The organism is Aeromonas sp. BIGb0405, assembly GCF_024807335.1.
In the GTDB taxonomy this organism is placed as follows: Bacteria; Pseudomonadota; Gammaproteobacteria; order Enterobacterales; family Aeromonadaceae; genus Aeromonas; species Aeromonas rivuli.
On record NZ_JANUEP010000001.1, the window covers coordinates 169862 to 226457 of the forward strand.

Annotated in this window: 56 protein-coding genes, 1 tRNA gene and 1 riboswitch (1 of these 58 only partly in view); of the genes, 18 read left to right on the top strand and 39 right to left on the bottom strand. The window is 59.0% G+C overall.

The features are described 5' to 3' along the window. From aat to infA, 3 genes are all read left to right on the top strand, one after another. Positions 1-458: the 3' portion of a leucyl/phenylalanyl-tRNA--protein transferase gene (gene aat, locus M2366_RS00845; protein WP_042042928.1), read on the top strand. It extends 250 nt beyond the left edge of the window; the window shows 458 of its 708 coding nt (coding positions 251-708); the start codon falls outside the window, past its left edge; its stop codon occupies positions 456-458. Beyond that, positions 455-1171, top strand: coding sequence for an arginyltransferase (locus tag M2366_RS00850; RefSeq protein ID WP_042042905.1), 717 nt, complete (start codon positions 455-457; stop codon positions 1169-1171). Before aat ends, M2366_RS00850 begins: the two co-directional genes overlap by 4 nt. Positions 1172-1239: 68 nt before the next feature. Continuing rightward, the gene (infA, locus tag M2366_RS00855) at positions 1240-1458 is read left to right on the top strand and encodes a translation initiation factor IF-1 (RefSeq protein ID WP_005300033.1); all 219 of its coding nucleotides are present in this window, start codon (positions 1240-1242) and stop codon (positions 1456-1458) included. 65 nt (positions 1459-1523) lie between these two features. On the opposite strand, the gene clpA is transcribed toward infA, so the two are convergent. Then, positions 1524-3776, bottom strand: a complete 2253-nt coding sequence (clpA, locus tag M2366_RS00860; RefSeq protein WP_259236669.1) for an ATP-dependent Clp protease ATP-binding subunit ClpA — start codon at positions 3774-3776, stop codon at positions 1524-1526. Positions 3777-3835: 59 nt separating this feature from the next. Beyond that, on the bottom strand, positions 3836-4153 hold the full coding sequence (gene clpS, locus M2366_RS00865; protein ID WP_005907683.1) for an ATP-dependent Clp protease adapter ClpS: 318 nt from the start codon (positions 4151-4153) through the stop codon (positions 3836-3838). 230 nt (positions 4154-4383) lie between these two features. Between clpS and cspD the strand changes: the two genes are divergently transcribed. Further along, positions 4384-4602 (top strand): cold shock-like protein CspD, encoded by a 219-nt coding sequence (cspD, locus tag M2366_RS00870; protein WP_005907684.1) that lies wholly within the window; start codon positions 4384-4386, stop codon positions 4600-4602. Positions 4603-4805: 203 nt separating this feature from the next. Here cspD and M2366_RS00875 read toward each other — a convergent pair. Both M2366_RS00875 and M2366_RS00880 read right to left on the bottom strand, forming a co-directional pair. Then, positions 4806-4893: transfer RNA gene (locus tag M2366_RS00875), tRNA-Ser, on the bottom strand. A 135-nt stretch (positions 4894-5028) separates the two neighbouring features. Continuing rightward, positions 5029-5484, bottom strand: coding sequence for a YbjN domain-containing protein (locus M2366_RS00880; RefSeq protein WP_083940412.1), 456 nt, complete (start codon positions 5482-5484; stop codon positions 5029-5031). 155 nt (positions 5485-5639) lie between these two features. On the opposite strand from M2366_RS00880, the gene M2366_RS00885 reads away from it, so the two are divergent. Further along, positions 5640-6977: a flavohemoglobin expression-modulating QEGLA motif protein gene (locus M2366_RS00885; protein ID WP_042042908.1), complete on the top strand. Its 1338-nt coding sequence runs from the start codon at positions 5640-5642 to the stop codon at positions 6975-6977. A gap of 106 nt (positions 6978-7083) precedes the next feature. On the opposite strand, the gene M2366_RS00890 is transcribed toward M2366_RS00885, so the two are convergent. Together M2366_RS00890 and M2366_RS00895 are read right to left on the bottom strand one after the other, a co-directional pair. Further along, positions 7084-7665, bottom strand: coding sequence for a thymidine kinase (locus tag M2366_RS00890; protein WP_042042909.1), 582 nt, complete (start codon positions 7663-7665; stop codon positions 7084-7086). A gap of 85 nt (positions 7666-7750) precedes the next feature. After that, entirely contained in the window at positions 7751-9325 is a 1575-nt protein-coding gene (locus M2366_RS00895; RefSeq protein ID WP_224432731.1) for a Na+/H+ antiporter NhaC family protein, read from the bottom strand. 84 nt (positions 9326-9409) lie between these two features. After that, positions 9410-9581: riboswitch (Lysine riboswitch) on the bottom strand. 318 nt (positions 9582-9899) lie between these two features. Between M2366_RS00895 and M2366_RS00900 the strand changes: the two genes are divergently transcribed. Continuing rightward, positions 9900-10301, top strand: a complete 402-nt coding sequence (locus M2366_RS00900) for an H-NS family nucleoid-associated regulatory protein (protein WP_042042911.1) — start codon at positions 9900-9902, stop codon at positions 10299-10301. Positions 10302-10398: 97 nt separating this feature from the next. On the opposite strand, the gene M2366_RS00905 is transcribed toward M2366_RS00900, so the two are convergent. The 5 genes from M2366_RS00905 to M2366_RS00925 are packed head-to-tail and all read right to left on the bottom strand — an operon-like array spanning position 10399 to position 13236. Continuing rightward, entirely contained in the window at positions 10399-10959 is a 561-nt protein-coding gene (locus tag M2366_RS00905) for a cob(I)yrinic acid a,c-diamide adenosyltransferase (RefSeq protein WP_259268716.1), read from the bottom strand. Continuing rightward, the gene (locus M2366_RS00910) at positions 10956-11186 is read right to left on the bottom strand and encodes a DUF3820 family protein (protein WP_042042913.1); all 231 of its coding nucleotides are present in this window, start codon (positions 11184-11186) and stop codon (positions 10956-10958) included. The genes M2366_RS00905 and M2366_RS00910 overlap by 4 nt, the downstream gene beginning before the upstream one ends. Further along, on the bottom strand, positions 11187-11858 hold the full coding sequence (gene queE / locus M2366_RS00915; RefSeq protein WP_259268717.1) for a 7-carboxy-7-deazaguanine synthase QueE: 672 nt from the start codon (positions 11856-11858) through the stop codon (positions 11187-11189). 51 nt (positions 11859-11909) lie between these two features. Beyond that, positions 11910-12599 (bottom strand): 7-cyano-7-deazaguanine synthase QueC, encoded by a 690-nt coding sequence (queC, locus tag M2366_RS00920; RefSeq protein ID WP_042042914.1) that lies wholly within the window; start codon positions 12597-12599, stop codon positions 11910-11912. Positions 12600-12612: 13 nt separating this feature from the next. Beyond that, complete coding sequence (locus M2366_RS00925) at positions 12613-13236, bottom strand: tRNA-uridine aminocarboxypropyltransferase (protein WP_259268718.1); 624 nt, start codon at positions 13234-13236, stop codon at positions 12613-12615. Here M2366_RS00925 and rrtA point away from each other — a divergent pair. Beyond that, positions 13235-13813: a rhombosortase gene (rrtA, locus tag M2366_RS00930; RefSeq protein ID WP_259268719.1), complete on the top strand. Its 579-nt coding sequence runs from the start codon at positions 13235-13237 to the stop codon at positions 13811-13813. The two genes, M2366_RS00925 and rrtA, sit on opposite strands and share 2 nt — an antisense overlap. Here the strand turns inward: rrtA and pyrF are convergent. From pyrF to cmk, 6 genes are all read right to left on the bottom strand, one after another. Further along, on the bottom strand, positions 13788-14489 hold the full coding sequence (pyrF, locus tag M2366_RS00935) for an orotidine-5'-phosphate decarboxylase (RefSeq protein WP_259268720.1): 702 nt from the start codon (positions 14487-14489) through the stop codon (positions 13788-13790). The two genes, rrtA and pyrF, sit on opposite strands and share 26 nt — an antisense overlap. A 15-nt stretch (positions 14490-14504) precedes the next feature. Next, positions 14505-15671, bottom strand: coding sequence for a lipopolysaccharide assembly protein LapB (lapB, locus tag M2366_RS00940; RefSeq protein ID WP_259236676.1), 1167 nt, complete (start codon positions 15669-15671; stop codon positions 14505-14507). A 9-nt stretch (positions 15672-15680) separates the two neighbouring features. Beyond that, a complete protein-coding gene (locus M2366_RS00945) occupies positions 15681-15977 on the bottom strand; it encodes a LapA family protein (protein WP_005908128.1) in 297 nt (98 codons plus the stop codon). 158 nt (positions 15978-16135) lie between these two features. Further along, a complete protein-coding gene (ihfB, locus tag M2366_RS00950; RefSeq protein ID WP_005908129.1) occupies positions 16136-16420 on the bottom strand; it encodes an integration host factor subunit beta in 285 nt (94 codons plus the stop codon). 92 nt (positions 16421-16512) lie between these two features. Further along, positions 16513-18183, bottom strand: coding sequence for a 30S ribosomal protein S1 (gene rpsA, locus M2366_RS00955; RefSeq protein ID WP_042042919.1), 1671 nt, complete (start codon positions 18181-18183; stop codon positions 16513-16515). Positions 18184-18276: 93 nt separating this feature from the next. Next, the gene (gene cmk, locus M2366_RS00960) at positions 18277-18969 is read right to left on the bottom strand and encodes a (d)CMP kinase (protein ID WP_042042920.1); all 693 of its coding nucleotides are present in this window, start codon (positions 18967-18969) and stop codon (positions 18277-18279) included. Between the two features lie 255 nt (positions 18970-19224). Between cmk and ribA the strand changes: the two genes are divergently transcribed. Then, entirely contained in the window at positions 19225-19818 is a 594-nt protein-coding gene (ribA, locus tag M2366_RS00965; protein WP_042042921.1) for a GTP cyclohydrolase II, read from the top strand. Positions 19819-19940: 122 nt separating this feature from the next. Here the strand turns inward: ribA and cysB are convergent, their stop codons facing one another. Together cysB and M2366_RS00975 are read right to left on the bottom strand one after the other, a co-directional pair. Then, a complete protein-coding gene (gene cysB / locus M2366_RS00970; protein ID WP_042042922.1) occupies positions 19941-20915 on the bottom strand; it encodes an HTH-type transcriptional regulator CysB in 975 nt (324 codons plus the stop codon). 44 nt (positions 20916-20959) lie between these two features. Beyond that, on the bottom strand, positions 20960-21853 hold the full coding sequence (locus M2366_RS00975; protein WP_259268721.1) for a LysR family transcriptional regulator: 894 nt from the start codon (positions 21851-21853) through the stop codon (positions 20960-20962). A gap of 89 nt (positions 21854-21942) precedes the next feature. Between M2366_RS00975 and M2366_RS00980 the strand changes: the two genes are divergently transcribed. Beyond that, a complete protein-coding gene (locus M2366_RS00980; protein WP_259268722.1) occupies positions 21943-23145 on the top strand; it encodes an MFS transporter in 1203 nt (400 codons plus the stop codon). Between the two features lie 11 nt (positions 23146-23156). On the opposite strand, the gene M2366_RS00985 is transcribed toward M2366_RS00980, so the two are convergent. The 4 genes from M2366_RS00985 to M2366_RS01000 form a co-directional block, all read right to left on the bottom strand. Further along, positions 23157-23732 carry a VOC family protein gene (locus M2366_RS00985; RefSeq protein ID WP_259268723.1) on the bottom strand — a complete coding sequence of 192 codons (576 nt, stop codon included), beginning with the start codon at positions 23730-23732 and terminating at the stop codon, positions 23157-23159. 1 nt (position 23733) lies between these two features. Further along, positions 23734-24501, bottom strand: a complete 768-nt coding sequence (locus tag M2366_RS00990) for a hypothetical protein (RefSeq protein ID WP_042043811.1) — start codon at positions 24499-24501, stop codon at positions 23734-23736. Positions 24502-24679: 178 nt separating this feature from the next. Further along, the gene (gene nfsA / locus M2366_RS00995; RefSeq protein WP_259268724.1) at positions 24680-25405 is read right to left on the bottom strand and encodes an oxygen-insensitive NADPH nitroreductase; all 726 of its coding nucleotides are present in this window, start codon (positions 25403-25405) and stop codon (positions 24680-24682) included. Positions 25406-25471: 66 nt separating this feature from the next. After that, the gene (locus tag M2366_RS01000; RefSeq protein WP_259268725.1) at positions 25472-27445 is read right to left on the bottom strand and encodes a bifunctional diguanylate cyclase/phosphodiesterase; all 1974 of its coding nucleotides are present in this window, start codon (positions 27443-27445) and stop codon (positions 25472-25474) included. 289 nt (positions 27446-27734) lie between these two features. Here M2366_RS01000 and M2366_RS01005 point away from each other — a divergent pair, with 289 nt between their 5' ends. The 4 genes from M2366_RS01005 to M2366_RS01020 all read left to right on the top strand — a co-directional run bounded on the left by M2366_RS01005 (position 27735) and on the right by M2366_RS01020 (position 30826). Beyond that, positions 27735-28277 carry a DUF2982 domain-containing protein gene (locus tag M2366_RS01005; protein WP_224432721.1) on the top strand — a complete coding sequence of 181 codons (543 nt, stop codon included), beginning with the start codon at positions 27735-27737 and terminating at the stop codon, positions 28275-28277. A gap of 72 nt (positions 28278-28349) precedes the next feature. Next, complete coding sequence (locus tag M2366_RS01010) at positions 28350-29243, top strand: LysR family transcriptional regulator (RefSeq protein ID WP_042043805.1); 894 nt, start codon at positions 28350-28352, stop codon at positions 29241-29243. Between the two features lie 84 nt (positions 29244-29327). Beyond that, a complete protein-coding gene (locus tag M2366_RS01015; RefSeq protein ID WP_224432719.1) occupies positions 29328-30383 on the top strand; it encodes a response regulator in 1056 nt (351 codons plus the stop codon). Positions 30384-30391: 8 nt separating this feature from the next. Then, the gene (locus M2366_RS01020; RefSeq protein ID WP_224432718.1) at positions 30392-30826 is read left to right on the top strand and encodes a PAS domain-containing protein; all 435 of its coding nucleotides are present in this window, start codon (positions 30392-30394) and stop codon (positions 30824-30826) included. Positions 30827-30918: 92 nt separating this feature from the next. Here M2366_RS01020 and maiA read toward each other — a convergent pair whose 3' ends face one another. From maiA to M2366_RS01050, 6 genes are all read right to left on the bottom strand, one after another. Then, positions 30919-31554 carry a maleylacetoacetate isomerase gene (gene maiA, locus M2366_RS01025; protein ID WP_224432717.1) on the bottom strand — a complete coding sequence of 212 codons (636 nt, stop codon included), beginning with the start codon at positions 31552-31554 and terminating at the stop codon, positions 30919-30921. A gap of 45 nt (positions 31555-31599) precedes the next feature. Continuing rightward, on the bottom strand, positions 31600-32595 hold the full coding sequence (locus tag M2366_RS01030) for a fumarylacetoacetate hydrolase family protein (protein WP_042043800.1): 996 nt from the start codon (positions 32593-32595) through the stop codon (positions 31600-31602). Between the two features lie 39 nt (positions 32596-32634). Further along, positions 32635-33774 (bottom strand): homogentisate 1,2-dioxygenase, encoded by a 1140-nt coding sequence (locus M2366_RS01035; RefSeq protein WP_042043799.1) that lies wholly within the window; start codon positions 33772-33774, stop codon positions 32635-32637. Between the two features lie 71 nt (positions 33775-33845). Beyond that, positions 33846-34943 carry a 4-hydroxyphenylpyruvate dioxygenase gene (gene hppD / locus M2366_RS01040; RefSeq protein WP_259268726.1) on the bottom strand — a complete coding sequence of 366 codons (1098 nt, stop codon included), beginning with the start codon at positions 34941-34943 and terminating at the stop codon, positions 33846-33848. Positions 34944-35156: 213 nt separating this feature from the next. Further along, positions 35157-35897 carry an HAD family hydrolase gene (locus tag M2366_RS01045; protein ID WP_259268727.1) on the bottom strand — a complete coding sequence of 247 codons (741 nt, stop codon included), beginning with the start codon at positions 35895-35897 and terminating at the stop codon, positions 35157-35159. Continuing rightward, entirely contained in the window at positions 35897-36541 is a 645-nt protein-coding gene (locus M2366_RS01050) for a TIGR01621 family pseudouridine synthase (RefSeq protein ID WP_042043796.1), read from the bottom strand. The genes M2366_RS01045 and M2366_RS01050 overlap by 1 nt, the downstream gene beginning before the upstream one ends. Before the next feature lie 94 nt (positions 36542-36635). On the opposite strand from M2366_RS01050, the gene M2366_RS01055 reads away from it, so the two are divergent. Then, positions 36636-38228: a GGDEF domain-containing protein gene (locus M2366_RS01055; RefSeq protein ID WP_259268728.1), complete on the top strand. Its 1593-nt coding sequence runs from the start codon at positions 36636-36638 to the stop codon at positions 38226-38228. A gap of 114 nt (positions 38229-38342) precedes the next feature. Here the strand turns inward: M2366_RS01055 and M2366_RS01060 are convergent, their stop codons facing one another. Genes M2366_RS01060 through M2366_RS01070 form a run of 3 tightly spaced genes read right to left on the bottom strand, consistent with a single transcriptional unit; the run spans position 38343 to position 43005 of the window. Beyond that, positions 38343-39746: a coniferyl aldehyde dehydrogenase gene (locus M2366_RS01060; RefSeq protein ID WP_259268729.1), complete on the bottom strand. Its 1404-nt coding sequence runs from the start codon at positions 39744-39746 to the stop codon at positions 38343-38345. A 19-nt stretch (positions 39747-39765) separates the two neighbouring features. After that, positions 39766-41175 carry a hypothetical protein gene (locus M2366_RS01065; RefSeq protein WP_042043793.1) on the bottom strand — a complete coding sequence of 470 codons (1410 nt, stop codon included), beginning with the start codon at positions 41173-41175 and terminating at the stop codon, positions 39766-39768. Positions 41176-41220: 45 nt separating this feature from the next. After that, positions 41221-43005, bottom strand: coding sequence for a DUF1302 domain-containing protein (locus M2366_RS01070; protein ID WP_259268730.1), 1785 nt, complete (start codon positions 43003-43005; stop codon positions 41221-41223). 172 nt (positions 43006-43177) lie between these two features. Between M2366_RS01070 and M2366_RS01075 the strand changes: the two genes are divergently transcribed. The 4 genes from M2366_RS01075 to M2366_RS01090 all read left to right on the top strand — a co-directional run bounded on the left by M2366_RS01075 (position 43178) and on the right by M2366_RS01090 (position 47898). Then, positions 43178-44089, top strand: coding sequence for a LysR family transcriptional regulator (locus M2366_RS01075; RefSeq protein ID WP_259268731.1), 912 nt, complete (start codon positions 43178-43180; stop codon positions 44087-44089). Between the two features lie 501 nt (positions 44090-44590). Then, the gene (locus tag M2366_RS01080; RefSeq protein ID WP_005904184.1) at positions 44591-45247 is read left to right on the top strand and encodes a Bax inhibitor-1/YccA family protein; all 657 of its coding nucleotides are present in this window, start codon (positions 44591-44593) and stop codon (positions 45245-45247) included. A gap of 129 nt (positions 45248-45376) precedes the next feature. Beyond that, positions 45377-47533, top strand: a complete 2157-nt coding sequence (yccS, locus tag M2366_RS01085) for a YccS family putative transporter (protein WP_042043789.1) — start codon at positions 45377-45379, stop codon at positions 47531-47533. A gap of 20 nt (positions 47534-47553) precedes the next feature. Further along, on the top strand, positions 47554-47898 hold the full coding sequence (locus M2366_RS01090) for a TusE/DsrC/DsvC family sulfur relay protein (RefSeq protein WP_042043788.1): 345 nt from the start codon (positions 47554-47556) through the stop codon (positions 47896-47898). A gap of 82 nt (positions 47899-47980) precedes the next feature. On the opposite strand, the gene dedD is transcribed toward M2366_RS01090, so the two are convergent. From dedD to M2366_RS01125, 7 genes are all read right to left on the bottom strand, one after another. Further along, positions 47981-48709 carry a cell division protein DedD gene (gene dedD / locus M2366_RS01095; protein WP_259268732.1) on the bottom strand — a complete coding sequence of 243 codons (729 nt, stop codon included), beginning with the start codon at positions 48707-48709 and terminating at the stop codon, positions 47981-47983. Positions 48710-48759: 50 nt separating this feature from the next. Further along, positions 48760-50028, bottom strand: coding sequence for a bifunctional tetrahydrofolate synthase/dihydrofolate synthase (gene folC, locus M2366_RS01100; protein WP_224432707.1), 1269 nt, complete (start codon positions 50026-50028; stop codon positions 48760-48762). Positions 50029-50030: 2 nt separating this feature from the next. Then, positions 50031-50894, bottom strand: a complete 864-nt coding sequence (gene accD / locus M2366_RS01105) for an acetyl-CoA carboxylase, carboxyltransferase subunit beta (RefSeq protein ID WP_042043785.1) — start codon at positions 50892-50894, stop codon at positions 50031-50033. A 118-nt stretch (positions 50895-51012) separates the two neighbouring features. After that, entirely contained in the window at positions 51013-51822 is an 810-nt protein-coding gene (gene truA, locus M2366_RS01110; RefSeq protein ID WP_259268733.1) for a tRNA pseudouridine(38-40) synthase TruA, read from the bottom strand. A 109-nt stretch (positions 51823-51931) separates the two neighbouring features. Continuing rightward, positions 51932-53989 (bottom strand): FimV/HubP family polar landmark protein, encoded by a 2058-nt coding sequence (locus M2366_RS01115; protein WP_259268734.1) that lies wholly within the window; start codon positions 53987-53989, stop codon positions 51932-51934. A gap of 245 nt (positions 53990-54234) precedes the next feature. Further along, positions 54235-55251: an aspartate-semialdehyde dehydrogenase gene (locus tag M2366_RS01120; protein ID WP_042043781.1), complete on the bottom strand. Its 1017-nt coding sequence runs from the start codon at positions 55249-55251 to the stop codon at positions 54235-54237. A gap of 130 nt (positions 55252-55381) precedes the next feature. After that, positions 55382-56509, bottom strand: coding sequence for a 4-phosphoerythronate dehydrogenase (locus M2366_RS01125; protein ID WP_259268735.1), 1128 nt, complete (start codon positions 56507-56509; stop codon positions 55382-55384). Positions 56510-56596: the final 87 nt, after the last annotated feature.

Consider the following 56596-nt stretch of genomic DNA (forward strand, 5'->3'; position numbering starts at 1 on the left):
TGCGCCGTCATTCATTCGATATTTCCATCAATCGCGCCTTTAATCAGGTTATCACCGCCTGCGCCGCCCCCAGGCCCACCGCCAGTGGCACCTGGATCAGCGACGAGATGATAGCGGCCTACCAGGCATTGCATCGTCTGGGTCACGCTCACTCCATCGAAGTGTGGCAAGACGGGCAGTTACAGGCAGGGCTCTATGGTATCGCCGTCGGTCGCCTCTTCTGTGGCGAGTCCATGTTCAGCCGTATCGATAACGGCGCCAAAGTGGCCATGTGGGCCCTCTGTCGTCACTTCGAATGCCACGACGGTGCCCTCATCGACTGCCAGATGCAAAACAGCTTCCTGGCGACCCTGGGCATCGAAGAGTGGCCCCGTAGCCAGTTTTTAGCGGCGCTGGCGACACTGCGGCAGCAACCACTGCGTGAGGGGTGCTGGCAAACGAGGTCAATCAGCCTATGACAGAAGAAGTGATCCTCAAAGTCGGCCTGACCCCCAAACATGCCTGCAGCTATCTGGAACATCAACAGGAGCAGCTGCTGGTACTGATGGACAACGACCTGCTCAATGCTCACGGTTACGAACGCTTGTTGACTGCCGGTTTTCGCCGCAGCGGCAACGACATCTATCGCCCCCACTGTCCGAGTTGCAGCGCCTGTCAGTCTCTGCGTATCCACAGCGAGCAATTTGTGCCCAGTCGCAGCCAGAAGCGCATCCAGCAACAAAACCAGGATCTCTCCCTGGTGCTGAGCTATGACGACAAGCCCGAGTATTACCAGCTGTATGAGCGCTATATCCGCCAGCGACACCGGGACGGCAGCATGTACCCTCCCAGCCGCAGCCAGTACAAGGGCTTTCTGCACTGCGACTGGATGCCGCCGCTCTATCTCGAGATCCATCAGAATAACCGGCTGATCGGTGTGGCCGTCACGGACCTCTTGCCTCACGCCTTGAGCGCCATGTACACCTTCTTCGATCCCGCCTTTGCCGATCGATCCATCGGGACCTTTGCCATCTTGAGCCAGCTGGATCTGGGGCGGCGGACTGGTCGTCAGTGGCTCTATTTGGGCTATCAGGTTGAGGAGTGTCGCAAGATGAAATACAAGAGCCGCTTCCTGCCCCATGAGCGACTTATTAAGGGTGAATGGAAAAATATCGTCACCAAGCCCGAGTAAACTTTACACATTGGCTTAAATCCGGCATGATCCAGCGGATTTTTGTTGTGGCTTATCAAGAGGATTCAATGGCTAAAGAAGACAGTATTGAGATGCAGGGCACTATCTTGGAAACCCTGCCCAATACCATGTTCCGTGTGGAACTGGAGAATGGTCACGTGGTTATCGCTCACATTTCCGGCAAGATGCGCAAAAACTACATTCGTATCCTGACTGGTGACAAGGTGACAGTCGCTCTGACTCCCTACGATCTCTCCAAGGGTCGTATTGTTTTCCGCTCTCGCTAAGCCAGGAATTCAGCAAAAAACCCCAACCTGATGGTTGGGGTTTTTTGTCGTTTCGTGGTTTCTAGTTAGTGAGGCACGGCTTCAACATCGACCTGAAAATCGAAGCTGAGGCTATCATTTACTACTTCAACCTTGACGATACCCCCATCGACCAGTGAGCCAAACAGGATCTCATTGGCCAGGGGTTTCTTGAGGTGTTCCTGAATGACCCGTCCCATGGGTCTAGCTCCCATCGCCCTGTCATAGCCCTTCTCGGCCAACCAGTGACGGGCATCTTCCGATATCTCGAGGGATACTCCCTTGGCATCCAGCTGCACCTGCAGTTCGACGATGAACTTGTCGACCACTTGATAGATCACCGCCATATCCAAATGATTAAACCAGATGGTGTGATCGAGCCGGTTACGGAACTCAGGGCTGAACGTCTTGTTGATCACTTCCATAGCATCGTGGCTGAGATCTTGCTGCTGGAAGCCAATGGACTTGCGCTGCGTCTCCTGTACACCCGCATTGGTGGTCATCACCAAGATGATGTTACGAAAATCCGCCTTGCGCCCGTTATTATCGGTAAGCGTCCCGTTATCCATGACCTGCAGCAACAGGTTGAATACATCCGGGTGTGCCTTCTCGATTTCATCGAGCAGCAACACGGCGTGGGGGTGCTTGATCACCGCATCGGTCAACAGGCCACCTTGTTCAAAGCCAACATAACCGGGCGGGGCACCAATCAGTCGAGAGACCGTATGACGCTCCATGTATTCCGACATGTCAAAGCGCAGCATCTCGACCCCAAGGGCCTTACCGAGCTGCTGGGTGACTTCTGTCTTGCCCACCCCGGTTGGGCCAGCAAACAGGAAGCAACCGACCGGGCGTCGCTCGTTCCCCAACCCTGAACGAGAAAGACGAATGGCATCAGTCAGCACCGAAATCGCCTTATCTTGGCCAAACACCACCATCTTGAGATTACGTTCCAGATTCTTGAGCACTTCCTTATCGGAGGAGGAGACAGATTTTTCCGGAATACGCGCTATCTTGGCCACAATGGACTCAATCTCGGCCACATTGATCACTTTCTTGCGCTTGCTCACTGGCAACATACGCTGCCCTGCCCCGGCTTCATCGATCACGTCAATGGCCTTGTCTGGCAAATGGCGATCATTGATGTACTTGGCTGAGAGCTCGGCCGCGGCCCGAATAGCCTTGGCGGTGTAGCGCACACTGTGATGCGCCTCGTAGCGGCTCTTGAGGCCCATCAGGATGCGAGTCGTATCATCTATGGTCGGTTCTACGATATCGATCTTCTGGAAGCGGCGCGCCAAGGCACGATCTTTCTCGAAGATCTGGGCATATTCCTGATAAGTGGTGGAACCCACGCAGCGCAGCAAGCCATTAGAGAGCAGAGGCTTGATAAGGTTTGCCGCATCCAGCTGGCCACCAGACGCCGCCCCTGCACCTATGATGGTATGAATTTCATCGATAAACAGAATGGCCCCTTCCTGGCGCTCGATCTGTTTGAGCAGCACCTTGAGGCGCTTTTCGAAATCACCACGATATTTGGTACCGGCCAGTAATGACCCCATGTCCAGGGAGTAGATGGTACTGCCGGCAATGACCTCAGGCACATCGCCCTTGACGATGCGATAAGCCAAGCCTTCGGCGATCGCGGTCTTGCCCACTCCCGCTTCCCCAACAAACAAGGGGTTGTTTTTACGGCGGCGGCACAAAACCTGTATGGTGCGGCTCAGCTCCTGATCGCGCCCGATCAAGGGATCAATGCGGCCCTCAAGCACCAGCTGATTCAGGTTAGTGGCAAAGCTCTCTATTTGGGCGGCTGAGACATCATCGTCAGCATCGGTATTGTTTTGCGGGGTGTCTGGCTTGTTGTCTTTACGCACACCATGGGAGAGGAAGTTGACCACATCCAGTCGACTGATATCGGATTTCTTCAGGAAATAAGCGGCTTGGGACTCTTGCTCGCTGAAGATGGCCACCAGCACATTGGCGCCACTGACTTCAGTATGGCCCGAGGACTGCACGTGGAATACTGCGCGTTGCAGCACACGCTGGAAACCTAGCGTAGGCTGGGTCTCTCTGTCTTCGTCATCGACGGCAATCAACGGCGTGGTCTGATTGATGAAGGCCGCAATCTCCTTGCGCATCAACTCCACATCCGCACCACATGAACTCAAGGCCTCATGGGCTGAGCTGTTATCCAGCAGGGCCAACAACAGGTGCTCAACGGTCATGAATTCGTGACGCTCATCGCGAGCGAGCTTGAAAGCCTCGTTCAGCGTCTTTTCTAACTCTTTGTTCAACATAGGCACCTCCCCTAAGTACAGCAACAATGTGGTGTCGTTCTGTCATCACGTCATGTCGTTTAGGCCTTTTCCATCGTACATAGCAGTGGATGTTCGTTATTACGTGAATAGGTATTGACCTGGACCACCTTGGTCTCCGCTATCTCGGCGGTGAAGGTGCCACAGACTCCTTTACCACTATAATGCACACTCAGCATGATCTGGGTAGCCTTATCCAGATCCATCCGGAAGAACCGCTGCAAGACTTCAACCACAAACTCCATTGGGGTGTAGTCGTCATTATTGAGCAGCACCTTGTACATGGATGGCGGCTGCAGCTTGGTCTTCTCGGACTGCGCAATCTCTTCATTAACAAAGAGTTCTTTTTGCTTACTCATGATTGTGCTTGGGTACCTCTAGATTACTACCACCAGGCGTCAGGCTGTCAATAGAGTTGTTAACTGGATCACATGACTTGTTAACAACTTCTTGACTCGACCATCAGTTGGACTAAATTGGTTACTTGCTAATCGGCGCCCTACCATTATTAGGTTGATATCACTAGTTATAATGGGCTGGCGCAGGTTACTCAACGACTTTAGGGTAATCAATAAAAGGATGTAGATGTATGGCAACCGGAACAGTCAAGTGGTTCAACAACGCAAAAGGATTTGGGTTTATCTGTCCGGAAGGGGGCGGTGACGATATCTTCGCCCACTACTCCACCATTCAAATGGAAGGTTACAGAACCCTGAAAGCGGGTCAAGCCGTTCAGTTTGAACTGCAGCAGGGTCCGAAGGGAAATCATGCCGCTGTTATTGTGCCGAATGAAGCACAAAACATCTGAGCCAAGGTTGGATAAATAAAAAATCCGGCCTCATTTAGGCCGGATTTTTTATTTATCACTGCCCACAATCGCCTCCTCACAATCAGTCAGGCGTCATAGAGGGAAGATACGTTGCTGTTTTCTAGCCTCAACATAAGACAGAGTGACAAATGTTGGCAGACAGCAGACAGCAAAAAGCCCGACCTGAGTCGGGCTTTTCAATATGGCGGTGAGGGAGGGATTCGAACCCTCGATACGTTGCCGTATACACACTTTCCAGGCGTGCTCCTTCAGCCACTCGGACACCTCACCAAATTCTTGACTGCTGCTTTACCTGTTCAATCACCAGGGTTGCTCACGGCCAATGCCGCGACAACGGGGCGTAATTTAGGGGAAAGCCGCTCGCCCGTCAACGGCTTTCTCTGCCTCTTGCGCTCGACTGCCGGATTAATGCACAGAACCCGGTTCAACCACCACATCGACCAGGTTGAGGAAGCCCAAACGCTCACACTCGGCAACCACGTCATGGGTCGCGGCTATGGTGCTCTGCACAAACAGGATGAATTGCTCAACCGTGAGGCCCGCCTTGGTAAACACCGTATGACCGACCACCAGTCGTGGCAGATTGTCATCAATGATGTCGAGAAACACCTTGAGGGAGGGATACTGCATGTTGAGCCGGCCCAGTTCGGCCACCATGGGCAACAGCGCCGCAGGGCGAATTTCCAGCTCGGAGGAGAACAGCAGTCCTTCCTCTTCGACAAAGACGCGGCTCTCCTGAATGCCTTCCACCGATTGCAGGGAGACGATATGGATGCCATGACACTGATCGCAGACATAGTGCTCGATACGAGCCTGTTGCAACCAACGCATTATCATTTCGGAGCTGGGTGTATTCATCATGACGTTATGGGACTCTTGAAAGCGAGGGGCGCAGTCTAAACCAATTTGTGGCCAACCTAAAGCAGAGGCCCCTGCCCGCCTCTGTTTGCGCTTCTTTTTGACACTGACAGTCCATATACTCAGCCCACCTGCGCGCAGCCCTCAGCCGAGTATCGATGACCATCCAAGAGAAATATCGCCTGCACCTCAAGTCCCTTTCCGATGAATTGCTGGTGTTGCAAAAGCCGATCCGCATTCTGGATGCCATCAAATGGCCCCATCATATCCGCCATGACTTCCTGGCAAAGGGGGGCCGTGAACTCCCCGCCATCGATGCCAACTTCTATCAGGGCTTGGATCTGGGCTTCGATCCGCGCAACAAGTACCTGGAGCTCAAGGAGCTCAGGGACAGGATCCGCCGCAAACTGGGACCCCATGACGATCTGGGCCGCATACTGCAGGCCAACGTCGACCAATATATGGTGGTGATCGAGATGCTGCGCCAACGCGGTCAGCCGGACTTTCTGCGTTACAGCCAACGTCTCTATGGCTCGGCCCGGGATCATCTGCGTGGCGATCGCAAGACACTGCGCGAGCTGGGAGAGCGGTTGTGCGACATCTTCTCCCTGCCTGGCGCCCGCCATCTGGTACGCCCCTATCCCAAGGAGTTTGAGGGGCAGGCAGCGGTCGACCGGCTGCAGGACAAGCTATCCAGTTACTTTCGCGACGGTCAGGTGCAGGTAAAGCTGAGCGATGGCATCGTCTCGGATGCCGCAGCCGGCGGCGACTATATCAAGCTGAGCAGCCATGCCCGCTTCTCCGAGCTGGATCTGCAGGTGTTGGAAGTCCATGAGGGCTGGGTTCATGTCGGCACCACCCTCAATGGCCGACAGCAACCTTATGCGACCTGGCTCAGTGCCGGCTCACCACGCATCACCGCCTGCCAGGAGGGGTTGGCTGTGCTGATAGAGACTCTGACCTTCAGCTCTTTCCCGGACCGGGCTAAACGCATCTCGGACAGGGTGATGGCCATCGACATGGCCGAGAATGGCGCGGACTTCATCGAACTCTATCGCCATTTTCTGGACAAGGGCGCGAGCGAGCATGATGCCTACAAGATCACCCAACGCGTATTCCGGGGCGGCATGGTGGAGGGGGGCGCCTGCTTTACCAAGGATCTCTCCTACGTAAAGGGCTATGTGGAGACGGTCAACTTCATCCGCAGCGCCGTGTTGGAGGGCGTACCTGAAATATTGCCCATGCTGTTTGTGGGCAAGGTGACCCTGGATGACATTCCTGTGCTCTATCAGCACTATCTGGAGGGGTTGATCGCCGCCCCCAAGTACCTGCCCCCCATGTTCCGTGACCTGACCGGTCTCTATGTCTGGTTCGGTTTCGCCTCCGGTATGTCCCTGGTCGATATAGGCCGGGTTCAGCAGCATTTTCGTCAGCTGTTTCATCGCCTGCCGGTGGCCGATCCCATCATTACCCCGGTCGACAGCGAATTCGATTAAGCTCCCCGCCTCCCCTGCCTGAGCCACTTCCCATGGCTGCACCCACCATCAGAAAAGGGTCCGACCGGGCCCTTTTCATCCTAATTCAAGCCTGCACTAGCTGAACTTAACGAAATGCCCGGCCAGCCAGATAGTGCTTGCGGCACAGGGAGACATAACGGGCATTGCCCCCTATCTCCACCTGAGCGCCATCCCGCACCACCTGACCATCGGCATTGACCCTGGCATTCATGTGCGCCTTGTTGCCACACCAGCAGATGCTCTTGAGCTCCTCCACCTTGTCGGCCAGACAGAGCAGATGGTAGGAGCCCGGGAACAGCTCGGCACGAAAATCAATCTTGAGGCCATAGGCAATCACGGGAATACCCGCCTCATCCACCACCCGGGCCAGCTGATAGACCTGCTCCTTGGTGAGAAATTGCGCCTCATCGACGATGAATACATCGATGGCCTGCTCCGCATGGCGAGCCTTGACCATCTCGAACAGATCGCAGCTGTCGCTAAACACCTCCACCTTTAACGTCAACCCGACCCTGGCGCTGATCACCCCGAGTCCGGATCTGTCATCAATGGCTGGCGTCATGGCCAGAGGGTGCATGCCCCGCTCGAGATAGTTGAAGTGTGCCTGGATCAACTGGGTGGATTTGCCCGAATTCATCGCGGCGAATTTGTAATGTAGTGAGGCCATGCCTGCTCCGATACCAATTTATGGCGCGCATGCTAACGCAGCATGGCGTCAAAAACAAAGGGGCCCGCAGGCCCCTCATCATTCATCAGGCGGTGGCTGCCGCCTTCTGATTGGCTCTCAGGTAGAAGAGTGTCACCCCGAGGAACCAGACGCCGCTGGTGACAAAACCTGCGCCGACCGAGTGGGTCAGCCCCAGCACCAGGTAGCCGAAGGCAGCGCCGATGGCGATGGTCAGCGCATAGGGCAGCTGCGTCATCACGTGGTCGATATGATGGCAACCGGCCCCCGTGGAGGAGAGGATGGTGGTGTCCGATATCGGTGAACAGTGATCGCCAAATACGGCCCCGGCCAGCACCGCAGAGAGCATCGGCAACATCATGCTTATCTCGCTGGCGGCAGCCATATCACCGGCCAGAGGCAGCATGATACCGAAGGTACCCCAGCTGGTGCCGGTGGCAAACGCCATGGCGCCGGAGAGGCAGAACATCACCACGGGCAGCAACTCGATGGGCAGCCCGCTCTGGGCCAGGGAAGCCAGATATTTACCGGTCTCCACATCGCGGATGACGGCGCCGATGGCCCAGGCAAACACCAGAATATAGATGGCGGGCAGCATGGCCATGACGCCGTGCTTGATGACCTCGAGCCAGGTGCGCAGGCTCAGTCCCATGCGCAGAGTCAGCACCACGGCCACTCCAAGACCGCACAGGCCGCCATTGACCAGAGAGGCACCCACATCGGTATTCTCGAACGCGCCCAGCACCCCGAACGGCAGTCCTTTCTCGGCCAGGGCAGCAGCCCCGGTGGCCATCATGAAATAGACGGTGGACGCAGTCAGGGTCAGGATAGGCAACACCAGATCGAGGACCCGGCCGCGACTGGAGACCGGCAGATCGCCGCTGCTGCCGGGGGGCACACCCTTGGCCGGATCCCACAACTGCCCTTTGAGGGCGCGCTGCTCATGCTCACGCATGGGACCGATGTCGAGCTGGAACACTATCACCACCAATACCATGGCCAGGGTGAACAGGGCATAGAAGTTCATGGGGATCATCTGCACGAAGGCAGAAATGGGACTCTGATCCTGGATACCATGGGCCGTCAAGATGCCGCCGATGAGGGCGATGATATAAGCCCCCCAGGAGGAGATCGGCATCAACACACAGACAGGGGCGGCGGTTGAATCAAGCAGATAGGCCAGCTTGGCCCGGGAGATATTGAAGCGATCGGTCAGCGGACGGCAGATGGTGCCCACCGACAGACTGTGAAAATAGTCATCGATGAAGAACAGGAACACCAGCAGGCCGGTCAGCAGCTTGGCCCCCCGTCGGTCCTGGATACGCTGCGCCGCCCATTCTGCAAATGCCAGGGTCGCGCCCGACACCGTCAGCAGACTGATGATGCCGCCCAGCAGCAGCAGGAATATCAGTATATTGACGTTCCAGCCATTCAAGGCGCCGTCAGCCCAGAATATCCCCTTGGCCACCTGGCCGAGATACTCGGCACTGGCCAGGGGGGCAAACTGATTTACCAGCAGGCAGCCCAGCACGATGCCGACGCCGAGGGAGAGCAGCACCTTGCGGGTCGTGACGGCCAGTATGACTGCCGCCAAAGGGGGAATGAGGGACCACGCCGAATCGGCGTAATGGGTAATGTCCATGATCTCTTGACACCTACAACATAAGGTGGAGATCTACCGAGAGGATAAAGAAGAAAATGAGCCCGCGAAGGGTTACTCCTCAGCCCCTTCAGTAGCGCTCCATAGTGATTGACTATGGCAGTACTGCACCTGTTCGATGCAGTCCCAGCGACCCTGCATGATGGCATGATCACTTCGGCGCTGGCTCCTTTCCTCATGCTTCACAGGCATCACCCTCCGCATGAGTAGTTATAGGCAGCGCGCCTCTACTTAAAAGGTATTCGGCGGGCATTTTATCGTGCTGACATTTTATATCAAGTTTTTTGATTTAATACTCATTCGAATCAAGTCTTTCCGTGCAATGGCAGTGAGAGATATCACGGAGGAAAGATCTGACGAGATTTTAGCCTGACACCCACCTTGATGAGGTTTCTCACCCTAATTAACCCGTCGACAGGGATTAAAAAATAATGATCTTAATTTCAGGCAATTATTTATTAATTCTCTCGACTTGACTTAATGTCGTCCTGACGTATAAATTACCAGAAAATAGTTATCCAATATTTATCCCTTTCTTGCTCGCATGGTAACCACTATGACTGAATTTCTGAAAGTACTGCTGAATATCCGTAGCCTGCGTGCCGCTTGCCGTGAGCTGACTCTGGAACAACTGGAAGAAGGGCTGGAGAAATTCTCCGCCATCGTTGCTGAACGTCAGCAAGATGAAGCCGTCGATCGTCAAGCTCGCGAAGAGCGTCAGCGTAAAATCAATGAATATACCGAAATGCTGAAAGCCGCGGGGATCGACCCGGCTGAATTGGTTAGCACGGCTCCTTCCGCCGAACCGGCTAAAGGCAGCAAGCGCGCTCCGCGTCCGCCGAAATACCGTTATGATGATAACGGTGTCGAGAAAACCTGGACCGGTCAGGGTCGTATGCCTTCCGCTATCGCCAAGGCCGTTGAAGCAGGTAAATCCCTGGCAGATTTCGCTATCTGATTTATCCAGGCATTCCCTATAAAAAAACCTCGCATGGCGAGGTTTTTTTTTGCTCCAGACAAGGCTGCTCACTCTGTCGTCAGAACCATCTGGGTATTTACCTGTCTGCCGCTTTAATCCAATGCACTTCCGGCTTGCCCTCTTGGCAGACCAGGTAGCGAGCCAGGGTAAAGAACCAGTCGCTGAGCCGGTTGACGTAGGGGATGACGGCAGGGTTGATCTGCTCCTGTTCAGCCAGGACAAGCAGCTGTCGCTCACAGCGCCGCGTCAGTGTCCGTACCACATGGGCCAGGGCAGCCGCTTCAGATCCGCCGGGTAGAATAAACTGGCGCAGCGGCGCTAATTGTTCAGTGTAATGATCGATCTGGGATTCCAGTCGCGTCGTCCACTCCTCCCTGACCTGCCAAATAGCACTCGACTGCGCCTCACTCGAAAATGCCAATTCACCTCCCAGGTCAAACAACTCTTGCTGAATGAGGGTCAGCTCGGCTAATACCTGGGGGTGCTGAACGGTTATTTTCGCAGCAAGAAGACCTATATGAGAATTTAATTCATCTATGTCGCCATAACTGGCCACTCTTTGATGACTTTTGGCAATGCGGCTACCATCTGCCAATCGGGTCATCCCCTTGTCGCCTTGCCGGGTATATATTCTCATACTGATATCCTATCGATGATGGGTAGTATCATGGACTCGAGCCCATTTAATTTTATCTCATACGCCAATGCCAGTGATTGCCCCAGAGAGCCAGCCGGAAATCCACTCCGCGCCATCCACACCAGATAAGGTTCAGGCAAATCGATGAGCCTGCGCCCCCGATATTTGCCATAAGGCATTGGCGTGGCCAGAGTCAGCAATATCTGTTCGTCAGGCAAGCCGGTCATTTAATCGATTTCCAGATATTTATGAGTCTGGATAGAGAGGCGCCAATTACGTTCAATACAGACCGCCATGGCAAGCTGGGTTGCCCTGGGGTTCTGGCTGATGGGTTGCAGCGCGATCACCACATCCTCGCGCAGCTGGGCGCCGGCGAGCAGGGCATCCAGCTCCTCGACATGTCGCATCATGGCCACAGGATGCTTGATTTCATTGGCCCTGGCCAAGGCGTTGGGCAACACAGTCAAGCCGCCAGCCATCCCTATTTTAGGGGATACGGTGACCCAGGTCGCCGGATGGGTCAGCACCTCGCTGGTACCGCTCGTTTCTATCTGCAGCTGATAACCGGCCTGGTGCAGGGTCTCGCTGAGCTCGTTCAGATCATAGAGGCAGGGTTCCCCTCCGGTGATCACCACGTGCTTGGCCCGATAACCCAGCTCGGCAAAACTGGCCAATATCTGGGCGCCGCTCATCGGGCTCCACCCATCGGATTCGTTAGAGCAATCCAGCACCTGGCTGACCGGCACCTGGCGCGCCGGATCCACCACCCAGGTATGGCGGGTATCGCACCAGGGGCAGCCAACGGGGCAACCCTGCAGGCGCACGAAGATAGCGGGCAGGCCGGTGAACACCCCCTCCCCCTGTATGGTCTGAAAAATTTCGTTAATCGGGTAGAGCATCATAAAACTACTGGTTACCAATCACTGTGACCCCGTGCGGGGTGAATAAGGCTAGCGCCCCTGTTTGTGTTGCAGACGCAGGCTGACGCCTGCCCGATCAGCCAGATACTGATCCAGACCACGGCGGCGCAGTATGCAGGCGGGACAGGTCCCACAGCCATCGCCAATCAGGCCGTTGTAGCACGTCAATGTTTGTTCGCGCACCAGGTTCAGCTGGCCGAACGTATCGGCGAGCGCCCAGGTTTCGGCCTTGTCGAGCCACATCAAGGGCGTCTCGAAACGCAAGCCACGATCCAGTCCCAGCGCCACCGCATGGTTAAGCGCCTTGACGAACTCATCGCGGCAATCGGGATAACCGGAGAAATCCGTCTCGCAGACCCCGGTGATCACCGCCTCCGCGCCCACTTGATAGGCATAGATGGCCGCCAGGGTCAGGAAGAGTATGTTACGGCCCGGCACGAAGGTGTTGGGCAAGCCATTGTCCTGCAACTCGCCACTGACCGGAATATCGTCACGGGTCAGGGCCGATATGGCCAGCTCCCCCAGCAAGGTGACATCCATCACCTTGTGGGCAGCCACGCCCAGCACCTTGGATAGGGTGCGGGCCGTCTCAATTTCCGCCAGATGGCGCTGGCCATAGTCGAAGGTAATGGCGTGAACCTCGTCATATTGCGCCTTGGCCTGTACCAGACAGGTGGTACTGTCCTGACCGCCACTGAACACCACAACTGCTTTTCTCACTTGATAGATCCTCTTAAGGGCGCAGGGCCGCTGGCTTGCGCGTCGAATAGGAGAGCCACTGCTCGTTGAGACGATGGAACAGGCTCGGCAAGGGGGCATATTTGGCCGGGTCGCCCTCCCATTGCGATAACAGATGATAGCCCGCCTCCAGGGTCGACAAGGCCGTGGCAAAAGGCTTTTTGCGGATAAGGTACTGGCCTTGGGCGGTGGCGAGGGCAATGCGCGGCAAGGCGGCCAGCGCCGGGTTCAGACAGAGCATTTTATAAGCCTTGCGCCAGGTGCCATCGAGCAGCAGGAAGCAAGGCTCTCCCTGGGCTGAGCCCGGGGACAAGGCACGCACCTCGGCCAGAGGCCGGGCCTGTTCATCGGGCCAGAGCAGATAGCAGGGACGAGTGGCCAGCAACTGCATCAGTGCCGAGTGCTCGCTGAACGTCTCCCCGACCCAGATCTGGGCCTCGGTCAGGCTGGCGGCCAGCAGGGACGCGGTACCCTTGGGATGCCCCACCTCACTCGGGTGTTGCAAAATGACCAGGGGGGCCCGATTCACCACGGGATGAATATATTCGCATAGACAGGCTTTGAGGGCGCGGGCGCAGCGTGTACAGTAGCGACTGTTTTGTTCGTTGGGCCCTTTCATGTTGTCAGTCAAATCTGGGCTATTCTGGCTCATCACGCTTTCACTCGCCTGCCTGATCCTCTTCTTTACCGTGCCAAACGATCTCATCGCCTTCAACCGGACGCTGATAGCTCAGGGAGAAGGGTGGCGCATCATAACAGGCAATCTGGCTCACACCAATCTGTGGCACCTGCTGCTCAACCTCGCCGGCCTGCTGGTGCTCTACGCCTTGTTCTGTGATTACCTGCAGGGCTGGGTCTTGCCGCGGCTGCTGGCAGTGCTCAGTCTCGCCGTGGGCCTGGGCCTGTGGTATGGCTATCCGCACACCCAATGGTACATGGGTCTGTCCGGCATGCTGCATGGGCTCTTCGTTTGGGGGGCCATTCAAGACATTCGCCACCGCCGTCATTCGGGCTGGCTCATGCTGCTGGGGATTGCCATCAAACTGGGACTGGATCACTACTCCGGGGGGGATGGTCCGGCCGCCATGCTGATCGGGGCCAAGGTACACATAGGGTCACATCTGGTCGGTGCGGGAGCAGGCCTGGTGCTTGGCCTGCTCACGCTCTTGGTCAGCGGCTGGCGAGATCGTCGTTGATTTCTGTAAGGGTCAGGGCCGGATCGGCCGATTGGGTGATCGGACGCCCAATCACCAGATAGTCCGCCCCCGCAGCCACTGCCTCACGGGGCGTCATCACCCGGCGCTGATCGCCCTGTGCCACGCCCAGAGGGCGTATTCCTGGCGTCACCAAGGTAAAGTCATCCCCCAGCGCGGCCTTCAACTCCCTCGCTTCGTTGGCAGAGCAGACCACTCCATCGAGCCCGGATGCCCTGGCAAGGCGAGCCAGGCGCAGCACCTGTTCGGCCGGGCTGATATCCAGACCAATGCCCTGCAAATCCTCTTGTTCCATGCTGGTCAGTACCGTCACGCCAATGAGCAGCGGCGCTTTATCGCCATAAGGCACGAGGGCTGCTTTGGCGGCCCGCATCATGCGCTCTCCCCCGCTGGCATGCACGTTCACCATCCAGACACCCAATTCGGCACTGGCCGCAACGGCCTTGGCAACCGTATTGGGGATGTCGTGAAACTTCAGATCCAGGAAGACGTCGAAGCCCTTGGCAACCAGCTGACGCACAAACTGAGGGCCAAACAGCGTGAACATCTCCTTGCCCACCTTGAGGCGGCACTGGGTCGGTGAGACCCGTTCAACGAAGGCCAGGGCATCGGCTTCACACTGATAATCCAGCGCGACCAGAACTTTGGGATCTAGCATCTCTCTTCCTATAGGTTATTCACCGTCCAGACCACGGATCGGCTTGATGGAGCCCCACTGCCGGCAGGAGGGACATTGCCAGAACAAGGAGTGGGTGGCAAAGCCGCACTGGCGGCACTTGTGGGTTGATTTTATTTTGATCTGTTCGCCGACCAACTGCTGTAACAGCTCCAGGCTCTCCTTGGCGGGGCCTGGCTCCGCACTGGCAAGCTGGAAGCCTACCAGCTGGTAGAAACCCTTCATGGAGGGGTGGCGGCGCAACTGCCGCAATACCAGGGCACGAGCCTGGTTCAGGCCATCACGCTCCCCCACCAGCTTGGCTAGCGCCAGGGTGACACTCACCCCTGCGTGATCTTCCACCGCTTTCTCAAGCAACGGGATAAGCTCGGCACTGCGGCCCAGCTTTTCATAACAGTCGCTCAGCAGTGGCATGGCTTCGGAGGCAAAATCGATATCCTGCTCGAAGACGCGCAGCAGTTCGCGGCTCGCCTGCAGGTAATCGCCCTCCTCCATGTCCAGCTTGGCCAAACGCAGGCTGGCTCGAGCGCAATGGGGATTGACCCCCAGTGCCTTTTTCAGACGAGCACGCCCCTCACTCAGGTCACCATCCATCAGTGCCTGCTCAGCCAGTTCGCAATGGAAATGGGAGATGGGCTCGGCCAGCTTCTTGCCGGGGAATTTTTGCAGACGCTGGGCAACCAGAATAGCCTGCTGCCAATCCCGCAGCTGTTGATGAATGATCAGCAACTGGGTGAGCGCCGTCTCCTCGAAATCACCATCCTCGCACAGCTCAACCCAGATGGCTTCAGCCCTGTCGAGCAGACCGGCAGCCAGAAAATCCCGCGCCAGCTCCTGCAGGGCAAGCTGGCGCTGTTCGCGCGTCAGCTCGCGACTGACCAAGTTCTGGTGGATCTTGATGGCGCGATCGACCTCCCCACGCTGGCGAAACAGATTGCCGAGGGAGAGATGGGTTTCGATGGTGTCGCTGTCGACTTCAAGCAACTGAATGAAGAGATCGACGGCCTTGTCAGACTCGTCGGAGAGCAAATAGTTAAGGCCCGCCACATACTGGCGGGAAAACTGGTTGCTCTGTTTCTGGGTGTCCTGGCGAACACTCCTGCGCCCCATATACCAGCCGTAACCGGCTGCGATGGGTAACAACAGGAAAAGCAGTTCAAGCATGGAGGAACGTTATTCCTTACCGGACCCCTTGTCCGATGCTGTGGCTAGTTCTAACTGGCGAGATTGCCGACGCACGGTGCGATTCAAGGTGCGATTCTGCAGCTTGAGGCGCAGGAACAAGAGGCCAAAGACCAGCCAGCCAAGCAGGAAGCCGGTACCAAAAAAGAGGCCAAGCAAGAGGGAAAGGGAAAACTCGCCTTGGGCAATCAGATAGTTGAATTGCACCAACTGACCATTCTGTGAGCCGAGGGCCAGGGTGAAGATAAAGACCAACACCAGCGGGATAAGGGCCAAGATACGCTTCATAGGATCTTCCTGTCAGTATCGAAAAAGACCTGATGATTATCCTTAAAATCCACGGCAGACTCTAGAGAGAAAGGGAAAAGACTTTCAGAAACAAGTGAATTGGCACAATTAAAGGGACAAAAACAAAAAAGGCATACTCAGGTATGCCGTTTTCTGCATTATTCAACGAGGTTGACGCGTTCGCGTAACTCTTTACCCGGTTTGAAGTGCGGGACGTATTTTCCCGTCAATTCCACCTTGTCGCCAGTCTTGGGATTTCGCCCGACCCGCGGAGCACGATAGTGCAGAGAAAAGCTGCCAAAACCGCGAATTTCAATCCGATCGCCGTTTTGTAAAGTCGATGCCATCTGCTCAAGGATCTCCTTGATAGCGGCCTCAACATCCTTAGCCGGCATATGCATGCGGCTCGCAGCCAGTTGTTCGATGAGATCTGATTTGGTCATAACGTTAAATCTCCTTCCCCGATCACATGCAATATTCATGACGTCAAAATAAAAAAGGGCGGCGTGATGCCGCCCTTTTCTCGCATCAAGGATTACTCACCCTTGGCTGCTTTGAACGCTTCCATCATAGCATTGCTGAACACAACTTCTTCTTGTTGGTTCAGGCTATCGATAGCAACGCGCTCGTCAGCTTCGTCCTTAGCACGGACGGACAGGCTAACGGTGCGGTTCTTACGATCAACGCCCATGAATTTGGCTTCAACTTCGTCACCAACAGACAGAACCAGCGTCGCGTCTTCTACGCGGTCACGGGCTGCATCAGAGGCACGCAGGTAGCCTTCAACGCCGTCAGCCAGTTCGATCACGGCACCTTTGGCATCAACCTCGGTAACCTTACCGATCACAATAGCACCTTTCTTGTTGTCAGCCAGGTACTTGTTGAACGGGTCTTCTTCGATCTGCTTGACACCCAGGGAGATGCGCTCGCGCTCTGGATCCACTTGCAGAACAACGGCTTCGATCTCGTCGCCTTTCTTGAATTCACGCACTGCTTCTTCGCCCTGGTTGTTCCAGGAGATGTCAGACAGGTGAACCAGGCCGTCGATGCCGCCATCCAGACCGATGAAGATACCAAAGTCAGTGATGGACTTGATCTTGCCGGAAACACGGTCGCCTTTGGCGTGAGTTTCGGCAAACAGCTGCCACGGGTTGGATTTGCACTGCTTCAGACCCAGGGAGATACGACGACGTTCTTCGTCGATATCCAGGACCATGACATCTACCAGGTCGCCAACGTTGACAACTTTGGACGGGTGGATGTTTTTGTTGGTCCAATCCATCTCGGAAACGTGTACCAGGCCTTCAACGCCTTCTTCGATTTCAACGAAGCAGCCGTAGTCGGTCAGGTTGGTCACGCGGCCGGACAGACGAGTGGTCTCCGGGTAACGCTTGGCGATAGCAACCCAGGGATCTTCGCCCAGCTGCTTCAGACCCAGGGATACACGGGTACGCTCGCGGTCAAACTTCAGTACCTTGACGGAGATCTCGTCGCCAACGTTGACGATTTCGGAAGGATGCTTAACACGCTTCCACGCCATGTCGGTGATGTGCAGCAGGCCGTCAACACCGCCCAGATCTACGAATGCACCGTAGTCGGTCAGGTTCTTAACGATACCCTTAACTTCTTGACCTTCTTGCAGGTTGGCCAGCAGGCTTTCGCGCTCGGAGGTGTTCTCGGTTTCGATCACGGCACGACGGGAAACCACAACGTTGTTGCGCTTCTGGTCCAGCTTGATGACCTTGAACTCGAGTTCTTTGTTTTCCAGATGAGCGGTGTCACGGATCGGACGCACGTCAACCAGAGAACCCGGCAGGAAGGCACGGATGCCATTCAGTTCAACGGTGAAACCACCCTTGACCTTGCCGTTGATGATACCGATAACGGTAGCTTGCTCTTCGTAAGCCTTCTCAAGCTGCAGCCAGGCTTCGTGGCGCTTGGCTTTTTCGCGGGACAGCTTGGTTTCGCCGAAACCATCTTCGATAGAGTCCAGAGCTACGTCGACAGTGTCACCTACGTTGATTTCCAGCTCGCCCAGGGCGTTCTTGAATTCTTCAGCAGGAATGGCAGACTCGGATTTCAGACCGGCATCAACCAGTACGAAACCGTTCTTGATACCAACGACGGTACCCTTAACGATGGAACCTTGACGGGTTTCAACGGAATTCAGGGACTCTTCAAAGAGTTGAGCAAAAGATTCGATCATTGTTTGTGTCACAAATGAAACATCCACTAGCAATCCGGCACCAGCGGGGTTGTTTGAAATAATCTGCTCCATCCTTGGCGCAGACGACTGATGTCAGCGTGAGCTGACATCATTGAGTTGTTGCTTTGCATAGGATAATACCGTTGCCAGTACTTCCTCTATGGTCAGCGCGGTGGAATCCACCACCAGGGCATCTTCAGCCGCTTTCAGTGGCGCTACGGCGCGATTTCTGTCGCGGTCATCACGTTCCTGAATCTCGGTTAAAAGACGCTCAAAGTTAACATCAAAGCCCTTATCTTGCAACTGCTTATAGCGGCGCTGGGCCCGCTCCTCGGCGCTTGCGTCAAGGAAAATCTTGATCTCTGCTTCGGGGAAAACCACAGTGCCCATGTCGCGGCCATCGGCGATGAGGCCCGGGGTCTGACGAAATGCGCGCTGGCGGCGCAGCAGGGCTTCACGCACTCGCGGGAAAGCGGCAACCTTGCTGGCCGCATTACCCACCGTCTCGGTACGTATGGTGCGGGAGACGTCTTCGCCCTCCAGCACCACCTTCATGTGGCCATTTTCGACCGGAAACTGCACATCCAGATTGGCGGCCAGGGGGACCAGCGCCGCTTCACTCTCGAGCTCCACATCATGATGCAGCGCCGCCAGGGCGAGTACCCGGTAGATGGCACCGGAATCCAGCAGCTGCCAGCCCAGCTGTTCGGCCAGCAGTTGGCACAGGGTGCCTTTACCGGCACCGCTCGGGCCATCGACTGTCATTACGGGGGCCATTTGGGACATAACATATCTCCTGCACTTGATGTTGCGCATCATCCCGGCGGGGATGAGGTAATGGGCGCAGAGTATACCCAAATGTGAGGTCGCTGGCAGTCGCCAACGCACAGTTCCGCGTAAAAGCTGTCGTAACTGAGGTTTTTGTGTACAAAGTTTCTTCTGGGGATTCAGACTCTTCCTGACGGGTTCTGATGGTCGCGGAGCCCGAGGCGCGCTAAACTGATCCCCTTTTTTCGCGTCCTCGTTGTTAAGGAGTACCCCATGAGTAGCATTACTCTCGTGGCCAAATCCAAATTGCCAACCCCTTGGGGCACCTTCACCCTGGTGGGCTTCCAGGAAGTTGGCACAGGTAAAGATCATGCCGCCCTGATGATGGGCGATGTCAGCGGTGATGAACCCGTCCTCGGCCGCATTCATTCCGAGTGTCTCACCGGTGATGCCCTGTTCAGCTTGCGCTGCGACTGCGGTTTTCAGCTGCAGGCCGCGCTGCAGCATATTGCCGAAGCCGGTCGGGGCGTGCTCCTCTATGTGCGCCAGGAAGGGCGGGGGATCGGCCTGCTCAACAAGATCCGCGCCTATCATCTGCAGGATCAAGGCGCCGATACAGTCGAGGCCAATGTGGCCCTGGGCTTTGCTGCGGACATGCGCGATTACACTATCTGCGCCGACATGCTCAAGGCACTCGAGATCAAGAGTCTGCGTCTGATGACCAATAATCCACGCAAGGTCAAGGCGATGGAGAGTTTCGGCATCCCCGTCACCGAGCGGGTGCCACTGCAAGAGGGGCGCAATCCCCACAACGAGTTTTATCTCGCCACCAAGGCGAACAAGCTCGACCACATGCTGAAGAAATAACCCCCCGCTCTTGCACCACGCAATAAAAACGCCTCCGATGGGAGGCGTTTTTATTGCGTGTGAGAAAGCCCGTTACAGCACTTTTTATTTGGCCATCGTCATTGTTAAAGTGCCAGTCCCCGTTAGCGAACCGGCAGATCGATGTTGGCAAACATGGCATCCACGTCGTCACTGGAGCGCATGGCGATGGCCTTCTCGACCACATCTCTGGTCAGATGCGGCGCGAAGCGGGTCATGAAATCATACATGTAGGTGCGCAGGAAGGAGCCCTTGCGAAAACCAATCTTGGTGGTGCTGTGAGCAAAGAGGTGGCTGGCATCCAGCGCCACCAGATCCGTGTCCGTCTGTTTGTCCAGGGCCATGGTGGCCATGACACCGATGCCAACCCCGAGGCGAACATAGGTCTTGATCACATCGGCATCCGTGGCGGTGAAGACAATATTTGGCTCGAAACCGGCGCGGTTAAAGGCGGTATCGAGCTCGGATCGGCCGGTAAAACCAAACACATAGGTGACCAGGGGATAGTGTGCAATATCGGCGATGGAGATCTTGCTCACCTGGGTCAGCGGATGACCACGAGGCACTATCACGCTGCGGTTCCAGTGATAGCAGGGCAGCATGATGAGATCTTCATAGAGGTGCAGCGCCTCGGTGGCGATGGCAAAATCCGCCAACCCTTTCACCACGGCCTCACTGATCTGGGTCGGGGTGCCCTGATGCATGTGCAATGAGACCTTGGGGAAACGCTTGATAAAGCCCTTGATCACATCAGGCAGGGCATAACGGGCCTGGGTGTGAGTGGTGGCAATGTGCAAGGTCCCCTGCTCGGGGTGAGTATGCTGGCTCGCCACCGACTTGATGCCCTCCACCTTGCCGAGGATCTCGTTAGCAATCTTGATCACGTCCCGCCCGGCCGGCGTGATCTGGGTCAGATGCTTGCCGCTGCGTTCAAATATCTGAATTCCCAGCTCATCTTCGAGCATGCGAACCTGCTTGCTGATCCCCGGTTGAGAGGTATACAGGCTCTCCGCCGTCGCCGACACGTTCAATCTGTGGTTGGCAACTTCCACGATATAGCGCAACTGTTGGAGTTTCATGGTGTTAGGCTCTAAAGACGACTTCAACTAATACTAACAAACTTTTAGTTATTAGCCTTCGTTTCTGTCATGGGCTGTGACAGCAGGAAATCTCGCAGGGCCCGATTGGCCAGAGAGAGGGGATCCCCCCGCCGCCAAGCGACACAGAGATCCAGAAAAATGGGCGGCTCGAAGGCAATCCCCTCCAGCTCAGCGTCCTCTTCTACCACCATGCGCAGAAAGGTACTCACCGCAAAGCCCTGGCGCACCACCGCCTGGAGCAGGGGGATGAGATTGCTCTCGAATGCGATATTGGGTTCTATGCCGAGCCCCTGGGCGAGCGCCTCCATGTGCTCCCTGTGATAGAAGCCACGGCGAAACACCGCCAGCTCCTGCTGAAAGTACTCGGCCAGGGTGACACGACTGGCCCCATGCAAGGGGTGATCCTGACCCACCACCATCAGCATCTCCTCGCGCAGCAGCTGCCCCCCCTCCAGTGCGGGCGGCAGATCGCTGGTGATCAAGATGGCCAAATCCAGCTCCCCCGCCACCATACGGCTGAGCAGCTCCCGGGTCCCCGCCTCCTCCACTCGGATCTTGAGACCAGGGTACTGGTGCTTGAAGGCCATCAGAATGGGCGGGAAATAGTAAGAGCCCATCATGTAGGGAATGCCGATGCGCACCTCCCCTCGCTCCAATCCCTTGAGCTCGGCCATTTCGGCCTCGGCCTGATGCATCTGCAACAGCAGGCGCTCGGCATGACGACAGAGCACCTCCCCCTCAGGGGTGAGTCGCACCGACTTGTCCTGGCGATCGAACAGACGCAGCGCCAATGCCTGCTCCAGCTTGGCAATGGCCATGCTGACCGCAGGTTGCGCCACATGCAGTTGCTGGGCGGCCCGGGTGAAGGAGCCAGTATCCCGCACCGCCAGCAGATAGCCGAGCTGCTTGAGGTCCATATCAATTCTCGTTATGAGTTGGATAACTTAAATATATTATATTTATAGAAGGCGACCCACTAATCTAGGGAAAACCTTGGAGTCTCCCCATGATCGAAGTAGGAAGTCGCGAGTGGCTGCGCGCCACCCTGGCCCTGAGCCTGGGCTCATTTCTGGTGTTTCTGAATCTCTACCAGACCCATCCCCTGCTCCCCATGCTGGCGAACTCGTTCTCCATCAGCTCCCTTTACTCCAGTTGGACCCTGGCGGGCTGCACCGCCGGGCTCGCCTTCGCCCTGCTGGTCTGTGCCCGCCTTGCCGACCGTTTCGGCCGCCGCCGAGTCATGTTGTGGACCCTGGCCGGTGCCATTGCCCTCTCTCTGATCGCAAGCGGTGTCGAGCAATTTGAATCCCTTGTCCTGCTGCGGATCCTGCAAGGCATGCTGCTGGCCGGGCTGCCAGCCATCGCCATCGCCTACATGGGGGAGGAGTTCAATCGCCGTGCCCTCATCTCGGCAGTGGGGATTTACATCGCCGCCAACTCCCTGGGAGGCATTGCCGGTCGGGTGCTCGGCGGCCTGTTGGCTGGCTGGTTTGATAGTTGGCATGCCACGTTTCTGGGCATAGGCGTCATCAGCGTGCTGCTCTTTCCCCTGGTAGTGTGGTTGCTTCCGGTTCAGCGCAACTTCACCCCGGCCCTCGCCACGCCTGGCCAGCTCAGGCAGGCGCTGGGAAGCCACTTGCGCAATCCCTTGCTAGTCGGCGCCTACCTCATCGGCGGCCTCAACTTTCTGGTGTTCCTCAATCAGTTCAGTTACCTCACCTTTTTGCTCTCGGCCGAGCCTTTCGCCCTGCCGCCCCAGTGGCTCGGCATGCTGTTCCTGACCTATCTATCGGGCACCCTGGCCTCCTCCATCAGCGGCCGCTGCGCCCAACGAGTCGGGGCAGAACAGCTGTTGCTGGTGGGGATCGCCTTGATGGCGCTGGGGGGCCTGCTGCTGCTCGGCCAGACGCTGGCGTTTATTCTCGGGGGCTTGCTGGTGTCGAGCTTTGGTTTCTTCCTCGCCCACGCCTGTGCCAGCGCCTGGGTCGGTCAGCATGTGGAGCACAACCGGGCACTGGCCTCTTCACTCTATCTGGTGGCTTACTACCTGGGGGCGAGCCTGGGGGGCTTCTATCTGCATCCCTTCTGGGAGCAAGGGCAGTTGCCGGGTCTGGTCTTGGGAATAGAGTTGGTGCTGCTGGTGACGGCTGGCCTCTCGTTATGGCTGGCTCGCCAGAAGGCCCATCGCGATCAGCCACTGGCCGTTTGAATTGACCGGCCTTAATCTTGCTGCGTGAAGTAATCCCTCGGCACCGGCACCACGGCCGCCGTGCCAATCTCCTCTTCGATGACAGCTTCGAGGGAGCGCAGGTGGAACTTCACCTGCCCCGAGCCGAGCATCAGTCCCACATCCGGATTGCGACTGTCCCCCATGTTGCCCGTCTTGAAGGCAAGCTGGGGATGCGCCGCCACCAGGGCTGGCAGACTCGCCACCACCAGTTCGATATGCTCCAGACCCGCCTGATGATTGCGACACGGCTTGGGCGCTGCCAGTTCGATGCAGGGCACCTGGGTGTCGATCGCTGCGCCATCTTTGCTGCGCATTTGAATGTGCAGCGGTTGATGCAAACGGTAAGTCGCGATCGGGCGCCCTCCTATCATGCCCTCCACCAGCAGATCGCCTGCATCGGCCAGGCAGTCGCTTAAAAGCAGGTATTCACCCGGGCTGGCCGCGCGATAGCAGAGGTGATCGATCTCCGGTTGGCAGAGATCGATACCGAGCGCGTCCAGCTCCCGCAGCAGACCAATAACAAAAGGGGCCATGGGCCCCAGTTTTTCGTCGAGGAGATGGGTCATGTCACCACTTCTTCTTGGGTTGGAACAGGATGTCGAGTTCATCGGTCTCTTTATCCTTGATGTTTTGCAGCTCGGACTCACTCTGCTGGGCCAGGTGTTCATCCAGCGATTGCAGCCCCTGACGCATGTCCTCCTCCCGGGCCAACAAATAGGCATCCTTGTCGCCGATATTGCTCACCGCCGCCAGCCCCTTGGTGAACAGCTGGCGGCAGGTTCCATACTGCCCCTGGATCTGGGCATCCATGGCCCGTTTGAGCAGGTTGGCGATGTTGATCTTGAGCTGCATCAGTTCGAGGCGGCGATCTTCCTGGGCAAAGCCCTGAGGATCTATCTTGCCCTTGTTGTGTTCGACTCGCAGCACGGCACGCATCTTCTTGACCAGTTGCAGCATCTGGATCGCCTGGCGATCGGATTCCGGCGTCTTGAAGTGGCCCTCATCGTGGCTACTGTAGTTCTCCCGCACATTCTTGATCTGGGTCTGCACATCCAAGACACGCTGACGGATCTGAGCATTCCCCGGCATCACTTGGGCGATGGCGCGGTAAGCGTCCAGGATCCTGTGCTGGAGCAGTAACACCAGATTCTTGGAGAAAGGCACCAGGTTGACGTTGAGCAGCACCTCTTCGGTCTCATCGGCGATGGACTTGTGCTTGGCAATGGCCTGGCGCTTGTCGGCTTCCGCCTTCTGCTTATATTGCTGCATGACGTTATAGGCGATCACCAGAAACAGAAGCGCGCCGATCGACAGCAATATCAGTGTTAAAATCATAGGCTTTATCCGTTCCTTCCCTATCCAATTGCCTGATCCTACAACAGCTTACCCCAGTGCGATAGCCTGCAGGGCTCACAGTCTCACCCAGTCATCATCAAGGAGAGAGCGCCTTTAATATCGTCCGCCGCCGTCAATACTTGAGCCAAACAGGGCAGCCACCCCCACCAGAGAGGCCTTACTTGAGGTTAAATCCCTGGGATTGCAGGAAAGCATCCATGAAGGGGCGCGCCTCTTTGCCGAGGGTAGCCTCGATTTGGCTGCTCCAGGTCTGCACCTTGTTGTTGCTGCTGCGAGCCTGATAGTACGCCTGGATCTGGCGATCGTAATCGGCAAGCAGTTCCCTGTCGAGTTGCGCGGGATAACGGTTCTCATGCACCACCATGGTCTGGGGCAGACGAGGCTTCTGCTCGGGTTGCTGCTCGGGGTGACCCAGGCAGAGGCCAAACAGCGGGATCACATGCTTGGGTAGACCGAGCAGTGTCACCACCTCGACGGGGTGGTTGCGAATGCCACCGATATAGACGCCGCCAAGGCCAAGAGACTGAGCGGCCAGCAAGGCATTTTGCGCCATCAGGGCCCCATCGATGGCACCAATCATCAGCTGCTCCACGAACCCTGTGTAGGCATGTGGCACGATTTGCAGGTGGCGATGAAAATCGGCGCAGAACACCAGAAACTCGGCGGCCTGGGCCACATAAGGCTGGGGCCCCGCCAACTGGGCAAGTTGCTGGCGCAGTGCCATGTCTGTCACCCGTATGATGCTGTTGGCTTGCAGGAAGCTGGAGCTGGCCGCCGCCTGGGCTGCCTGCAATATGAGATCCAGCTGCTCGGCCGCGATGGGATCCGGTGTGAACTGGCGAATAGAGCGATGGGATAGAATAAGATCTATGGTCTGGTTCATGCTGTCTCCTGATAAGGGCCACACTCTAACCTAAAAAAACAGAGGGCCCCAAGGCCCTCTTTCTATCTATGACTGGCCGAGGACAAACTCCCCCACCGGGCAGTAGAGGATGAAGCGGCTCTCCTCAATGTCGGCCACCGTCATCGGCTTGCCAAACAGGAAACCCTGGAACACATGGCATCCCTGGGAGCGCAGTGCCACCAGCTCATGCTCCTCCTCCACCCCCTCCGCCATGATGCCGAGCCCCAGACCCGTTGCCATGGCGACAGTGGCGCGGATCACCGGCAGGTTGAGCCCCACCACGAAGGAGCGATCCAGCTTGATGGTGTCGATGGGCAAGCGGTTGAGATAGGCCAGGGAGGAGTACCCCGTACCAAAATCGTCGATGGCAATCTTGATCCCCTGCTCACTCAGGCGATCCAGAATACCGATGCAGCCGTTCATGTCGAGCATCAACACAGTTTCAGTCAGCTCTAGGGTCAGCAGATGGGGATCCACCCCATGCTCCCTGAGCGAGGCGGCCACCTGCTCGGGCAGGGAGGGCGCCAGCTGAAAACCGGACAGATTGACCGAGACAGGCACCCGCACCCCAAAGTGACGTTGCCAGTGGGCCATTTGGGCCAGCGCCTTATCCAGTACCCAGCCCCCTATCTCGCGAATGAGCCCCATCTCCTCGGCAAGGGGAATGAACTCCCCCGGGGAGACCTGCCCCAGCACGGGATTATGCCAGCGGATCAACGCCTCAAAGCCGAGCAATTGCTGGCTGGCGGCATCGACCTGGGGCTGATAGTTGAGGCTCAGCTCCTGGCGGCCTATGGCCTTGGCCAGGAACTGCTTGAGGGTCAGCTTGCGATGCAGGTTCTGCTGCATGCTGGGGGTGAAACGCTGCCAACGCAGGCGCCCCATCTGCTTGGCCTGGTACATCGCCATGTCGGCGCGGGTGATCAGGTTGTCACCATCATCGGCATCGTCCGGGTAGACGGCGATACCGATGCTGCCGCCGATAGTCACCTCGGGCACCCCGCTCAATTGCAGCGGTTTACTCATCTGGGAGAGCATCAGATCCGCCACCTCTTCAGCCCGCTCGCTGCCGCTCGTCAGAGGCACCAGCGCCGTAAACTCATCCCCCCCGAGCCGGGCCAGTTCCACATCGCGCGGACAGACCTGTTTGAGACGACCCGCCACCCGCTCGAGCAGGCGATCGCCGGCCTTGTGACCATAGTTGTCATTGACCAGCTTGAAATTGTCCAGATCCATGAACACCAGGGCGAAGCGGCCCCCCATGCCGCAGTAAGCCTCCAGCGACTTCATCAGACCATAACGGTTGAGCAAGCCGGTCAGGGAGTCATGCCAGGCGAGATGGCGATGCTCCAGCTCTTCGAGCTTGCGATCCGTGATGTCTCGCATGGTGAGCAGCGTCTGCGCCCCCTGCTGGATATGGCGAAACTGGTACTGGAACCAGCGCATGCCCCGCAGGGTGCGGCACTCCCCCTCGGTCACCACCTCATCGAGGCGCGACAACTTATTGAAGAACGCATCGTCATTACCGGAGAAGACCTGCCCAAGGGTATCAATAGTGCCCCCGAAGCAGGCGTCGAAGTGGTGATTGCCACTCACCAGCTGACCGTCATCATCGAACAAGCAGGCCAGGGTGTCACCGGTGGCGAGGGAGGATTGCTGATGGAGGCTGTCCGCATCGATCACCGCCTCGGTCATCATCATCAGGCGCCCCGCCAGCTGCACCCCGGACAAACGGAGATAGACCTGCTTCTTGACCCCCTTTGGGGAGAGGCTCCACCACTCGCTGTAGCTGCGCCCCTGTTGGAAGTCACCGAGATAGCGTTGCAGCAGCAGAGCGATGGCATCGGCCATGTCGACACCAAAATCCCGCGCCTTGAGCTCGGCGAGCGAGCTCGCCTCCCAGATAGCGAGGGCGGCTTCATTGGCCCAAAAAATGCGGTGATGGAGAATGTCATAGACCCAGATAGGTGTGTGCAGCACCTCAAAGCTGTCGAGGGTGCCTTCGTCGAGCGTATTCATCTGTTATGGTGATTCATCAGCTTGTTCCTTGAGAGTGAGGAACGATCGTCCACGGCGCCATATCTGCCTGACTACAACATATCTTGATATGGGGCTTAGACTGAAAATATAGGAAGAGCGGCAAGGTCGTCCTCATATGAAAACACTGCACGTACAACCCATGGTCAGAAGAAACGGACTCACGCTGGTATTGCTCGGGTTAATAGTAACCATTGCCATGATTTCTATACTTTTTTTATTCAGTGAACAACCACTAATCCCTGTCTATTGCGGCCTGCTGACTGGTCTGATGACACTGTTTATCGGCTCATTGAAGCTAAGAGAGCCTCATTTCAGTCTCTCTCTCTGTCACGACTGCTTGCAATATCACCACAAACAGGGTGGGTGGGTTCTCAAATGGGTAAATATCCAACGGATCGATCGACCCCGCATCCATTTGGGCTGGGATCTGGTCGAGATCCCCTACATTGGCTTGCGGATAAAAGATTACGACAGTTTTTTGAACTTGATCACACCTCGACTGGCGGTGGGCATACTCACCGAGCAACGGGCCGTGCTGATGCAGGTGCTGCAGAGCGAGCAGGCCGACTGCCCGACAGGCACCTGCGCCAGCCAGTTCGATGACTTGTTCGAAGAGAGTCACTATCGCTCAGGGGAGGGTCAGGACTACGAGGGGGTGATAGCCATGCTGGCCAACCGCATGACCCGGCTGCGGACACTGATAGGTTACGATCTGCTGGTACCGGTCAGCAGCCTGGATCGGGAGCCCGATGAGTTCGTGCGCCTGTTGCATCAGTACCAACTCGAGTCGAACCTAATCCAGATCAATTAAAGCCGTGATTGCCCTTGCCAAGGAGGGGACCGCTTCTTAAGGTCACTGTTTGACTCGAGTGCCATGCCTCCTATGAAGTTCATCGAAGAGTTCTATTTATTCGTCAAGGTGGTACAGGAGGGGGGCTTCTCCCACGCCGCCAGTGCCCTGGGCATGCCTACCGCCAGCATCAGTCGCCGCATTACTCATCTGGAAGAGGCCCTCGGCTACCCCTTGCTGCACAGATCCACTCGCAAGATCCGTCTCACCGACGAAGGATTGCGCTACTACGAGCGACTCTGTACGCCACTGGCCCAGATCGAGCAGGCAACGGGGGAGATCCAGGGCAAGGAGGCTGACCTGGCTGGCCTTATCCGGCTGGCGGCGCCGATCGCCCTCTCCAGTACCCTGCTCATCGACATGGTGGCCGACTTCTCCTTGCACCATCCAGAAGTAGAGTTCGACATCTGCCAGACCAATGATCATCAACAGCTGTTCGAAGGCGACAAGGATCTGGTGCTGTTCCATGGCGAACTGCCGCAGACCCTGGCCCATGCCACCCTGCTGGGCCGGGTCGAATACGGCCTCTTTGCCTCTCCCCTCTATTTGGAAAAACGGGGCCAGCCCGCGCACCCACATGCCCTGGCGGATCACGATCTCATCTACTGCTGGCCGCACCAGCACTGGCAACTCAACGACCGGGAAGGGGCGGTTGCCCAGATCCGCACCCGGGCCAAATTGACCGTGAGCCAGACTCAGGCCGCGGTACGGGCAGCCAGCCAGCATCTGGGCATCATCAATGTGCCCCTCCATCTGGCACACCAGGCCTGGCAGGCAGGTCAGCTTCATCCGGTTCTCGCCGACTGGAAAACCGCTAGTCGCCCCTTCTACATGCTGGTGACGCAACCCAATTTTGCCCCGCTGCGTGTTAAGCTGTTTGCCGAGTTTGTCGAAAAGTACTCGGAACGTTACCGGCGGGATCGCTAGCACTCGCCGTTGCCCACCCCAATGTCATGGCAGCTGAGGTGGACGGGCCACACTTATCTTCAGGATTTATAAGAGGGCGGCCCCATGAATGTATTGATCTGTGATGATTCGGGCTTTGCCCGCAAGCAGCTGGCCCGGGCCTTGCCCAAGGAGTGGGCCATCACCCTGCACCAGGCAGCCAATGGCGTGGAAGGGTTGGAGCAGATCCTGATGGGTCATGGCGACCTGGTGTTGCTCGATCTCACCATGCCAGAGATGGATGGCTATGGCGTGCTGGAGACCCTCCAGCGAGAAGGGATCCGCAGCAAGGTGCTGGTGGTCTCGGGGGACATACAACCCGAGGCGCATGCCAGGGTCATGGCCTTGGGCGCACTGGATTTCATCAAGAAACCCGCCTCCCCCGAGACGCTGCAAGCCTTCTTGCAACAACACGGTTTCTGGCAACCCAAGCAGGAGCAGGCCAGTCTCCATAGCGCGACAGTCCCTGTGATGGCCCTGGCCAGCGCCGATGACGCCACGGCGGATGCACCCTCGCAGAGCGAGTTGCAACTGTGCCCCCAAACTCGGGATCTCTATCAGGAGCTGGCCAACGTCGCCATGGGCCAGGCCGCCGCGCTGCTGGCCCGCCTGCTCGACGCCTTCGTCATCCTGCCCATCCCCAACGTCAATGTGCTCGAGGTGTCAGAGTTGCACATGGCCCTCTCTTCTGCCGCCCGCTCGGAGACGCTCTCCGCCCTGTGCCAGGGATTCATCGGGGCCGGTATCGCCGGTGAGGCGCTGCTGCTGTTCCACGATGCCAGTTTCACCGATCTGGCACGGCTGATGAAGCATGAGGGGGAACTCGACAGAGCCGCCGAGCTGGAACTGCTGATGGACACCGCCAACGTGCTGATCGGCGCCTTTCTGCGCGGTTTCAGTGCCCAGCTCGATACCCACTTCAGCCAAGGCCATCCGGTATTACTCGGTCAGCACAGACCCATCCACGAGCTCATCGACACCAACAAAAACCGCTGGCGCCGCACCCTGGCCATCGAGATCAACTACAAGATCCAGGGCTATGGCGTGCAGTGCGATCTGCTGCTGCTGTTCACCGAGGACTCCATCGCCACCATGAATCACAAGGTTCAACACCTGCTCTAGGAGTTCACATGGAAATACGGGAATTTCACTGGCTGATGAACATAGTCCAGAACCTGGATGTGGGCCTGATCGTGCTGGATCGCCAGTTCAAGGTTCAGGTATGGAACGGCTTCATGGAGAGCCATAGCGGCCGTCTGGCCGCCGAGGTGCGTGACCGTGAGCTGTTCACCCTGTTCGAAGAGCTGGACAGGCCCTGGTTCGAGCGCAAGGCCAATCAGGTATTCACCCTCAACAACCGCGCCTTCAGCACCTGGGAACAGCGCCCCTATCTGCTGCGCTTCTCCAACTATCGCCCCATCACGGGGGCGGCGCCCTTCATGTACCAGAACCTGACCCTGGTGCCCCTGGCAGACTTCTGTGGCCAGGTCACCCATATCGGCGTCATGATCTACGACGCCACCGACGAGGCCATCTTGCTCGGCCAGGCCCGCGCCACCCGTTGACCCACTCGGCGACCAGGCGGCCCTGACTTCGTCAAGGGCCAATACGACAGCGCCCCCGCAATGCGAGGGCGCTGTCGTTTCTGGTTGCCACCTCAGGGGGCGTCGGGCTGCTGCTCGGGCGCCGCCTTGACGAAGGCCTGCAAGGGCTCACAGTTGGCGACGATGCGCGCTATGGTGGGATATTCATCCAGGGACATCTGGTAGCGTCGGGCGTTATACACCTGAGGCACCAGCATGCAGTCTGCCAATGTGACCTCGTTGCCGACGCAATAGACGCCGGCCGTGGTCATCAACAGGGGCTCCAGCGCCCGGAAGGTCTCATCAATCCAGTGACGATACCACTCATCCCGGCGATCCTGCCCCAGACCCAGCTCCTGTTCCAGATAGTCGAGCACCCGCAAGTTGTTGAGCGGGTGTACATCGCAGGCAATCATGTTGACTATCTGGCGAACCCGCGCCCTGTCCTGAGCCTTTGAGGGCATCAGGGGGTGAGCGGGATAGGTTTCATCAAGGTACTCCATGATGGCCACCGACTGGCCTATCTCTATCTCATCATCGATGAGAAAGGGCACCAGCCCTTGGGGATTGATGCGTTTGAAGACTTTATCTTTCTGCTCACCCTTGCCCAGGTGAACGGTTTTCTGTTCGTAACTCAATCCTTTGAGTTGCAACACCAGCCTGACCCTATAGCTTGCTGACGAGCGCCAATATCCATACAACTGCAACATAGTCTGTCCCTGTCCTGGCGGGCAGGGCATGCCCGCCTTTGCATGTCATTCCGCTTGGGTCACTCGTTGAGATATGGTCCCAAACAGATTCAGTCCATTGCGATCCTGCATCGCGATGGACACTGTATCACCAAAGCGCAGAAAGGGAGTAGTTGCCTGACCCGACTCGATTATCTCCAGCATCCGGCGCTCGGCGAGGCATGCCGAACCGGCGCTGCGATCATAGTTGGAGATGGTGCCGGAGCCGATGATGGTGCCCGCGCCGAGCGGCCTTGTACGCGCCGCATGGGCGATGAGATCATGAAAATCGAAGGTCATGTCCACCCCGGCATCTGGGGCCCCAAACAGAGCGCCATTGAGGTGAGTCCGCAGTGGCAGATGCACCTTGCCATCCGCCCAGGCCTCCCCCAGCTCGTCCGGGGTAATGGCCAGTGGCGAGAAGGCACTGGAGGGCTTGGACTGGAAGAAGCCAAACCCCTTGGCCAGTTCACCCGGAATGAGATTGCGCAGGCTGACATCGTTGACCAGCATCAGCAGCCGAACGTGGCGAGCCGCCTTGCCTTTCGGCGTTCCCATGGGCACATCGTCGGTAACGATGGCGATCTCGGACTCAAAATCGATGCCCCAGGCCTCGTCGGCCATCAAGATGGGGCCACGGGGCGGCAGAAAGCTGTCCGATCCCCCCTGGTACATCAGGGGATCCTGCCAGAAGCTCGCCGGCATCTCGGCCCCGCGCGCCTTGCGCACCAGCTCCACGTGATTGACATAGGCACTGCCGTCTAGCCATTGATAGGCGCGGGGCAACGGCGAGAGGCAAGCGCCTTCGTCAAAGGGGAACGCACTGGCGCAGGCGCCGTCGGTTTCCCCCTCGTTCAGGGCCTGATAAACCGCTTCGAGACGGGGCGCCAATCTGTGCCACTCATCCAGCGCCCCCTGCAGATTAGGGGCTATCTGTGGTACCTGCACGGCGCGGCCCAGATCGCGACTCACCACCAGCAGGGCACCGTCGCGACGGCCATTATTCAGGGTTGCCAGTTTCATCCTTGTTCCTTTTCTCTCAATGCAAACATGCGGTTGGGGCTATTTCGGCAGTGGCTGCCAGCTGTTGACATACTGGCCATTCTCGACCCGTTCGCACAGATCCCCGACCTGCAGGGCATCCCGGGTATCGAGCATCACGGCCACCTCGTCGGTGAACTTCTTGGCATAGGCCTGCCCTGCCGCGAACGCCTTGGGGTGCGGGCCATGGGTGAAACCGGCCGGATGGAAGGTGACCATGCCTTTTTCTATGTTGTCGCGGCTGAAGAAGTCGCCGGCGTGATAGAAGAGCACCTCGTCAAAATCATCGTTGCTGTGATAGAAAGGCACCCGCAACGCACCGGGGTCGCTCTCTATGGGGCGCGGCACGAAGGTACAGACCACGAAGCGGCTCGCCACAAAGGTGGAGTGCGCCGAGGGTGGCAGGTGGTAGCGATGGCTCATCAGCGGACGGATGTCACGCCAGTTGAGCTTGACCAGGGTCAGATCCCCGTGCCAGCCAAGGGCATCGAGGGGGTTGAAGGGCCAGGTCACCACAGAGACCTGATTGTGGCGCTTGATCTGTAGCGACCAGGGCTGTTCATCTTGCTGGGCGAGAAACGCCTCGTCGATGGCAGGCACCACCAGGGCGGCCGAGTCGAAGATGGCATGATTGCCCACCAGCCCCTTGTCCGGCAGCTGATAGCTGTCATTGGTGGCCTCGATGAGCAGGATGAACAGGGGCTCGTGCGGCTCGATTCGCCACATGGTGCCTCGGGGGATCACCACATAGTCCCCATCACGCAGGCTGAGGTGGCCATAGTCACAGAACAGCTCGCCACTGCCCTCGTGGATGAACAGCAACTCATCGCCATCGGCGTTGCGTACCAGGAAGGGCATCTTGTCCGCCAGCCGCCAGACCCGGTAACGACAGTGCGCGTTATGGAGCAGGTCCGGCACCACCCAGGGCGACAGCGAGTCTATCTCTGCATGGAGTCCATTGAGATCGAAGGCCCTTGGTCGCAGCGGCCCCTCCCAGCTGATCCAGTCGGTCGGGGCATGCTTGTGATGCATGTGGGTGGCGGGACCGAAGAAGCCGGAGCGGCCGAGCTCCCGCTCAAAGATGGCCTGCTCGGGCAAGTCGGCATGAGCCTGGCGCGATGCCGTGCCCTCTCTATGGGGGAAGTTGATCCAGTTACGCATGACGGACTCCTTGCGCGGGGCTGATCCCGCCACGGGACAAGAGGTGAACCCCACATTGGCTCATCCCGACCTTACTCATCATTGAGCACACCCCGGCGGATCTGATCCAGCTCAATGGATTCGAACAGTGCCTGGAAATTCCCCTCGCCGAATCCTTCATTGCCCTTGCGCTGGATGATCTCGAAGAAGACGGGGCCTATCACAGTATCGGTGAAGATCTGCAGCAAAATGCCGTCCTTGGTAGGGGCGCCATCGATCAGGATGCTCAGCGCCCTGAGCGCCGCCAGATCTTCGTCATGACCGGCCACCCGCTCGTCGACCTTCTCGTAATAGGTATCAGGGGTCGACATGAAGGCGGTGCCCCTCTCCCTCAGGGTGCGGATCGTCTGGTAGATGTCCCTGGAGGCCATGGCGATGTGCTGTATCCCCTCCCCCTTGTACTGACGCAGGTACTCCTCTATCTGGGACTTGTCGTCGGAGGACTCGTTGATGGGAATGCGGATCTTGCCGCAGGGAGCCGTCATGGCGCGGGAATGCAGACCCGTCAATTTGCCCTCGATGTCGAAGTAGCGGATCTCGCGAAAATTGCCGACTCGCTCATAGAAGTTCGACCAGACATCCATGTTGCCACGCTGCACGTTGTGGGTCAGGTGATCTATTTCGTAGAGCCCGGCGTCAACCGCCTCCATCCGGGCCTGCCAGTCTGGGTGGAAGACGAAGTCGACATCATAGATGGAGCCGCGACTGCCATAGCGGTCCACAAACGACAGCGTGCTCTCGCCGATGCCATAGATGGCGGGGATGTTGAGCTCCATGGGCCCTATCTTGCCGACGAAAGGCTTGGCGCCCTGAGCCAGGGCGTACTGCTGCGCCTTGCCCGCATTGTCGACCCTGAACGCCATGCCACACACGCTCGGACCATGGACGCTGGCGAACTGCTCAGCCTGGGAGTGCGGTTCGGCGTTGACCACAAAATTGATCTCCCCCTGGCGATAGAGCCAGCACTCTTTGTGTTTGTGGCGAGCCACTTCGGCGAAACCGAGGGAGACAAACAGGGCCTTGAGCGCGGCGATGCCTTTGCCATCGGGCGCCGTGTATTCGACAAACTCGAAGCCGTCTGTGCCGAGGGGATTGATGGTGTTGGTGGCGGTCGCCTTGGCTGCAATCATGGTGCGCTCCTTTGCACGAAATCAGGTTGAACATGGGTGTTAACAACTTGTTTCATTAGAGGTGCGCTGTCGCGGGAAGGAAAGAGGACAGGCTCAGATAGTCGGCGGGCTGAACGGGGTAATGAATGTAAATAATATGTTACATTAGCAATGGCAACGGGTAGTGACGGCCCCGCCCCCCATTCAGGCTGTCAGCTTTGGCTTACAAGATGCTCAAGGGCGAGGGGGCAGCGCAGCCAGCCGCCACTGCTTGACCACAATATGGGGTAATCGAGTCCTGACACGGCGCAACAGGCTGGGCGCCGGATTGATAAGCCAGGCCACGCGGCCCAGACGCAGCAGCGGCAGGTCGTGCAGGCTGTCACTCAGGCTGAGCGCGACCTTCAACCGGGCCATGACCGGGGTTATCTTGGCGGCGCCATGGCAGTAGTGGCGCGGGATCAAGCCACCCAAGGCATAACGCAGCCGGGTCGCCTCAATATGAGCAGGCCATGGCTTGCCGTCGGGCTCATGGGCCAGTGCCAAGGCAAGCTGGCCTCGCACCAGGGCCCGGGGGCTGGCCGACACTATCCAGAGCCTGTGATGGTAGCCCGCCAGCAAGGCTTTGGCAGGAACAAAGAGCCCGGGACGGCTGGCGCTGTAAGCGCGCACCCAGGCTCGCCAGGCCAGGGGAGAGAGACCCAAGGTAATGCTCCACCAGATGAGCGGGATCCCCCACCCTCTCCCCCTGGCAAATGACCTCCCAAGTAAAAGAACAAGCAGCGCCCCCAGGATCAGCAGAGGGAACAGCAGCAGCGGCCAGCGGCGCCTGACCAAGATGAAACGCAGCAGACCGGCATGGCTGTCACCCGGCGCCAGGGTGCCATCGAAGTCGGCCAGAATGAGACCCTCACCAATGGGCCCGAGTCCCCCTTCCCGCAGCGCGGGATCCTGGCTTGCGCCGGGCGCTGGCATCAGGGCGCCAGCCTTGCCATCGCCGCCGCCAGTTCAGGAGCGCTACATGCCGGACCTGACTCGGGGGGGCACTCGAAGGAAAAAGGGGTATCCCAGAGGACAAAGTCGAGGCGCCATGCATGGAGATAACCGCGCTCAGCCGGGCTACCGCCATAGCGTGCATCACCCAGGATGGGGGCCCCTATGCTCTTCATGGCAACCCGGATCTGATGGGTCTTACCGGTCTGGGGCTTGATACGAAACAGGCGTAATCCTTCTCGCACCGGCGTGGAATCGAACCAGCTGATGGCGGGGTTCTCCAGGCTGCGGGTCAGCAGCCAGCTGCCACCTCGCCCCTTTTGCATGTCGCCCTTGATCCAGCCCTGCTTCTTCTTGGGTTTGCAGTCAGAAAGAGCCAGATACTGCTTGCTCACTTGCCGCTCCGCAAAGCTCATGCTCAGCGCCCGATTAGCCTGCGGGGTACGGGCCAGCAACAGCAGGCCCGAGGTCATCTTGTCGAGCCGGTGCACCGGATAGAGTTCGAGCCCGGTGTCGGCTCGCACCAGGCTCACCAGACCCGCGTCTCCTCCTTCGTCATGCATGCCAATTCCAGGCCCTTTGTCGATGACCAGGAAGTGTTCGTTTTGTGACAGGATGCGATACATAGGCAACATTTTGACGTATTCTCATGGTAGTTGGCACTCAAACGTGCCCGATAATAACACCCCACACTGGCTCACAAATTGAAGACTCGCACGGATGATGAGATGCCTATTTTACTTGATCTTGCTCTGCCTTGAGACCATTCCCTCGGCTCAGGCCAGCGAAGATACTGCGCCCGGGGCAGACAGCGTTGTCTTGCAACTGCGCTGGCTACATCAACCCCAATTCGTTGGCTATCACATGGCCAAGGCCAAGGGCTTCTACGCAGAACTGGGCCTGGACGTCGAGATCCGCCAGGGGGGCAAGGGGCTGAGCCCGGTGGCAGAGGTGTTGAGCGGGCGGGCCGACTTTGGTGTCGGCAATACCGAGGTGTTGACCCAGTACGCCGAAGGGGAGTCCCTTCTGGCACTGGCGGCCATCTTCCAGCACTCTCCGTCCATTTTCCTCGCCCGGCGCGACAGCAATATTCTCACCCTTGCCGACATGCGTGGCAAACGCATCATGATGTTCCCCGAGCATCAGGACGCCGAGTTGCTGGCCACCCTCTTCTATCAGGGGATCCGCGAAGATGAGCTGATCCCGTTGCAGACCTCGGTCAACATCGATGATCTGGTGGAGCGGCGAGTCGACATCTTCAATGCCTATCTGAGCAACGAGCCCTTCTATCTGGAGGAGCGAGGCATCCCTGTCTCCGTCATCAGTCCACGCAACTACGGCGTGGATTTTTATAGCGACATCCTCTTTACCACCCAGGCGAACCAGGCAGAGCACCCCGAGAGGGTCGAGCGTTTTCGCGCTGCCAGCCTGCGCGGTTGGCAGTACGCCCTGGCCCACCCTCAGGAAGCCATCGCACTGCTGCGTGATCAATATGGGGTGGCTCGCTCCCAGGCACACATGGAGTACGAGCTGCAGGTCAGCAAGGAGATGATCCAGCCGCTCTATGTGGAAATGGGCTACATGAACCCCGCCCGTTTCGAACATATTCTCGACCAGCTGGTGGAGATAGGCCTCCTCAAACACAAGGTGCCCCTGACCGACTTTCTCTACCATGCCCCCTCAGCCCAATGGGTCTTCTGGCGCCCCTGGTTCATGCTGAGTCTGGCCGCCACTGCCTTGATCCTGGGGCTGGCCCTCTATCTGTGGCTATGCAACGATCGATTGAGCAAGGAGGTCGCCCTGCGCAAGCGGCGTGAAGCGGAGATCATGCAGCTCGCCCAGCGCGATCCCCTCACCGGCCTGCCCAATCGCCTCAGCCTGATGAACCGGCTGCACCAACAGATAGCCCAACCCACTCCAGGCTGCCTGCTGTTTTGCGATCTCGATGATTTCAAGCGCATCAATGACAACTTCGGCCACAGTCAGGGGGATGCCATCCTCTGTCAACTCGCCCATAGAATTACCCGCGCCATCGGCAATCACTGCTTCTTTGCCCGGTTGGCGGGGGACGAGTTTATCCTGCTGCTGCCCGGTTACAGCCTCAAGCAGGCTCACGATGTCGCCGAGGTGATCCGCCTCGCCATGGCCGCCCCCTTCGAGATAGACGGCCAAGCCATGCAGGTGGGGATCAGCATAGGCGTCAGTCACTATCAGAGTGGCTGGAGTGCGGAGCAGTGGTTGATCCAGGCAGACAGGGCCATGTACTGCGACAAAGGCGTGGCCCTCACCACCCTGGCAGAACAGTCAGGCTGAGCCCCGACTCCCAGCCAGAACAACACAGCAGGCCCGCATCACTGTGGGCCTGCTGTTTTCAAGATGCAGAGGTGCTGGCCGATCAATGCGAGATCGCGCCTCTCTTTTGCCCTCTCAGCGCAGCAAAAACGCGAGCACGCGATCGATGAGCTTGCCATACGGGGGAGCCAGCAGCCTCAATCCCGAAAAGCGGGCCTGGTAGAACACCGGGCGCAGTTTGGAGAAAGTCTCGAACCCCTCCTTGCCATGGTAATGGCCCATGCCGGACTCACCGACGCCCCCGAAGGGCAGATCATGCTGACCGACATGAAACAGGGCATCATTGACCGAGACGCCCCCGGACATTATCCGCTCAAGTACCCGTTCAATCCGAGGGGCCTGATAGCTGAATGGGTAAACCGCCAAGGGGCGAGACCCGGCGTTAACCCGCTCGATCACCTCGTCGAGTTGCCGATAGCCGATGAGCGGCAAGATGGGGCCGAAGATCTCCCTTTGCATCAACAGGCAATCATCCGGTGCATTGAGCACCAGATGGGGAGCCAGTTTGCGGCTGATGGGATCAAACCAGGGCCCCTCCAACAGAGGGATGAGGATGGCCCCTCGAGCCCGTGCCTCATCCAATGCGTGCAACAGCCGCTCGAAGGCGCCTTGGTCGATGATGCTGGTGTAGTCCGGCGCATCGAGGCGCGGGTAGCGAGCCGCCACGATGCGCCGCGCCAATGACACGAACTCATCGATACTATCCTGCGGCAGATAAGCATGATCGACCGTGGTACATACCTGACCTGCATTGACAAACTTGGCATACAAGATGCGCTCGGCGGCGGTGTGCAGGGGAAAATCATCACAGACAATGGCCGGCGCCTTGCCCCCCAACTCCAGAGTGACAGGGCACAGGTTCTGGGCCGCGGCGGCCATCACCGCGCGCCCCGTCTGGCCAGATCCGGTAAACAGCAGATGATCAAACGGGAGCTGGGAGAAGGCGATGCCCACCTCGCCGCTCTCTTCGAAAAATTGCAGCTTCTGGGGCGGGAAGTAATCCGGCATCCGCGCGATCAGCAACTGGGCGAGATGGCGGGAGTGCTCGCTCATCTTCACCATGGCGCTGTTACCGGCGGCGAATATATAGGTCAACGGCAACAGACTGAGATTGAGTGGGAAGTTCCACGGCACTATCACCCCAACCACCCCAAGGGGCTGCGGGATCACCCGGTTGCGCGCACCGAGAAACACCAGGCGATCGATGCCGCGCCGCTGGGGACGCATCCAGCGGCGCAGATGTTTCAAGGCGTGGCTGATGCCATCGATGACCGGAAAGACCTCCAGCAACATCGTCTCGTGATAGGAGCGATGGCCATAGTCGGCACTGATGGCCTCGGCAATCGCCTCCTTATGGTCACGCACGAAGCGCTGCAGGCTGAGCAGATCGGCGCGGCGCTGTGCATAATCTGGCCCAGGCCGCCCTTGACGGGCGGCGCGCTGCATTGCCAATGCCGATGCCAACTGTGTTGTCATCATATTTGCTCCTCAGCCATCGCTAGCGTTGCTCGATCAGGCAAGGCAGCGCCGTCTCGAAGGCCGAAGTCGACAGATAACGGCCACGGGGGTAGTACTCACCCATGTCCTTGGCTTCATCCCCGGGCTTGCCGACATTCTGCACCGCATGCTGGAACTGGCCGGTGCCGAGCATATGACGCAACTGCAACACAGTCACATCGGCATCACCGGCACCATCACCATCATCGGCCATCGGCAGCCAGGCGACACCGCACTGGGGAGTGGCATTGCGCGGCCTGTCTTCGGCACGGCTGACCACTATGGTGTAATAACCGTCCGGCCCCACTGGAATATTCTCATCCTGAACGCAGTCGTTGACGCGAGTATTGGCAAAGCCTTGATTCGAGCAGAAGGACCAGTAGCGCAGATCCCCCTCCCCCATCTTGCTCTCACCGGCCAGGGTTTTCGGCGTAGTCGGCGCCTTGCCGCGCACCACGAACACCTTGCCCAACTTGCGATTAAGAATGGTGCGGATGTACTGGTTATCGAGGTTGGGGTAGAAGCCACCCTCGCTGCGCCTGGCATCCGCCTTGAGCGGTTCACCGGTATAGATGGCGTAGAGCGCCTCCCGATCCAGTTGCTGGTACCAGGTCGGCGGGTTGGTCGCCGGGGCTGCGGGGCCACGCTTGGCGGCGGCGTTGAGCAGCGCCTGATACTTCTCCATCGGCACCGCCATGGCGGCAGGGTCCAGCTGCAGCGGCTGGCGGGTTCGCAGTGCCGGGCAGGCTTCGGCCCCCTTGAGCACCTTGCCATCGGCCAGGGTCAGTACGGGGGTCGGCAGGCCCACGCCTCCCGTCTCATCCTGCCCCCGATCGGCGGCATAGATGCGATACAGGACAGTTTGCTGACCCGGGCCTTTGCCGTACTTGGGGGCGTGCAGGCTGTCACGACTTTCACCCACCAGGTTCATGCCCGTCTTCTGCTTGGGATCCGGCTTGGCATCGATGACGTTCAGGCTATAAGAACGGGCACTGCCAGTACGATCGGCCCCGGTCAGGAAGGGGTTGATCGCCCCCTCTTTCGGTTTGATCAGGTAGTCGGCCACCGATTCTAGGGGACGCCCTGCTTCGTCATAGCTGATCAACGACATATAGCGTGAGTGGGGGTACTGCCCTTCGAGAGAGAGCTTGGCCCCTTCGGGGATGGTAAACACCGCGGCCCAGTAGAAGGTAGCCGCATCCGGGTAGGCGATGTTGATGTAGGGATCGGCGCTGGCCGGGCCCCGGGCCCAGAAACAGCTACGCGGTCCCGGGATAGGATCTTTACCGGCCGAGATGGCCTTGATGCCCTCCTCGACGGCCTTGGCCTGATCCCAGGCGAAGGCGTTGTTGCACAGACCAGCCAGCAAAGCCAGCGCGGTCAGATGGCGGAGAGTAGGAGTGAGATTCATCGTTTACCTCGTCGATTAAATTAAAATGCGGCTTCTTTTGACAGATCAGAACTGCATGCCAAGGGTGGCCTGGGCGACACTGCGGTCGCGCAAGTTGTTGTAGTCGCCACCCCAGATGGGTAGCCAGGCTATCTCGGCGGTATAGGCCCTGTTCAACACGGCCTTGAGGGAGAGGATGGCGAACTTGCGATCCTCGAGTATGGTGCCGTCTTCACTCCAGCCAGAGAGATCGTGGCCGAAGAACAGAGAGGGAATAAGATTCACGCCGCTGACCACATTCTGATAGACGAGATTGGCCTGCACCCTGTAGCCATAGGCTTGCTTCGAGACATAGCCATCACTCGAGCACTGCACGCTTGAACCGGTGCAGTCGCCGTTGACCGGCCCTTGCCCGAACACATCGGAACGACGAAAACGCACGCTATCCACATCGGGCAGATCGGGCACCAGCCGGTAGATCCCCTGGATCCCGAACTGACCCTTTGCCGCGCCAAGCACTGCGTTGAATGGCATGCTGCTGCCTAGTTGCAGCTGCATCGACTTGTGGCGCTCGTAGCCATGGAAGCTCTCGCCCGGAGCCAGACTGTCGATCTGAGGGCGCAGCGGCGTCGCCCCTCCCTTGCTGGTAAAACCGCTCAGGATATCGACCGCGTTGTACTGAAATGGCTGATTGGGTCGGTAAGCCAGCTCGCCAAACAGGCTGGTATCTTCCAACTTGCTGTCAAATGAGAGGGCATACATGCGGATATCTTCCGGATACTCGGTGAAGTACTGGGGGTTCTTGCCGCCGGGATCCCCCTGGAGCAGCGGCGGACCCGCGGGGCGCTCTGACTTGACCGCACTGTAGTAGCTGGAGCGGGAGTGAAACTGGGCCGCATAGAGACCAAACTCGGTATTGAGTGCATCGACCCTGTGCTTGAGGGCAACGCCGAACTGGCCACTGTTGGAGGGGTCCTGCGTATCGGCCCGGTTGACCACGACGCCATTGTTGATGGCCTGCGGATCCGAGGCGTTGCCTATGGTGATGACATCACAGCCCTGCGCCACGAAGTCAACCTGGGAATAGAAGGTACCGCACTGATTGGGGGAGTTCGGCGTGAATGCGAACTGCCAGAATGCCTCCAGGGCCGTGCTCGGCGTCAGCTCGGCGCGGATAAAGATCGCCGGAATGGGGATCCGTGTCTCTTCGTCCCGCTTGACGCCCGGGCGCAGCTCAGCCGGGAAGTCCACCGGCATCAGATCCCGCAGGCCACCGAAGGCATAATACTGATTGCCCCAGTCGATGCGCTGCCAGCCAAGCTTCCAGCTCACCGGGATCTCGGCTATCAGATTGCGACCGAAGACGTTGGCATCGTTGAACACAGCCCCAGCAAATTTGGATCGGGTGGCGGCGCCCTCGTCCGAGAGCGGCTCCCCCCCCTGATAACCACCAGGAGAGTTGCCCCAGGCCACGGGACCCTTCTCCAGGCCTACGTCATACCAGGCCTTGCCACTGAGTTCGACGCCATAATTATCCCTGGTATAGGTAAGATGGAGCCAGCCCTTGGCCACCTTATAGACGGAATCACCACGGTCGTAGTTAAGGTCACCATCATCCTGATTGCGACCACTGCTCGCCCCGTCATGGATCCCCACTGCCGTGGCATTGGCACCGTATACCAGAGAGGGATCGCGATTGTCGGTACGAATGGAGGTCCCCATGGTCATGGCACCGTTAATCACAACGTTGCCGCCAGCCCCCTCAAACTCAACCCCCTGAGCCGTGCCCGGCAGGGCGAGGAAACTCGCCACGTTCAGTAGCGGGATCACACATAGCATGGTGTTACGCATCTTGTTGCTCCACAAATCCATTTGTGTCTGACCGGACCCGGTTTGCCCGGCTGGTCTGCCTACAATCGCGCCCTAGTGCCTAGGTCGACGAAATTGTTAAATCATTGTGAACAACCTGCACTCTGTGTTTCAATGATCAATACGCCCATAACCATGCACGGTATGCATATCGATGATGTTATCCCGCGAAATTGACTACTTCTTGCTGGTATGCGATTACCGCAACATCGCCAAAGCCGCAGACGAGCTGGGCATGAGCCAGTCGGCACTGACCCGGGCCATTCAGCGGCTCGAGTCACAGCTTGGCACCACCCTCTTCGTGCGCACCTCCCGGGGTGTCGAGCCGACCCCTGTCGGTGAGGTATTGCGCAAACACAGCGAGCATGCCCGGGTAGCCATGCAAGATGCCGAGCACGAAATTACCCAGATGACCGCAGGCTTGCGGGGCCGGATCCGGATAGGGGTCGGTCAGACCCTCGCCCGCCATATCAGCCAGCGCCTGCTGTCGCGATTGATCCATGACAGACCCGGCGCCCGGATCCAGATCCAGGTGGCCTTTAGCGCCGAATTGTTCGAGCTGGTCGAGGCCGGCGCGCTCGATTTTGCCGTGACCGGTCTGCCGGATGTCCTGCCCGCCAATCTGCTGGCCCGCCCTCTGACGCAGATAGAGATGTGCGTCGTCGTGCGCAGCGGCCACCCGCTCACCAAGATAGCGGCGCCCGGTATCAGCGACTTGCTCCCCTACCGGAGCGCCGCACCGCGCCAGGATGTACATGCCCGCCGAGTGGCCGAACAGATCCTGGCGAGCCATGGCTCGGACCTGCACCACGTCATGCTCGAATCCAACTCCTGGGAGACCATACTCGAGACGGTCTCAAGCACGGATCTGTTCACCCTGGCGCCCTGGTATCACGACTTTGAGCAACAGTGGGCAGGCCGATTGCAGCGCATCGATATCCCCGAGCTGACCCGCCAGCAGACCATAGGCCTGGTGCAGCGCCAGGATGCCTATGTCTCATCTCTGGCCGAGCGGGCGATGGCGCTGCTCATGAGTGGCGAATGGTCGCTGCCTCCCGAGCAGTGATGCCCTGGTGTGTGGTCGAAGGATGCGAGGATCCCGGTAGCTGGCACCCGCAGGCTGGTCGGTATGAGGGAGAGGCCGACCTTCGCCAGAGGTGAAACCGACACAGGCAGGTCGGTATGAGTGAGAGGTCGACCTTCGCCAGAGAGTGAAACCGACGCGGGTTGGTCGGTATGAGGGAGTGGCCGACCTTCGCCAGAGAGTGAAACCGACACAGGCAGGTCGGTATGAGTGAGAGGCCGACCTTCGCCAGAGAGTGAAACCGACGCGGGTTGGTCGGTATGAGTGAGAGGCCGACCTTCGCCAGAGAGTGAAACCGACGCGGGTTGGTCGGGGAGTCAACCAGCCCTTGTTCAGATACAATACATAATGGCTCTGGAATAGTGTTGCCAGGCATCTGGGGGTCGACTTGAAATTGCTTCTCGTCATCCCCATTTGTTCTCCATACAATAGGTTGAAGGGACGACTGGTTTCGTCCTCCCCAGTACCAACGAGGAAAACAAGATGGATACCCGTTCTGTCTATACCGGCACCCAGGGTGCCGTGCGTGATACCAACAAGGTGCTGCGCAATACCTACATGCTGCTCTCCCTGACCCTGGGCTTCTCTGCCATCGTCGCCGGGGTAGCCACTGTGATGAACATGCCGCCCCTGCACTGGGCCATCTTCCTGGTTGGCGTCTATGGTCTGATGTTCCTGACCGAAAAGAACCGCGACAATGGCATGGGCCTGGTATTCACCTTCGCCCTGACCGGCCTGCTCGGTTACAGCCTTGGCCCCATCATCAACATGTACATGAACAATGGCGGCGGCGAGATAGTGATGACGGCGCTGGGCGGCACGGCGCTGACCTTCTTCGGTCTGTCTGCCTATGCCCTGACCACCAAGCGGGATCTCTCCTTCATCGGCGGCATGCTGTTCGTCGGTTTCTGGGTGCTGCTGGTGGCCATGGTCGCCAACATCTTCCTGCAGATGAGCGCCCTGAGCCTGGCCCTGTCCGCCATGTTCATGCTGTTCTCATCCGGTGCCATCCTGCTGACCACCCAGCAGATAGTGCGCGGCGGCGAGACCAACTACATCTCTGCGACCGTGACGCTCTATGTGTCCATCTACAACATCTTCCTGAGTTTGCTCAGCCTGCTCGGCGGCAACCGCAACTGATGACCACCAACCCCGCTTCGGCGGGGTTTTTTATTGCATGCTCCCCGGCCAGCCTGATCCAAATCAGGGTCATTTGATGGCGTTCGCGTTACACTGCTGACCTCGTATCGCAAGAGACTCTCTGCCCCCATGCCTGTTGAATACTCCGGCCTGCTGCGCCGCCTGCTCACCGACAGCCATGTCTACTTTGCCCTCAAGGTACTCATCGCCATACTGGGTCTGCTCGCCATCGCCCTCGTCGTGGGCGACATCCAACTCACCGTGCTGCTCTCCCTCGGGGTGGTCGCCGGGGCCATCGCCGAAACCGATGACAGCCTCTGGGGACGGGTCAAGAACCTGACCATGACGCTGGCTTGCTTCTTATTCGCCTCCCTCTGCGTCCAGTATCTGTTTCCGACACCCTGGCTGTTTGCCCTCGGGCTGGCGGGCTCCACCTTCCTGTTCGTCATGGTCGGCGCCCTGGGGCAACGTTACGCCACCATCAGCTTCGGCTCGCTCTTGATCGCCATCTACACCATGCTGGGGGCCGCCAAGGCGCCGGATCTCTTCTACCAACCGCTGGTGCTGACTGCTGGCGCCCTCTGGTACGGGGTGGTGTCGCTCATCTGGCTCTGGCTCTTGCCCTACAAGACACTGCACGAACAGCTTGCCCAGAGTTACTTTGCCCTCTCCCGCTACCTGCGGGAGAAATCCCGCTTCTTCCCCGCCGATGAACATGGCGCCCAGGCCATTCGCCACAACCTGGCCCAGCTCAATATTCAGCTGGTCGGCTCCCTCAATCTCACCAAGACGGCCCTCAATGCCAGGCTGCACAGCCAGCGCCGCCAACCCGCCCCCGAGCTCGCGGGACTGTTGCGCCTCTATCTGCTGGCCCTTGAGATGCACGAGCGTGCCACCTCGAGCCACTACCCCTACAGTCAGCTCGAGGCCGAGCTGAAGCAGGGGCTGGTCATCGATGGCTTCCAGGAGGTGCTGCTGCAACTGGCCGAAGCCTGCCAGCAGCTCGGCTACGCCATCCTGGTGCACAGCCCCTACCGCCATCCCAAACGCATTCGCTGGGCTTTGGAGGCCCTTGGTGATCAGCTCGAGTTCACCCATCTCAAGCAGCACTATCCCAAGAGCCTGCTGACACCTATGAAGTTCCTGCGCCGCAATCTGGCCAGCATCAATCAGCTGCTGACCAGCGCCGAGGAGCTGCAGAACCCGTCGGCGACGCAAGGAAGCCTGCCCCCCCTGGCCAGGCCGCCGCACATCCCCCTGCTGACCCAGTTGCGCCAGCACCTGAGCCTCGACTCCATGGTATTTCGCCATGCCTTGCGGCTGTCGCTCGGACTGGTGGTGGGTTATGGCATCTTGCAGGCCTTCCACCTGGACAAGGGTTACTGGATCTTGCTGACAGTGCTCTTTGTCTGCCAACCCAGCTACAGCGCGACCCGTCGCCGCCTGATGCAGCGCATGCTCGGCACCTTCGCAGGCCTGCTGGTCGGCGTGCCCATTCTCTGGCTGCTGCCAACTCTCCATGGTCAGCTGGTGGTGATGGGGCTGGCCGCCTTCTTGTTCTTCACCCAGGTGCGCAGCAACTACAGCGCCGCCGTCTGCTTCATCACCCTCTATGTGTTGATGGCCTTCAACCTGCTCGATGGCATCGGTTTTGCCATCCTGGGGCCCCGCCTGCTCGACACCCTGCTCGGCTGCCTGCTCTCCTATGCCCTGGTCGCCTGGCTCTGGCCTGACTGGCAGTACAAGCGCCTGCCGCAGCTCATCGCCAACTCGCTGTCGGCCAATGCCCGCTATCTGGAAGCCGTGCTCGCCAGCTTGCACCTGCGCCGCGACGAATCCCTCGACTACCGCATCGCCCGCAAGAATGCCCACCTGGCCGACAGCGAACTGGCCATGGCCTGGCAGAGCATGCTGGTCGAACCCCAGCGCCGGCGCCGCTTCCTGGATCTCTGTTTCACCCTGACCTGGCGCAACCATGCCCTGCTCTCCTACATCTCGGCGCTGGGTGCCCACCGGGATCAACTCGAACCCATCCCAGGGCTCAGCCAGATCAGCCGCCACCTGAGTCATACCCTGGCCCTGGCCGCGGGCCAGCTGGCCGGTGATGACCCCCTGGCGGAGCAAGCCAGCTGTCCCCTGCCCACCCAGGAGAGCACGGAGGAGCAACTGATGCTGAGCCAGCAGTTGAATCTCATCAGCCAGCTGGCCGATGAGCTGCTGGCGCTGGCCAACCAGAGCCGGTTGCTCGCGGCGTCCCAAGACGCTACCATGCCGACCCCATCCTGACTTGCCCCAAGGAGGCACGCATGTCTGATAATCCGGTGCTGACATTCAACGGGCGCACTATCGAGACCGATACCAAGGGCTATCTGCTCAATGTGAATGACTGGAGTGAGGAGCTGGCCGTGGTGCTGGCCGCCCAGGAGAGTATCGAGCTGGGCGAATCCCATTGGGAAGTGGTGCGCTTCGTGCGGGCCTTCTATCTGGAGTTCAATACCTCCCCCGCCATTCGCGCCCTGGTCAAGGCGATGGAGAAGCAGTTCGGCCCCCAGAAGGGCAACAGCCGCTATCTCTACAAGCTGTTCCCCCTGGGACCCGCCAAGCAGGCGACCAAGATAGCGGGTCTGCCCAAGCCGGTGAAATGCATCTAAGACAGCCAATAAAAAGACCGCGCCAAGGCGCGGTCTTTTTATTTGAGCTCTGTGCACAGATGTCGGTGGCTATCCCCTCTCATCAGGGGTTATACGCCACCACTGAGCCGCTCAGGCCGGTCTGCTGGCTCACCTTGGCCTGGATGCTCTGCAGCTTGGCCTTGGAGACATCCGGGCCGATGAAGACCCGGTTGATCTGACCCTGTACCGGAGTACGGGGCACCGTATGGGCCGAGTAACCCGAGGCTCGCAACTTGCTCACCAGCGCATTGACGCTGTCCTTGTTGCGGAAGGCGCCAAGCTGGAGGATCCAGCTGCCCTGAGCCGGTGCCGGCGCGGCCTGAGCCACCAGCTGCTTGCTCTGCAGCAGGTCGTCCATGCTCTTGATCTGTGGCTTGACGGGCTCCGGCTTGACCTGAGGCTTGGGCTTTGGTACGGGCTTGGGTTGCACCTTGACCGGCTCTGGCTGCTTGGCCACCACGGGCTCCGGCTTGACAACCGGCGGGCTGACCACGTGCGGCGCGCCACCTTGCTGGCCCAAGGTCACAGGGGACGAGACCTCCTCGACCTGCCACTGTTCAGCGGCCCTGGCCTGCTGCTTGCTCGCCTCATGGTCGCTGGGCAGGGTACTGGCGGCGGAGACCTGAAGCGCGGGCTTGGCGGGCTCGAGCTCGGGGCGCAGCGGGATAGTCGCGAACGCCTCATCCTTTTGCGCAATTTTCTGGCCATCGAGCATATCCGGCAAGAAGATGACCACCAGAGCCACCAGGATAACCGTGCCCACCAATCTGTTTTGGAACTTAGAAGCCAAACCTTACTCCTACCCTTGTGTTGCTATCCAGCCCGGCGCCCGTGGCGCATTCAGGCCGGTTGTGTCGCCAGAATATCGGCGACAGTGTAAAACGATCCAAAGACAATGACCACATCAGCGGGACTCGAGTCAGCCAGTGCCTGCTGATAGGCCTCGGACACGGCATCATATTGGGTCGCGCTCCCCTTCCCCTGCCCCAGGGCATCCGCCAGCTGGCCTGCGGTCGCGGCGCGCGGCCCGGTGAGGCTCGCCAGATACCAGCAATCAACCAGGCCATCGAGCTCGGCAAGGGACCCCGCCATGTCTTTGTCCTTGAGCATGCCGACCACGGCGCGGCGTACCCCGCGGCACGGGATGGCGCTCAACTGACTGGCCAGATAGGCCGCAGAGTGGGGATTGTGGGCCACATCGACGATGACCAGCGGATCCGTCTGCAAGCGCTGCATCCGGCCCGCAAGACGCGCCTCACTCAAGCCCTGGCGAATGGCCGACTCGGGCAACGTCAGTCCGAGCCGCTCCAGGGCGGCCAGCACTGTCACCGCATTCATCAGCGGCAAGGCGGGAATTGGCAGGCCTTGGTAGCATTGCAGCCCTCGATAATCCCAGCCAGCCGCGGCATCGTCATGGGCTTGACCGCTGAAATCACGGCCTACCTGATAGAGATGAGCGCCCAGGCGCGCCGCTTCGCTGGCAATGGTGGCGGGGGGATTGGGCTCACCGCTAATGGCGGCTCGCCCCTTGCGGTAGACCCCCGCCTTCTCCACCGCCACTGCCTCGCGGGTATCGCCGAGCCAGTCGCAATGATCCAGGGCGATGCTGGTGATCATGGCCACATCGGACTCCACTACATTGGTGGCATCGAGCCGGCCCCCCAAGCCTACCTCCAGCAATACCACATCCGGGGCATGGCGGCGAAACAGCCAGAGCGCGGCCAGGGTGGCAAACTCGAAGAAGGTGAGCGCTATCTCGGCGCGAGCCGCTTCCACCTCGGTGAAGGCGGCGCAGTGCTCCTGCTCGCCCAGCTCCTGGCCATCGAGGCGCACTCGCTCGGTAAAACGCAGCAGATGGGGGGATGAGTAGACCCCGACCCGGTAACCGGCGGCCATCAGGATACTGGCCGCCATGGCACAAGAAGAGCCCTTGCCATTGGTACCGGCGACGGTGAGCACCTTGCCGGGCAAGGTGGTCAGCCCCATGCGCCGTGCAACGATGCCGACCCGTGTCAGACCCATGTCGATGTTGACCGGATGGATCTGCTCCAAATAAGAAAGCCAGTCGACCAGCGACCGGCTTTGAGATTGTTGCATGTTTGAACTCATGTTCAGTCTTCGACGACCTGGGTATTCATCAGCTTGGCGAGCAAGCTGGCCAGACGATCGCGCATCTCGCGGCGGTCGATGATCATGTCGATGGCACCCTTCTCCAGCAGGAACTCGGAGCGCTGGAAGCCTTCTGGCAGCTTCTCGCGCACCGTCTGCTCGATGACACGGGGGCCGGCAAAGCCGATCAGCGCCTTGGGCTCACCCACGTTGATGTCACCCAGCATCGCCAGACTGGCAGAGACGCCACCCATGGTCGGATCGGTCAGCACCGAGATATAGGGCAGACCCGCCTTGGTGAGCCTGTCCAGCGCCGCACTGGTCTTGGCCATCTGCATCAGGGAGAACAGGGCTTCCTGCATCCGCGCCCCACCGGAGGTGGAGAAGCAGACCAGGCCGCGGCCCTCCTTGATGCTCTCCTCGACGGCACGCACGAAGCGGGCACCGACCACGGAGGACATGGACCCCCCGATGAAGGAGAACTCGAACGAACAGGCGACGACGGGTACCCCTTTGAGGGTTCCTTTCATCACCACCAGCGCATCTTTTTCCCCCGTCTCTTTCTGGGCGGTGGACAAACGATCCTTGTAGCGCTTGGAATCCTTGAATTTCAAAATATCCTGCGGCTCCAACTCGGCGCCGATTTCACTGCGACCATCAGCGTCGAGGAAACACTCGAGGCGGGCACGGGCGGTAATGCGCATGTGATGGTTACATTTGGGGCAAACCTCGAGGTTGCGCTCCAGCTCTGCCCGGTAGAGCACCTGTTCACAAGATCCGCACTTGGTCCACACCCCTTCCGGGATGTTATGACGACGGGGGGTAGTGATCTTGCTCTTGGGAAGGATCTTCTCAAGCCAGCTCATGGAATTCCTTAATGCTTTTGTGCCTGACAATACGCATCGAGCCTTGATAGTTCAATGACTTACGGCTCGATGGCAATAAACGACGGATCATTAAACCACAATTTTTCGGGCGCAGTTACTAAAAACTGGTCGTACCCGGTGCCGAGTCCGGCAGCCAGAGCGGGCCGAGCGGCAGCCTGGGCAGCCCCTGTTCGGCGGGATAATCGACGTCGACCAGATAGAGACCACCGGCTTTGGCGGTGGGGCCTGCCATGTCGCGATCCTTGGCGGCCAGCACCTCGGCTATCCACTCCACGGGTTTGAGCCCCTGCCCCACCAGCAGCAAGGAGCCGGTGACGTTGCGTACCATGTGGTGCAAGAAGGCATTGGCACGGATATCCAGCACTATGTAGGGGCCGCTGCGACTGACGCACAGATGGGTCACATTGCGCCAGGGGCTCTTGGATTGGCAACCCGCGGCGCGAAACGAGGTGAAATCCCGCTCGCCGAGCAGGCTCTGGCCCGCCTGATGCATCAGGGCCGCGTCCAGAGTCTCGTGGTAGTGGCTGACGCCGCTGCCGAGGATGGCGGGGCGGAAGTTGTGGTTATAGATGACATAGCGGTAGCGACGGGCGGTGGCGCTGAAGCGGGCATGGAAGCCCTCATCCACCTCCTTCACCCAGCGCACCCCGATGTCGGGGGGCAGGTTGGAGTTCACCCCGAGCGTCCAGGCGCTCTCGCTGCGGATGGCCTGGGTATCGAAGTGGATCACCTGACCGGTGGCATGCACCCCGGCGTCGGTGCGCCCGGCGCACTGTACGCTCACCTCGTGGTTGGCAATGCGGCTAAGGGCCTTCTCCAGCTCCTGCTGGACGCTGATCACTTCCCGTTGACGCTGCCAGCCAAAATACCGGCTGCCGTCATATTCAATACCTAAGGCAATTCGCATGAGTCTGATTATCGCTCTGTGAGAGAAAACGCGGCGAATTATACCCACACCGCCGCCAATATCCCAAAAAGAAGGGCGACCCTGGGGTCGCCCTGCTTGCATCCGGCTATCAGGCCAACCGCTTGAGCAGCTTCTCGGCCTCGCTGCGTTGCTTGTCGTTGCCCTGCTCGGACGCCTCGACCAGCAGCTCGCGGGCGCTCTCCTTGTCATCTATCTCGAGGTAAGCCCGGGCCAGATCCAGCTTGGCACCCACGCCGCCATCATCGGCATCCACGTCGAAGCCGGCAGACTCTGGCAATACCTCGGGGAAGCCATCCAGCCCCACATTCAGGGAGAAGCCCTGGTACGGCTCCTGCTCGCTCTGGTTGGCATTGGCATCGGCCAGCAGGCTGTCTATCTCGACAAAATCATCGGCCGCGGCCTGGGCCCTGGGTTTGAGCTCCTCGCTAGGCTCGACTTGTGCGAAGGCATCCTCGAAATCGGCAAGGGCCAGCTCATTGGGATCCTTGACAGGCTCAGGGCTCATGCCCCACTCAGCCAGCAATTCGTCGGCGGTCTGGGATGCTTGATGGACACTGGGCGCCGGCTCGTCGTCCAGGCTGGTGTCGAGGTCGCTGAAGTCCAGCTCCGGCAGATCATCCTCGTCACGGGCCCCACGGCCAGCGGGGGATTGGGCGGCGAAGCGATCCTCTTCGGCATCAAGCTCGGCATTGAGATCCGCAAACAGGGCGGCCTGCAGCTCCTCCTCGCTCATCAGCGCCTCATCGGCAGCCGGGTTGAACTCGCTGGCGAGATCCATCTCGGGCCGCTCGGGTCGCTCAAACTGCTCGTCGGCGGCGAGATCAAGCTCGGGCACCAGCTCAGGATCCCGCATCTCGGACTCCCGCACCTGCTCCCCTTCGTCGCTAAAGACCAGATCCAGATCCTCAGGCTCATGAGCTGCGGCTTCATTGAGGTAGGGCGCGGCACGGGCGACAGGCTCTTCATCAATGTCGGCGCCGATGAGCTGATCGAACTCGCTCATCTCCTGCCCCATCACCACGGAGGTGGTCTCGGAGAGGTTCTTCTCCTGCTCTTCCAGCTCGCGGCGAGCACGGGCCCGCAGCCAGAGGGTCACCAGCGCCAATACCAGCAGCACGGGCAACAGGATGACCATGGCCAGGTTCAGAGGGGATGCGAGCAAGTCCGTCAGCCAATTCTGGGGCGGGGGGGCAACGGCCACAGGTGGCACGGGATTGGCCCTGAGCTCGGCCACCTCTTTTTGCAAGACAAGCTGATCTTGCAGCTGCGCCTTGAGGGTCTCGACCTCTTCGGTCAGGGACTGCAACCGCAGCTTGAGCCTGTGGTTCATCTCGGTCACTTGACCTAGCTGGGCATTGGCATCTTCCAGCGCCAGGGCCATCTCGGTACCCGGCTTGGCCTGAACGGTTTCAGTGGCGACCGGCAAGGGCGCAGGGGCACCGCTGGCGGCATTGGCCAATACCGGTACCGTTGCCTGTGCGCCGCTGGTGAGGGTGTTGACCTCACCGGCGGCCTTGGCGGCGGTCACCGCCAACACCGGGGCCACAACCGGGGCAGGAATGGGGGCAGCCGATGGGGCGGCGGGCTTGGTGGTCTGCTTGGGGGCTGGCTTGACAGGCTGCCTGGCCTGGGGCTGGGCACTCTGCTTGCTGGCGAGATACTTGGGACTCAAGCCTTTCCAGCTGGCGTTATCGCTGTTGAAACGTTGGCGAGCCTGGGCGTCCGTATGGCGGCGCGCTTCGGCTTCGCTTGGCAGGGTGATGCTGGACCCCACCAAAATATGATTGATGTTGCCATCGGCGAAGCTGCCGGGGTTCTTGTCATAGATGGCAACCATGGTCTGATAGACGCTCACCCGATTGGAGGGGCGATGCTTGCTCGCGAGACTCCAGAGCGTATCGGTGGGACGAACCGGGCCATAGCGGCGGCCGCTCTGAGGGGCTGCTTGTGGCTGGCGCACAGGCTGGGCCTGACGCTGCACCGGCGTCGCGGGCTGAGTCGGCTGGATCACCTGACTGGCAGGTTCATCCGGTCCCTTCAACTCCACGAAGAAGGGATCCCGGCTGGCCTCTTCGGCAGAAGCAGAAGTGGTATTGAGCAGACTTAACGCGAGAAGCGTCGCCAGTGTTATGCGGGATTGTCCCATGTTCGTTCCTTCGTATGACGGCCTATCACATTGAAAAATCTGGATAGTTGCCCCAAAACAGTCGGTTCAATATAAATCAGGCTCGAGTCTCAAGCCAGTCATCCGACGCAAATAGCACCCAATTCGTGCCCGAGTGTAGGGGCAAAGTTAATTAATTGATATTAAGGGGGAATGTCGAGGCCGCTTCCTGCAACTTCGATCACACTCGGCCCCCCTTGGACGAGAGGCCGAGTGTCGACAGGAACTTACAGGTAGTCGCGGATCAGCAATTCGGCAATTTGCACACTGTTGGTTGCCGCGCCCTTACGAACGTTATCGGCCACGATCCACATATTAATACCGCAAGGGTGAGAAATATCCTGACGGATGCGACCAACCATGACGTCATCCTGACCGGTGGCGTCGCCAACCGGGGTCGGATAGCTGGCATCCTCGTCAAACAGGCTGATACCGGGGGCCTCGCGCAGCAGCGCTTTAACCTGCTCGGCATCCAGGGGCTGATGCAGCTCGACGTGCAGCACCTCGGCGTGGCAGTAGAACACGGGCACCCGCACACAGGTGGGGTTCACGGCGATACTGGCATCCCCCAGGATCTTCTGGGTCTCCCACACCATCTTCATCTCTTCACGGGTGTAGCCGTTGTCGGTGAACTCATCGATCTGCGGGATCAGGTTGAAGGCGATCTGCTGAGGGTAGAGGCTGGGCTCTACCGGCAGGCCGTTGAGCAACTTGGCGGTCTGGCCAGCCAGTTCGCTCACCCCCTCCTTGCCCGAACCCGAGACCGACTGATAGGTCGCCACATTGATGCGGGCAATGCCCACCTCGTCATGCAGGGGCTTGAGCGCCATCAGCATCTGTATGGTGGAGCAGTTCGGGTTGGCGATGATGTTGCGATTGCGAAAATCGGCCAGGGCATCCGGGTTCACTTCCGGAATAACCAGAGGCACATCGTCTTCATAACGGAAACAGGAGGTGTTATCGATGACGATACACCCCTGTTCGGCGGCGATAGGCGCCCACTTGGCGGACACCTCGGATCCTGCGGAGAAGAGGGCTAGCTCGACCTTGCTCCAGTCAAACTCTTCCACATCCAGAATATCGAGGTGCTTGCCACCAAAACGCACTGTGTCACCGGCGCTGCGGCTGGAGGCCAGGGGATAGAGGGTGGCGACCGGGAAGTTTCGCTCTGCCAGGATCTCGATCATGGCTTGACCCACGGCGCCACTTGCGCCCAATACCGCTACGTTAAACTGCTGGCTCATCATTCTCTCCTCTCAAATGATCAGGAGGGCTCTGAGCCCTCCTGCGGCAGGACGAGTCCTGCTTATCTATGACTGTAAATCGGTGGTACTTGTCATTCGCGCTGGCAAAAGCCAAACGCCCGGCATGGGGTCAGGGTTGGCAGTCAAATCCCAGTGCCGCCAGGGCTCGGGACGCGGCAAAGGGACCGGTCAGACGCAGGGCCGACAGCTCACGCCGCTCCGGGTAGTCCTTGCGCTGGCCATCGAAGCTGCCCTGAATGCCGAGTCGGTTCCGAAAGCGGGCATCATCGCGGCGCACATCGTAAATCAGATGGACCAACTGCTTGATGAGCCCCTGATCCACCCCTCGTCCAGGGCTGAGTGCACTCACCTCCGGGGTGGGCAGCAACTTGTGCAGATCCCCGCGCGGATTGCGTCCCGTCTGCTGACAGAGAGCCTGATAGAGCATCCAGGTACCGCGCGCCTTGCCCTCCAGGCTGTAACCGGCAATATGGGGCGTGGCAAGCTCGGTATGCGCCACCAGCGCCGCCAGAATATGGGGCTCGTTTTCCCACACATCCATCACCAGCCGCAGCGGGCGTTCGCCGCGCTGGCGGGTGAGCAGGGCCTGATTGTCCCACACCTCACCCCGTGACGCATTGATGAGGATCTGCCCCCCAGGACATGCGGCTATGTGGGCGGCATCGAGCAGATGGTAGGTCGCATCGGGCCCCTCAGAGGTGATGGGCACATGGAAGCTGACGATGTCGGCCGACAGGGCTGTCTGGTAGTCGACAAACTCGTGCTCCTCCTCCGTCTGCGCCCTCGCCCGGGGGGGATCGCAGCGCAGCACCTTCATGCCGAGCGCTTCGGCCTTGCCCGCCACGCACTCCCCCGTGTTGCCCGCCCCTATCACGGCCAGGCTCATGCCCGCCAGGGTCAGCTCATAACGCTCGGCCAGCACCAACAGGGCGGAGAGCACATAATCCCCCACCGACTGCTTGTTGCAACCGGGGGCACTGAAGAAGGGGATATTGCGCGTCGCCAACAAGGCCTTGTCGATATGATCCGTGCCTATGGTCGCGGTGCCAATGAAGCTCAGCCGCGGGCAGTCGGCGAGCAGGCTGGCATCCACCCGGGTCACGGATCGCACCAGCAGCACGTCGGCATCCTGCAGATCAGCCGCGCTGATATGCCGCCCGGGCAAGGGGACCACCTCGCCAAATTCGGCAAACAACTCGCAGGCATGGGGCATATTCTCATCGACGACGATCTTCATTGGGCTCTCTTAATGTTCAAGACTGATGTGCGCAATCGGCCAAGGGCGCGCCATTCTAGCCCATACAGGCCAAGTGGTCAGACACTT

Coding starts and splice junctions, on each gene's coding strand:
- M2366_RS01125 (WP_259268735.1), bottom strand. CDS start 56,509: ATGAAGATCGTCGTCGATGAGAATATGCCCCATGCCTGCGAGTTGTTT.
- M2366_RS00910 (WP_042042913.1), bottom strand. CDS start 11,186: ATGACCGGCTTGCCTGACGAACAGATATTGCTGACTCTGGCCACGCCA.
- truA (WP_259268733.1), bottom strand. CDS start 51,822: ATGCGAATTGCCTTAGGTATTGAATATGACGGCAGCCGGTATTTTGGC.
- M2366_RS00975 (WP_259268721.1), bottom strand. CDS start 21,853: ATGGACCTCAAGCAGCTCGGCTATCTGCTGGCGGTGCGGGATACTGGC.
- M2366_RS00895 (WP_224432731.1), bottom strand. CDS start 9,325: ATGGACATTACCCATTACGCCGATTCGGCGTGGTCCCTCATTCCCCCT.
- pyrF (WP_259268720.1), bottom strand. CDS start 14,489: ATGCTAGATCCCAAAGTTCTGGTCGCGCTGGATTATCAGTGTGAAGCC.
- M2366_RS01075 (WP_259268731.1), top strand. CDS start 43,178: ATGATGTTATCCCGCGAAATTGACTACTTCTTGCTGGTATGCGATTAC.
- ribA (WP_042042921.1), top strand. CDS start 19,225: ATGAGTAGCATTACTCTCGTGGCCAAATCCAAATTGCCAACCCCTTGG.
- M2366_RS00925 (WP_259268718.1), bottom strand. CDS start 13,236: ATGAAAGGGCCCAACGAACAAAACAGTCGCTACTGTACACGCTGCGCC.
- M2366_RS01065 (WP_042043793.1), bottom strand. CDS start 41,175: ATGAATCTCACTCCTACTCTCCGCCATCTGACCGCGCTGGCTTTGCTG.
- cspD (WP_005907684.1), top strand. CDS start 4,384: ATGGCAACCGGAACAGTCAAGTGGTTCAACAACGCAAAAGGATTTGGG.
- cmk (WP_042042920.1), bottom strand. CDS start 18,969: ATGTCCCAAATGGCCCCCGTAATGACAGTCGATGGCCCGAGCGGTGCC.
- rrtA (WP_259268719.1), top strand. CDS start 13,235: ATGTTGTCAGTCAAATCTGGGCTATTCTGGCTCATCACGCTTTCACTC.
- M2366_RS01035 (WP_042043799.1), bottom strand. CDS start 33,774: ATGCGTAACTGGATCAACTTCCCCCATAGAGAGGGCACGGCATCGCGC.
- yccS (WP_042043789.1), top strand. CDS start 45,377: ATGCCTGTTGAATACTCCGGCCTGCTGCGCCGCCTGCTCACCGACAGC.
- ihfB (WP_005908129.1), bottom strand. CDS start 16,420: ATGACCAAATCAGATCTCATCGAACAACTGGCTGCGAGCCGCATGCAT.
- M2366_RS01045 (WP_259268727.1), bottom strand. CDS start 35,897: ATGCCAGCGCCCGGCGCAAGCCAGGATCCCGCGCTGCGGGAAGGGGGA.
- M2366_RS00985 (WP_259268723.1), bottom strand. CDS start 23,732: ATGACCCATCTCCTCGACGAAAAACTGGGGCCCATGGCCCCTTTTGTT.
- clpS (WP_005907683.1), bottom strand. CDS start 4,153: ATGAGTAAGCAAAAAGAACTCTTTGTTAATGAAGAGATTGCGCAGTCC.
- clpA (WP_259236669.1), bottom strand. CDS start 3,776: ATGTTGAACAAAGAGTTAGAAAAGACGCTGAACGAGGCTTTCAAGCTC.
- M2366_RS01050 (WP_042043796.1), bottom strand. CDS start 36,541: ATGTATCGCATCCTGTCACAAAACGAACACTTCCTGGTCATCGACAAA.
- queE (WP_259268717.1), bottom strand. CDS start 11,858: ATGCTCTACCCGATTAACGAAATTTTTCAGACCATACAGGGGGAGGGG.
- M2366_RS01060 (WP_259268729.1), bottom strand. CDS start 39,746: ATGATGACAACACAGTTGGCATCGGCATTGGCAATGCAGCGCGCCGCC.
- M2366_RS01015 (WP_224432719.1), top strand. CDS start 29,328: ATGAATGTATTGATCTGTGATGATTCGGGCTTTGCCCGCAAGCAGCTG.
- M2366_RS01070 (WP_259268730.1), bottom strand. CDS start 43,005: ATGCGTAACACCATGCTATGTGTGATCCCGCTACTGAACGTGGCGAGT.
- M2366_RS00945 (WP_005908128.1), bottom strand. CDS start 15,977: ATGAAGCGTATCTTGGCCCTTATCCCGCTGGTGTTGGTCTTTATCTTC.
- M2366_RS01120 (WP_042043781.1), bottom strand. CDS start 55,251: ATGAGCCAGCAGTTTAACGTAGCGGTATTGGGCGCAAGTGGCGCCGTG.
- folC (WP_224432707.1), bottom strand. CDS start 50,028: ATGAGTTCAAACATGCAACAATCTCAAAGCCGGTCGCTGGTCGACTGG.
- M2366_RS00905 (WP_259268716.1), bottom strand. CDS start 10,959: ATGAGAATATATACCCGGCAAGGCGACAAGGGGATGACCCGATTGGCA.
- M2366_RS01020 (WP_224432718.1), top strand. CDS start 30,392: ATGGAAATACGGGAATTTCACTGGCTGATGAACATAGTCCAGAACCTG.
- nfsA (WP_259268724.1), bottom strand. CDS start 25,405: ATGAACCAGACCATAGATCTTATTCTATCCCATCGCTCTATTCGCCAG.
- M2366_RS01080 (WP_005904184.1), top strand. CDS start 44,591: ATGGATACCCGTTCTGTCTATACCGGCACCCAGGGTGCCGTGCGTGAT.
- M2366_RS01115 (WP_259268734.1), bottom strand. CDS start 53,989: ATGGGACAATCCCGCATAACACTGGCGACGCTTCTCGCGTTAAGTCTG.
- M2366_RS01090 (WP_042043788.1), top strand. CDS start 47,554: ATGTCTGATAATCCGGTGCTGACATTCAACGGGCGCACTATCGAGACC.
- cysB (WP_042042922.1), bottom strand. CDS start 20,915: ATGAAACTCCAACAGTTGCGCTATATCGTGGAAGTTGCCAACCACAGA.
- hppD (WP_259268726.1), bottom strand. CDS start 34,943: ATGATTGCAGCCAAGGCGACCGCCACCAACACCATCAATCCCCTCGGC.
- M2366_RS01000 (WP_259268725.1), bottom strand. CDS start 27,445: ATGAATACGCTCGACGAAGGCACCCTCGACAGCTTTGAGGTGCTGCAC.
- M2366_RS00890 (WP_042042909.1), bottom strand. CDS start 7,665: ATGGCCTCACTACATTACAAATTCGCCGCGATGAATTCGGGCAAATCC.
- accD (WP_042043785.1), bottom strand. CDS start 50,894: ATGAGCTGGCTTGAGAAGATCCTTCCCAAGAGCAAGATCACTACCCCC.
- infA (WP_005300033.1), top strand. CDS start 1,240: ATGGCTAAAGAAGACAGTATTGAGATGCAGGGCACTATCTTGGAAACC.
- M2366_RS00850 (WP_042042905.1), top strand. CDS start 455: ATGACAGAAGAAGTGATCCTCAAAGTCGGCCTGACCCCCAAACATGCC.
- rpsA (WP_042042919.1), bottom strand. CDS start 18,183: ATGATCGAATCTTTTGCTCAACTCTTTGAAGAGTCCCTGAATTCCGTT.
- M2366_RS01010 (WP_042043805.1), top strand. CDS start 28,350: ATGAAGTTCATCGAAGAGTTCTATTTATTCGTCAAGGTGGTACAGGAG.
- maiA (WP_224432717.1), bottom strand. CDS start 31,554: ATGTTGCAGTTGTATGGATATTGGCGCTCGTCAGCAAGCTATAGGGTC.
- M2366_RS00980 (WP_259268722.1), top strand. CDS start 21,943: ATGATCGAAGTAGGAAGTCGCGAGTGGCTGCGCGCCACCCTGGCCCTG.
- M2366_RS00900 (WP_042042911.1), top strand. CDS start 9,900: ATGACTGAATTTCTGAAAGTACTGCTGAATATCCGTAGCCTGCGTGCC.
- M2366_RS00990 (WP_042043811.1), bottom strand. CDS start 24,501: ATGATTTTAACACTGATATTGCTGTCGATCGGCGCGCTTCTGTTTCTG.
- lapB (WP_259236676.1), bottom strand. CDS start 15,671: ATGCTTGAACTGCTTTTCCTGTTGTTACCCATCGCAGCCGGTTACGGC.
- M2366_RS01055 (WP_259268728.1), top strand. CDS start 36,636: ATGATGAGATGCCTATTTTACTTGATCTTGCTCTGCCTTGAGACCATT.
- M2366_RS01005 (WP_224432721.1), top strand. CDS start 27,735: ATGACACTGTTTATCGGCTCATTGAAGCTAAGAGAGCCTCATTTCAGT.
- M2366_RS01030 (WP_042043800.1), bottom strand. CDS start 32,595: ATGAAACTGGCAACCCTGAATAATGGCCGTCGCGACGGTGCCCTGCTG.
- M2366_RS00880 (WP_083940412.1), bottom strand. CDS start 5,484: ATGATGAATACACCCAGCTCCGAAATGATAATGCGTTGGTTGCAACAG.
- M2366_RS00885 (WP_042042908.1), top strand. CDS start 5,640: ATGACCATCCAAGAGAAATATCGCCTGCACCTCAAGTCCCTTTCCGAT.